The sequence below is a fragment of the Candidatus Krumholzibacteriia bacterium genome (assembly GCA_029865265.1).
Classification (GTDB): domain Bacteria; phylum Krumholzibacteriota; class Krumholzibacteriia; order WVZY01; family JAKEHA01; genus JAKEHA01.
This window is the reverse complement of the sequence record JAOUHG010000004.1, coordinates 1-57,671: the sequence shown is the minus strand read 5'-3', so window position 1 is coordinate 57,671 and position 57,671 is coordinate 1. Positions and strand designations below refer to the sequence as shown.

At 65.2% G+C, this 57,671-nt stretch carries 43 protein-coding genes and 1 tRNA gene (1 of these 44 running past the window's edge); 15 read left to right on the top strand and 29 right to left on the bottom strand.

The window, feature by feature from the left end; all coding sequences use genetic code 11:
• From OEX18_03270 to OEX18_03255, 4 genes are all read right to left on the bottom strand, one after another.
• Positions 1–575, bottom strand: partial view of a hypothetical protein gene (locus OEX18_03270; protein ID MDH4336279.1) — the 5' portion only. It extends 271 nt beyond the left edge of the window; only the first 575 of its 846 coding nucleotides appear in the window; its start codon is at positions 573–575; its stop codon lies off the left edge, out of view.
• 817 nt (positions 576–1,392) lie between these two features.
• A complete protein-coding gene (locus OEX18_03265; GenBank protein MDH4336278.1) occupies positions 1,393–4,428 on the bottom strand; it encodes a sigma 54-interacting transcriptional regulator in 3,036 nt (1,011 codons plus the stop codon).
• 71 nt (positions 4,429–4,499) lie between these two features.
• A complete protein-coding gene (locus OEX18_03260; protein MDH4336277.1) occupies positions 4,500–4,823 on the bottom strand; it encodes a hypothetical protein in 324 nt (107 codons plus the stop codon).
• A 92-nt stretch (positions 4,824–4,915) separates the two neighbouring features.
• Complete coding sequence (locus OEX18_03255; GenBank protein ID MDH4336276.1) at positions 4,916–6,301, bottom strand: sigma-54 dependent transcriptional regulator; 1,386 nt, start codon at positions 6,299–6,301, stop codon at positions 4,916–4,918.
• A 102-nt stretch (positions 6,302–6,403) separates the two neighbouring features.
• Between OEX18_03255 and rlmN the strand changes: the two genes are divergently transcribed.
• Positions 6,404–7,465, top strand: coding sequence for a 23S rRNA (adenine(2503)-C(2))-methyltransferase RlmN (gene rlmN / locus OEX18_03250; GenBank protein MDH4336275.1), 1,062 nt, complete (start codon positions 6,404–6,406; stop codon positions 7,463–7,465).
• Between the two features lie 58 nt (positions 7,466–7,523).
• On the opposite strand, the gene OEX18_03245 is transcribed toward rlmN, so the two are convergent.
• The 6 genes from OEX18_03245 to OEX18_03220 form a co-directional block, all read right to left on the bottom strand.
• Complete coding sequence (locus OEX18_03245) at positions 7,524–8,543, bottom strand: hypothetical protein (GenBank protein MDH4336274.1); 1,020 nt, start codon at positions 8,541–8,543, stop codon at positions 7,524–7,526.
• A 356-nt stretch (positions 8,544–8,899) separates the two neighbouring features.
• Positions 8,900–10,198 carry a BamA/TamA family outer membrane protein gene (locus tag OEX18_03240; protein ID MDH4336273.1) on the bottom strand — a complete coding sequence of 433 codons (1,299 nt, stop codon included), beginning with the start codon at positions 10,196–10,198 and terminating at the stop codon, positions 8,900–8,902.
• 97 nt (positions 10,199–10,295) lie between these two features.
• Positions 10,296–11,432 (bottom strand): hypothetical protein, encoded by a 1,137-nt coding sequence (locus tag OEX18_03235; protein MDH4336272.1) that lies wholly within the window; start codon positions 11,430–11,432, stop codon positions 10,296–10,298.
• 13 nt (positions 11,433–11,445) lie between these two features.
• Positions 11,446–12,069, bottom strand: a complete 624-nt coding sequence (locus OEX18_03230) for a zf-HC2 domain-containing protein (GenBank protein ID MDH4336271.1) — start codon at positions 12,067–12,069, stop codon at positions 11,446–11,448.
• Positions 12,070–12,086: 17 nt separating this feature from the next.
• Entirely contained in the window at positions 12,087–13,190 is a 1,104-nt protein-coding gene (locus OEX18_03225; GenBank protein ID MDH4336270.1) for a DUF4097 domain-containing protein, read from the bottom strand.
• A gap of 157 nt (positions 13,191–13,347) precedes the next feature.
• Positions 13,348–13,923: a sigma-70 family RNA polymerase sigma factor gene (locus OEX18_03220; GenBank protein MDH4336269.1), complete on the bottom strand. Its 576-nt coding sequence runs from the start codon at positions 13,921–13,923 to the stop codon at positions 13,348–13,350.
• A 272-nt stretch (positions 13,924–14,195) separates the two neighbouring features.
• On the opposite strand from OEX18_03220, the gene eno reads away from it, so the two are divergent.
• The 3 genes from eno to OEX18_03205 all read left to right on the top strand — a co-directional run bounded on the left by eno (position 14,196) and on the right by OEX18_03205 (position 16,117).
• Positions 14,196–15,479, top strand: a complete 1,284-nt coding sequence (gene eno / locus OEX18_03215; protein ID MDH4336268.1) for a phosphopyruvate hydratase — start codon at positions 14,196–14,198, stop codon at positions 15,477–15,479.
• A gap of 20 nt (positions 15,480–15,499) precedes the next feature.
• The gene (locus tag OEX18_03210; GenBank protein MDH4336267.1) at positions 15,500–15,949 is read left to right on the top strand and encodes a septum formation initiator family protein; all 450 of its coding nucleotides are present in this window, start codon (positions 15,500–15,502) and stop codon (positions 15,947–15,949) included.
• A 91-nt stretch (positions 15,950–16,040) separates the two neighbouring features.
• Positions 16,041–16,117 (top strand) — tRNA-Met (locus tag OEX18_03205).
• A gap of 1,270 nt (positions 16,118–17,387) precedes the next feature.
• Here the strand turns inward: OEX18_03205 and OEX18_03200 are convergent.
• From OEX18_03200 to OEX18_03180, 5 genes are all read right to left on the bottom strand, one after another.
• A complete protein-coding gene (locus OEX18_03200) occupies positions 17,388–17,876 on the bottom strand; it encodes a hypothetical protein (GenBank protein ID MDH4336266.1) in 489 nt (162 codons plus the stop codon).
• Positions 17,873–18,517, bottom strand: coding sequence for a ParB N-terminal domain-containing protein (locus OEX18_03195; GenBank protein ID MDH4336265.1), 645 nt, complete (start codon positions 18,515–18,517; stop codon positions 17,873–17,875). The genes OEX18_03200 and OEX18_03195 overlap by 4 nt, the downstream gene beginning before the upstream one ends.
• Before the next feature lie 4 nt (positions 18,518–18,521).
• The gene (locus OEX18_03190) at positions 18,522–19,541 is read right to left on the bottom strand and encodes a DNA adenine methylase (protein ID MDH4336264.1); all 1,020 of its coding nucleotides are present in this window, start codon (positions 19,539–19,541) and stop codon (positions 18,522–18,524) included.
• Positions 19,542–19,543: 2 nt separating this feature from the next.
• Positions 19,544–21,208, bottom strand: coding sequence for a phage/plasmid primase, P4 family (locus tag OEX18_03185; GenBank protein MDH4336263.1), 1,665 nt, complete (start codon positions 21,206–21,208; stop codon positions 19,544–19,546).
• A 438-nt stretch (positions 21,209–21,646) separates the two neighbouring features.
• Complete coding sequence (locus OEX18_03180; GenBank protein MDH4336262.1) at positions 21,647–23,062, bottom strand: B12-binding domain-containing radical SAM protein; 1,416 nt, start codon at positions 23,060–23,062, stop codon at positions 21,647–21,649.
• Between the two features lie 257 nt (positions 23,063–23,319).
• Between OEX18_03180 and OEX18_03175 the strand changes: the two genes are divergently transcribed.
• The 7 genes from OEX18_03175 (at position 23,320) to OEX18_03145 (ending at position 32,325) form a co-directional block, all read left to right on the top strand.
• Positions 23,320–24,783, top strand: coding sequence for a nitronate monooxygenase (locus OEX18_03175; protein ID MDH4336261.1), 1,464 nt, complete (start codon positions 23,320–23,322; stop codon positions 24,781–24,783).
• Between the two features lie 82 nt (positions 24,784–24,865).
• Complete coding sequence (locus OEX18_03170) at positions 24,866–25,303, top strand: hypothetical protein (protein ID MDH4336260.1); 438 nt, start codon at positions 24,866–24,868, stop codon at positions 25,301–25,303.
• A gap of 7 nt (positions 25,304–25,310) precedes the next feature.
• The gene (locus OEX18_03165; GenBank protein ID MDH4336259.1) at positions 25,311–25,841 is read left to right on the top strand and encodes a hypothetical protein; all 531 of its coding nucleotides are present in this window, start codon (positions 25,311–25,313) and stop codon (positions 25,839–25,841) included.
• Between the two features lie 183 nt (positions 25,842–26,024).
• Positions 26,025–26,381 (top strand): YciI family protein, encoded by a 357-nt coding sequence (locus OEX18_03160; protein ID MDH4336258.1) that lies wholly within the window; start codon positions 26,025–26,027, stop codon positions 26,379–26,381.
• 11 nt (positions 26,382–26,392) lie between these two features.
• Positions 26,393–27,646, top strand: coding sequence for an RNA polymerase sigma factor (locus OEX18_03155; GenBank protein ID MDH4336257.1), 1,254 nt, complete (start codon positions 26,393–26,395; stop codon positions 27,644–27,646).
• A 218-nt stretch (positions 27,647–27,864) separates the two neighbouring features.
• Positions 27,865–29,241 (top strand): NADP-specific glutamate dehydrogenase, encoded by a 1,377-nt coding sequence (gene gdhA, locus OEX18_03150; protein ID MDH4336256.1) that lies wholly within the window; start codon positions 27,865–27,867, stop codon positions 29,239–29,241.
• A gap of 174 nt (positions 29,242–29,415) precedes the next feature.
• Complete coding sequence (locus tag OEX18_03145) at positions 29,416–32,325, top strand: histidine kinase (protein MDH4336255.1); 2,910 nt, start codon at positions 29,416–29,418, stop codon at positions 32,323–32,325.
• A 21-nt stretch (positions 32,326–32,346) separates the two neighbouring features.
• On the opposite strand, the gene OEX18_03140 is transcribed toward OEX18_03145, so the two are convergent.
• From OEX18_03140 to OEX18_03115, 6 genes are read right to left on the bottom strand one after another with little or no spacing between them, the layout of a single operon-like run.
• Positions 32,347–32,925: a hypothetical protein gene (locus OEX18_03140; GenBank protein ID MDH4336254.1), complete on the bottom strand. Its 579-nt coding sequence runs from the start codon at positions 32,923–32,925 to the stop codon at positions 32,347–32,349.
• A gap of 6 nt (positions 32,926–32,931) precedes the next feature.
• On the bottom strand, positions 32,932–34,302 hold the full coding sequence (locus OEX18_03135; GenBank protein MDH4336253.1) for a sigma-54 dependent transcriptional regulator: 1,371 nt from the start codon (positions 34,300–34,302) through the stop codon (positions 32,932–32,934).
• Positions 34,299–35,954 (bottom strand): ATP-binding protein, encoded by a 1,656-nt coding sequence (locus OEX18_03130; GenBank protein ID MDH4336252.1) that lies wholly within the window; start codon positions 35,952–35,954, stop codon positions 34,299–34,301. The genes OEX18_03135 and OEX18_03130 overlap by 4 nt, the downstream gene beginning before the upstream one ends.
• Before the next feature lie 19 nt (positions 35,955–35,973).
• Positions 35,974–37,131 carry a Ni/Fe-hydrogenase cytochrome b subunit gene (gene hybB / locus OEX18_03125; protein ID MDH4336251.1) on the bottom strand — a complete coding sequence of 386 codons (1,158 nt, stop codon included), beginning with the start codon at positions 37,129–37,131 and terminating at the stop codon, positions 35,974–35,976.
• Positions 37,128–37,910 carry a 4Fe-4S dicluster domain-containing protein gene (locus OEX18_03120; GenBank protein MDH4336250.1) on the bottom strand — a complete coding sequence of 261 codons (783 nt, stop codon included), beginning with the start codon at positions 37,908–37,910 and terminating at the stop codon, positions 37,128–37,130. The genes hybB and OEX18_03120 overlap by 4 nt, the downstream gene beginning before the upstream one ends.
• A gap of 13 nt (positions 37,911–37,923) precedes the next feature.
• Positions 37,924–38,598 (bottom strand): glycine cleavage system protein H, encoded by a 675-nt coding sequence (locus OEX18_03115; protein MDH4336249.1) that lies wholly within the window; start codon positions 38,596–38,598, stop codon positions 37,924–37,926.
• 623 nt (positions 38,599–39,221) lie between these two features.
• Between OEX18_03115 and OEX18_03110 the strand changes: the two genes are divergently transcribed.
• A complete protein-coding gene (locus OEX18_03110; protein ID MDH4336248.1) occupies positions 39,222–40,130 on the top strand; it encodes a hypothetical protein in 909 nt (302 codons plus the stop codon).
• Positions 40,131–40,196: 66 nt separating this feature from the next.
• Here OEX18_03110 and OEX18_03105 read toward each other — a convergent pair whose 3' ends face one another.
• Positions 40,197–41,291, bottom strand: coding sequence for a hypothetical protein (locus tag OEX18_03105; protein MDH4336247.1), 1,095 nt, complete (start codon positions 41,289–41,291; stop codon positions 40,197–40,199).
• A gap of 370 nt (positions 41,292–41,661) precedes the next feature.
• Between OEX18_03105 and OEX18_03100 the strand changes: the two genes are divergently transcribed.
• The 3 genes from OEX18_03100 (at position 41,662) to OEX18_03090 (ending at position 48,119) form a co-directional block, all read left to right on the top strand.
• On the top strand, positions 41,662–42,606 hold the full coding sequence (locus OEX18_03100) for a protein-disulfide reductase DsbD family protein (GenBank protein ID MDH4336246.1): 945 nt from the start codon (positions 41,662–41,664) through the stop codon (positions 42,604–42,606).
• A 34-nt stretch (positions 42,607–42,640) separates the two neighbouring features.
• Positions 42,641–43,282 (top strand): thioredoxin family protein, encoded by a 642-nt coding sequence (locus OEX18_03095; GenBank protein MDH4336245.1) that lies wholly within the window; start codon positions 42,641–42,643, stop codon positions 43,280–43,282.
• A 112-nt stretch (positions 43,283–43,394) separates the two neighbouring features.
• Positions 43,395–48,119, top strand: coding sequence for a C25 family cysteine peptidase (locus OEX18_03090; protein ID MDH4336244.1), 4,725 nt, complete (start codon positions 43,395–43,397; stop codon positions 48,117–48,119).
• Positions 48,120–48,141: 22 nt separating this feature from the next.
• Here OEX18_03090 and OEX18_03085 read toward each other — a convergent pair whose 3' ends face one another.
• From OEX18_03085 to OEX18_03055, 7 genes are all read right to left on the bottom strand, one after another.
• Complete coding sequence (locus OEX18_03085) at positions 48,142–49,596, bottom strand: aminoacyl-histidine dipeptidase (protein MDH4336243.1); 1,455 nt, start codon at positions 49,594–49,596, stop codon at positions 48,142–48,144.
• An 81-nt stretch (positions 49,597–49,677) separates the two neighbouring features.
• A complete protein-coding gene (locus OEX18_03080; protein MDH4336242.1) occupies positions 49,678–50,280 on the bottom strand; it encodes a hypothetical protein in 603 nt (200 codons plus the stop codon).
• 13 nt (positions 50,281–50,293) lie between these two features.
• A complete protein-coding gene (locus OEX18_03075) occupies positions 50,294–51,247 on the bottom strand; it encodes a hypothetical protein (GenBank protein MDH4336241.1) in 954 nt (317 codons plus the stop codon).
• Positions 51,248–51,368: 121 nt separating this feature from the next.
• Entirely contained in the window at positions 51,369–52,703 is a 1,335-nt protein-coding gene (locus OEX18_03070) for an ATP-dependent 6-phosphofructokinase (GenBank protein ID MDH4336240.1), read from the bottom strand.
• Between the two features lie 104 nt (positions 52,704–52,807).
• Entirely contained in the window at positions 52,808–54,532 is a 1,725-nt protein-coding gene (locus OEX18_03065; GenBank protein MDH4336239.1) for a hypothetical protein, read from the bottom strand.
• Positions 54,511–56,769, bottom strand: coding sequence for a ferrous iron transport protein B (gene feoB / locus OEX18_03060; protein MDH4336238.1), 2,259 nt, complete (start codon positions 56,767–56,769; stop codon positions 54,511–54,513). The genes OEX18_03065 and feoB overlap by 22 nt, the downstream gene beginning before the upstream one ends.
• Positions 56,769–57,671, bottom strand: a 903-nt coding sequence (locus OEX18_03055; protein ID MDH4336237.1) for a metal-dependent transcriptional regulator, incomplete at its 5' end; no start/stop codon positions are given. The genes feoB and OEX18_03055, both read right to left, overlap by 1 nt.

Here is a 57,671-nt window from a genome sequence, read left to right as displayed (position 1 = left end):
CTGGCGATATAATTCACGCCGCCCGTCGACTCGAAGTAGATATCCGTGGTGCCCAGCGCCGCGGCTTGCGAGGTCCCTGACAGACTTGAAAAGTCATACCCCGCACGCGACGGGTCTTGCCCCAGTTCGACCAGCACCAAACCAAATCCCTCCGGCCGGGGAGTGTCGAACACACTCTCCAGACTCAATTCGCTCTCGTGGCCGGCGCGGTCGTATGCCGTCACCGCGTAGTACCACGTTTGTCCGTTCACGACGTCCGTGTCGTCAAACCAGGTCTGACTCGCCGGCACCGTACCGATGTCGTAGTACGGCCCGGGATCATCGGTCGACCGGTAGACGACGTACCCCGCCAGATCGTCCTCCCAGTTCGCGTTCCAATAAATGCTCACGACGCCATCACCCGTGATGCTGAAGACCCCGTCGGGTGGATACGGAGGCGTGTCCACCACGACGGGGTTATCGTCTTCACAGCCAGCAACGAAAGGAAGCATCACTGCAGCCACCGCGGCCATCACGACACCCGACATGCGTACGGCGCGGTCAATTGGGTTTCTTATGCTCAGGTGGTGCGTCATCTCAAACAGGCCCTAGCGCAAGCCATGTGCCAGCGGTGGGAAAAGCCTGCCGGGGTGGCTCGGCACGCCATGTAAACGATTGTCGACTAGTCAGTTAAAATTTCAGACCGAGCCCCGAGGGAGGCCGGAAATGGCGGTTTCAGGGGTTGCTGCGGCCCTGGATTCGTGCCCGGGGAGTTACACGACTGACCTGAGAAGAGGACACTCTTTCAGGGATAACCTGGGGTGCGTGGCAGGGCGGCGGGAAGGTCTGAGACAGGAAAGAAAACGCCGATGCCCCGATCCGTTCCTTCGTTAAGTTCGAGACCCCACCTCTCGAAATCAACTTACTCCGCAAAGCCAGCAGCTTGCTTAGGAACGTATACAGGGCATCGGCTAACCCGGAAGCCCGAAGGCTCCGAATTCTTTGGTCGAGAGTAATCTCTCCTTAGCGCTTCAGTTTTTCCTTAGTTCGGGATTCTTGGGGAGTTTGCGCTCCCCAAGAATCCGTCCCCCACCAGATGGAAGTTCATTTACGCACGGGATGACTTCCGAAGTATTGCTAAGGCAACCCGTGTGCCAAGCGGGCACGTTATTCCCCAGGCTTCCGACACGATCGTAACGTGTTAACAAATAACATGTTAACGACGTCCGCGCGGGCGCAACACACGCCCGGGTGATCCCCCCCAAACAGGCGACTATTAAAAACATTTGTATACCATGGCCACCAAGGGGAGCAACCCAAAGTAAACAAATGAGTTTTGCGCCTAAACGGGCGTTATCAAAAGTTTTAATAGTGAGGCCCTGCCACCATGCGTGGTGGCCGGGCAGAGGCGGGCTACTGAATATTGTAGCGTTTGATCTTCGAAAGCAGGTTTGGATAGCTGATCCCGAGGTGTGTGGCCACCTGGGACTTGTTTCCCGAGAGCCGGCGCATGGCTTCCATAATCATGGCCTGCTCGATCTGTTCGATGCGCTCGCGCAGCGTGGCAGTCTCGGCAACGCTGGCCATCTCCGGATCCGGGGCCCGGAGCACCTCGGGTGCGAGGTGGCGCACATCGAGGCTATCACCGTCGTCGGCCAGGATGATGGCGCGCTTGATGACCTTCTCCAGCTCCCGCACGTTGCCCGGCCAGTTGTACTCGACGAGCTTGCCGGTGAACTCCGGCGTGGCGCTGTCGATGCTCTTCTCCATCTCACGTGAGAGCTTGGCGATATAGTGGTGCATGAGCAGCGGGATGTCCTCGCGGCGCGCGCGCAGCGGCGGCACCGTGAGCGGGAAGTCGTTGATGCGGTAGAAGAAGTCCTCGAGGAACTTCCCTTCCTCCACCAGGCCGAGCAGGTTGCCCTTGGACGCGCACACCACGCGCACATCCACCGCCATCAGGTCGTTGGAACCCACCTTGCGCACCTTCCCCGAGTCGAGGAAGTGCAGCAGCTTGCCCTGCATGGCCAGCGAGGTCTTGCCAATCTCATCCAGAAAGATGGTCCCGCCGTTGGCCTCGATCAAGAGGCCGTCCTTGTCGAAGTACGCGTTGGTGAACGCGCCGCGCACGTGGCCGAACAGCTCTGATTCGAGCAGGTGCTCGGGCAGCGCGGCGCAGTTGACGTGCACGAACGCGCGGTCCCTCCGCTCGCTGAGCAGATGGACCGCGTAGGCGATGAGTCCCTTACCGGTTCCCGTCTCACCCTGCAGCAGAACCGTGGCGTCGGAATGCGCCACGCGCTCGGCCAGGTTGAGCAGGTGGATCATCTCGCGGTTGTCGGTGACGATGCTCTCGAAGCCCTTGCCGGCGTTGGTGCGCGGGCGCGCGGCGCGGCCGCGTTCCTCGGTGCGCAGCAGTTCGTACACCGAAAGCGAGATGATGCTCGAATACGCGGCCACGAAGTGCAGGTCGTCCTGGCCCACCGGGCCATCGGCCTCCTTGAACACGCACAGCGCGCCCAGGCCCTCGCGCTCGAAGCCGAGATCCTGAACCAGGAGCGTACCGCGCAGCGACAGGCGCTCGCGCAGATCCGCCACCGCGGGATCGCCGGCGATGTCGGCCACGATCACGGTACCGCGGTCTGCCCGTTTTCCGTACCACGACTCGACCGCTTGCGCGTCCTTGGCGGTCATGCCCTGGCGGCTGATGATTTGCAGCGCCTTGCCCTTGGTAGCGGGCACGGCAATGAAACCACCCTGCGCCCCGAGCTTCTCGACGATCAGCGCCAGGGTCGAGTCGAGTCCCTTGGCGAGCTGTTCGCGCGAACGCGCACCGCTCTGCATCTCACCGAGCACGGAGAACTGATCGAGCACGCGCCGCGTCGCGTTGGACATCTGCCCCTCCACGCGGCGGCGCAGCGCGCCCAGCGCTCGGCGGAAGCGCGCGTTGTCTTCTTCGGAGGCGACGCGGTCGGCCTCGTACACCGCGAGCAGCGCCTCGTCGAGATTACCCAGACGCCGTTCGACGCCCGCCAGGAGAACCTGGGAGACGATGAACTCGTGCGGCTCGTCGACGTTGCCCAGCTCCACCACGCTGTCGGCCAGCTGCGACTTGGCGCGCAGGAGTGCGGCCTCGGAGCGGATGCGGGTGCAAATGCGGGCCAGCAACTGCTGGCTCACGACCTTTTCGAAGGCGTTGCCCTGTTCGGCGAACGTGGCGATGCTGGCCAGCATGGCCTCGCTGGCGCCTTCCATCTCTCCCAGCCGTGCGCGGCACAGTGCGCGGCCACGGTGGAAGAATCCAATCTCATACAGCTCGCCACACGACGTGGCGATGCGCAGGCCCTCTTCGATTGACGCCAGCGCGTCGTTGGGCTGCCCGAGCCGATACTGAACGTCGGCCATGCGCCGCAGGCACTCCGCCACCACGTCACCCTCGGGCGAAAGCCGGCGCGCGCGGTCGAGCGCCGCCACCAGGTTGGCGCGGGCGCCGGAAAGATCGTTGCGCGCCATCATCAGTTCGCCGATGTACTCGTCGGCCAGCGCGGCCTCGCGCTCGTAACCCAGTTCGACCGCCATCGCCTGCGCACGCAGCAGCGCCTTCTCGCCCCTGCCCAGAGCACCGCGCGCCACCTGGGTGCGCCCCAGCATGAGCAGGGCGCGGGTAAGACTCGCCTGGTCGCCAAAACGCTCTGCGCTCGCCGCGGCCGCGTCGAAGGCGCTGATGGCATCCTCGAAACGGCGCAGCTTGGCGTGTACCACGCCGATGTTCAATTGCACCACGATGAGGTGTTGCGACAGGCCGAGGGTCTTGGCGATGTCGAGCGACTTTGACAACGACGCGAGTGCGCGCGTCCAGCGGCACGCGTTCTTGTGCAGCAGTCCGAGGCTATTATAGACGTAAGCGATACCGACGCGATCCTCGGCGCGGCGGTAGGACGACAGCGCGTCCATGAAGAACTCCTCCGCCTCGGTCACCAGACCCAGGCGCTGGTAGCAGTTGGCCACGAGGAGTTGAACGTACGCGACTTCGGAGTGCGACTGCGACCGCTTGAGTCGGCGGTAGGCTCCGAAGGCTGTCTTGAGGGCCGCGTCATAGGCGCCCTGCCACAGGAGCAGGTACCCTTCGCGGTATTCGATGCGGCCCACGGCCTCTTCCGGAAGCGCTACCGGAAGGGCGCGGGCATCTTCGAGGCACTGGCGCGCCGACGGGTAGTCGCCGCGCTTCCGATGACAATCGCTGATGCGGGTGAGCAGACGGAATCGATCCGGATAGTCCGGAAGGTCCGTCTGCTCAAGCGCACCCCGGAAGTATTCCAGAGCCGTGGAGAAATTCTCCGTCGCGAAGTGCATCTCCCCGATCTCCTCACCAGGCGAGCAAATCGAGTCGCGCGTTTTATCGCGACGTCCCTTCTCCAGCCACTCTCTCTCGTCCCGTGCGTCGGACATTGAATCCTCGAGTAAGTGGTTGACGGTTAGGGTAAAACGATTCCGAACCGCTTCCTATGGTTCGAAGTCGTTTACCGGCTCCACACCATGAACTTCCACCATTGCTCCAACATCATCATGACTCTCGCGACCCCTGCGGAAGCTTCGCTGGACGTAGCAACCGGGGGACGACCCTTCAGTCCCGACAACCCGTCGGCATCGCCCTCATTCGAACCCCCACCGGAGTCTCCCGAACCGCTCAAAACGGAACCGCCGGGCGCGATTGTGACCACGCCGGAGGAGGAAGACTTGCCTGTGGAAACGGAATTCGGAGTGTCGGCGAGCGAGGGGGCGGAAGGATAGCCAACCAGCACGAGAGTGGCGACCACGATGATGAAAATCGCCGCCCGCTTCATACCTGAACCATCTCCTTCCTCGACACGAGAACGCCTCACGGGGCATATAACACTGACGTTTGAATATAATCGCGAAACCCGTTTGCCGTCAATCAGTTTTCCCCTTCCTCCGCCTCGTCGTCACGGCCACTTTTGTATGGTATTCCGAACTTCTCGAGCTTCTTGTACAGGTTGCTGCGCTGCATCCCCAGGCGCCGGGCCGTCTTGCTCACATTGTGATTGAAAAGGCGGAGCTTGCGCTCCAGGAACTCCTTCTCCACGGCGTCCCGAAACTCGGTGTAAGTTGCTATATCAAAATACCTTCCCTCGGATTTCTCCGCCGCGGCCAGGTCCGGCAGGTCGGAGACCTCGATGGACGCCCCGGAGGACAGGATCACCAGCCGCTCAACCATGTTCTTCAATTCACGCACGTTACCCGGCCAGGCGTACTCCTGCAGCCGCTCCATGGCGGCCCGGGAGACCTTGCGCGGCGCCTGGCCCAGTTCCGTCGCGGTCTGCTGCAAGAAATACTCCACCAGGGTGGGGATGTCGCTGGCCCGCTCGCGCAAGGGGGGTACCGTAATGGGTACCACGTTGAGCCGGTAGAACAGATCCTCGCGGAAGCTCCCCTCCCTGCTCGCCTTGAGCAGGTCCTTGTTGGTGGCGGCGATCACGCGCACGTCCACCCGCATGGTCTCGGTTCCACCCACCCGTTCGAAGACCGACTCCTGCAGCACGCGCAGCACCTTGGCCTGGGCGTTGAGGCTCATGTCCCCCACCTCGTCCAGAAAGAGGGTCCCGCCGTCGGCAAGCTCGAACTTGCCCACCCGCCGGCCCACGGCACCCGTGAAGGCCCCGCGTTCGTGGCCGAACAGCTCGCTCTCGATGAGTTCCTCGGGGATGGCCGCGCAGTTTACCTCCACGAACGGCTCCTCGGCCCGCGGGCTCAGCTCGTGCAGCGCCCGGGCGACCATCTCCTTACCGGTCCCGTTCTCCCCCATGATCAGCACGCGCGCGTTGGCGGGTGCGACCTTGCGGATCGTTTCCATGATCTTCTGAATCTCGGGGTGCCGGCCGACGATCTGGGTCTTCTGGCGGACCGCGGCCTTGAGCGTGACGTTTTCCTTGAGCAGCCGGCGCTGGGCGAGCCCGTTGCGGATGACCAGCAGCAGGCGGTCTGCGTCGATGGGCTTCTCGACGAAGTCGAACGCCCCCAGCCGGGTGGCCTCCACCGCGGTCTGGATGGTGCCGTGACCGGAGATGATCACCACCGGCAGCTGCGGCTGGTCCGAGTGCAGCTGCGCAAGCACTTCGAGCCCGTCCATCCCCGGCATCTTGATGTCGACCAGGGCAAGGTCGATGGGGCGATCGCGCACCGCGGCCAGGGCCGAGGGTCCGTCGGTGGCCATCACCACCCGGTAGGACTCGAACTCGAGCAGGCGCTGCAGCGAGTTGCGCACTCCCTGCTCGTCATCGGCGATCAGAATGGTTCTGGGCATGGATGCAATCCGTTAGAACACAATAAGATTGGGGCTTTTTTACGGATACCATATTGCCTATCATTCAGGCTACGCCAAACTGAGCGCCGCAAAGCCATGCCGATGACCCACCTGAGAAACCTGTCCCTCACCGACTTGCGCGAGCTGGTCCTCGCCAGCGGTGAACCCGAGTACCGCTGCCGGCAGCTTACCACCTGGATGTACGGCCGCCTGGAGGACGACATCGCGCGCATGAGCGACCTGCCGGCGCCGTTTCGCGAGCAGCTCGGCGCAGCCGCGCTGGTACGCAGCATCCAGGCGGTCTCGGTGCAGCAGTCCGCCGTCGACGGCACGCGCAAGTTTCTCTTCCAGCTTCCCGACGGCAACCGCATCGAATCGGTGCTGATGCACTACGACCGGCGCAGCACCGCGTGCGTGTCCTCGCAGGTGGGATGTCCGCTCGACTGTGTGTTCTGTGAGACGGCGAGGGGCGGCTTCCGGCGCAATCTCACGGCGGGCGAGATCATCGACCAGGTGTGCGTGCTCAAGCGCGAGGCCGGTCCGCCGTCGCGCAAGATCAACATCGTCTTCATGGGCATGGGCGAGCCTCTGCTCAATCTCCCCGCGGTGGTCGACGCCATCCGCACCATCAATGATCCCGCCGGGTTGAACCTGGGCGAGAAGCGCATCACCGTGTCGACGTCGAGTTTTCCGGAGCGTATTCGTGAGCTGGCGGACTCGGACGCGCAGTGCTCGCTGGCGCTTTCGCTCAACGCGCCCAACGACGAGAAGCGCGCGAAGCTGATGCCGAAGGCGTCACGCTTCTCCATAGACGAACTGCTCGACGCCGCGCGCTACTTCGCGCGTTCCGGCAAGCGGCGCGTCACGCTGGAGTACGTGCTGATACCCGGACTCACCATGGACGACGCCGACGCCGACCAACTGGGCCGCCGCGTGCACCGGCAGCCCTTCAAGGTGAACCTCATTCCTTACAACCCCGGCCGCCAGGACCCCTTCCCCCGCCCGGACGAGGCGGCCATCGACCGTTTCGCCGCGCGGCTGCTGCCGGTGGCGCCGGCCGTGACCGTGCGCCGCAGCCGCGGTGTCGATATCGACGCCGCGTGTGGTCAGCTGTGGAATCTTTCCCTGAACGACAAGAAGAGGCCTGTGGAAGGGGCAGCTTGACCAGTCGGGGAGGAGAATGTAAGCGCCCCCGCCACAGGCATTGCCGGGGAGACAATCGTCACTTGAGCAGGAGCAGGCGAACCGTTTCTCGCGCGTCCCCCACCTGCACCGCCGCATAATAGGTGGCACTCGCCACCACGTTGCCCGCGCGGTCGGTTCCATCCCAGCGCACCACAAAATCGCCCGCCGCGCGGCCGGCGTACAGATCCTTCACCAATGCCCCGGTTACCGAGTAGATGCGCACCGCCACCGGCGCGTTGCCATCGGCGAGTTCCATGGGCATGCTCACGCGGATCTCGGTATCGGGATTGAACGGGTTGGGATAACTCGATGCCGCAATCACCGGCGTGCGCGACACCACCGTGGTGCGCGCCACGCGAATGAAGAAACTCTCCAGGCCCGCCACCGTCTCGGGCATCGCGATCTCGACATTCTCAACGCGGCCGTCGAGGCGCGCGTCTTCCCCGCCGAACAGAACGCGGAAGTCCTCGGCCAGGATCTCGCGGGGCCGGTAGGCGTGGCTGGCGGTGTCATGGAAGCGCGACGGGTCGGAGATGCCTCGCAGCTGCCGGTACTCGTCCCACGCCGCCGAGCCGGAGGGCATGTAGCGATTGTGGAACACGTGGCCCAGTTCGTGCGTGACGATGTACGCCGCCACCGAGGGATCGATGTCCAGCACGTGCGGACTGAGAAACACATCGGCGCCACTGGTGGAGCTCACCAGCACATTGCGCCGCGGGTACGGCAGCAGGTAGACGCGAACGTTGAGATTCAGCGACGGGTGGTGGAGTTCCCGCAGAGCGCCAAGCGCCGCTTCCGCCGTGAAGGGATGAAACGTCCCGTCCCCCTTGTTCCAGATCGACGGATCGTTGATGTCGGTGATGACCGGCACGTAACGGCCGTCGTCCAGGCGGATGGCGGGGTTGCCGTCCAGGGTGGTTACGCGCGTGGCCAGATAGCCCGCGTCGTAGACGGTCACCGAGAGACCGTTGTGCAGGTCCACCCGGGTCGCAGCGGCACCGGCCGGGGTCGCGTGGGTGGCCAGCGCCACCGCTCCTGCGATCGCCGTTCGAGCCAAGAAATGCGCCATACCGAGTTTCATCCGCTAAACCCTCAATTCTCCTCCCAACCAGTGTTCTGCATTCGATATTCCCCGGGTGGCGGGTTCCTGGCCGGGGCCGACGAGAGCGCGGGAGAAGCCCTCCCGGGAGCGGGTTCAACTCGCTGTTAAATTTGGCGTTAAGATGGCGGGGGCGGGCGCGCCGATGGAGACGATTTCCATCAGACCCGGCTCGAAACCATGGCGCAAAGCCGTTGTCAGTGGTCAAGTTGGGAGGTTTTACTCATTCGTTAACCGGGCTGATGGGTCACGCCACCCAGCGGCGGGTCGAATGAGACACGCGGGTACGGCGCGGGGAAAACCCGGCCGAGGGGCTAGAAGTTGCTGCCGGCGCTAAAGTACGGACGGATCCCGCCCCGCGCGCCGGACGCGAGGTCCACCCGCAGCACGTCCTGGATGGGAGAGAAGAGCCTCAGGCCCACGCCGAAGCCGCTGTGGAAGTTGTCGTACTTGAACTCCTCCGGCGTGGTCCAGCCGATGCCGGTGTCGACGAAGGCCACCAGCCCGAACTGGAAGTCGGTGATCCCGAGGAACGGCACCCGGTAGAGCAACTTCGGCCATGGCATGATGCGCAGCTCCAGCGACTGGATCCAGCGGTGCGCGGAACGGAAGTCGCTCTGCTCGTAGCCGCGGATCCCTCCCGCGCCTCCAATGCCGAACCGGATGTAGTCCGGATACTCGCCCAGTTGAATGTTGGCGAGCGAGCGCAATCCGAGCACCGTGGTCTCATCCAGCGGTGTGAAATGGCGGATGTCGTTGTCAACCCGGTAGTAGGCCTGCTGTTCGCCGTTGATCACCTTGCTGGCGACCGCGTTGATATAAAAGTAGGTTCCGCGGCGCACCTTGAGGCTCCCATAACGGTCATCAAAACGAAATCCCACGGAGGGGCTGATGAGGTTCTCGTCCTCGGACTGCTGGCCGCGCACTCCCACGCGATTGTGCGCCGTCCCCAGCCCGAAGATCATCTGGGAGAACGCAATGCGGCTCTCGGTCAGCGGAAGCGAGACCGAAACGCCGCCCCGCGCCTGTTCGATGATGCCCGGCTCCGACGACGCTTCCTCCCGCTTCAGGTACGCGACATTCAACCCGGTGCCGATGTGCTTCCACCCGATCCAGGCGGTTGACCACGACGCCGACGCGGACTCGTTGTTGCGGTTGTCCCGCTTTGCGTCCAGCGAGAAACTCTCCAGCCGGCGGCGGAAGTTGCGGTCGTACCACTTGAGCCCGTACACCAGGCGCTCGGTGTTGATGTCGTAGTCGAGCACCGGGTAGATGAGATTGAGCAGCAGGGCGGGGCGTTCGGTCACCACCACGTGCATTACGCAGTTGTCCGCGCCCACCGGCTCCACGTGTATGGCGACCGTCGCGAAGGGGCTCAGGTCGGCCACGTAGCGCTGATCGCGCTCCACCGCGTTCGCGTCGATCCGCCCGCCCTGGCGCGATTCCAGTTCGCGCTGGATGGCGATGGACTTCACGCGCGTGTTGCCGTGGACGTAGACCGTGTCGATCATGCGGCCCTGGGCCCACTGGTACGCCTCGCTCTCGAAGCGCTGCGCGGCGGCACGGGATTCTATGGAGAGGAGTCCGGCCAGCAGGGGCACGAGGAACAGCACCGCCCCTCTCGAAACGGAACATCGCATACCCAATAAGGATACGCCCCCGGTAAACGGGGGCGATAGTCCAAAACGCGGGTGGGAGGGGAGAACCCCGTCAGGTGGTCGGGGTGGCCGCGAATTCCGGGACGCGACTGTCGGGCGGCTCAACGCCCACGGGCGGGCGCGTTCCGAAACGACTCAGAACAATGGAACCCAGGCCGACGACGTAGCCGAACAGCCACACCACCACGCTCACGATCTTGATGAACACGTAGACGCTGATGGGGCCGTCACCAATGGCGTCAAAGGCAAAGGCAACCAGTTCGGGAATGGAGAGCACCAGGAACCCGATGGCCAGGCGGCCGAAGGTGCCACCCGTGAAACCCATGCGCGAGGCGATGGCGCGGCCGACCGCATAGACGAACACGGTACAGGCGATCACGAACACGCCCACGTAGCTGAGAAACAGGATCACCGCGAGCGGAATACCGATGACGGTGATGATCAGCGGGATGGTCACTATCAAGATAACGAACTGCAACGCGATGGACGCCAGCACCCCGGCGCCGAAGCTGCGCAGCAGTCCCGCCGACAGGTATTCGCCGGTCCGCTCCACGCGCTGGCGCAGGAACAGCATGGTGATGAAGAACAGTATCAGTCCCACGAAGAGGAAGAACGCGGATACGATGCCGCGGAACTTGCCGCTGGTGATGTCGAGATCGTCACCGATCTGGGTGGCGATGCCGGCCACCACGATCTTCTCGCCACGCACGATGACGTCTTCGTCCTCGGCAATCTTTCCACCAATGGCAACAATGTCGCCCTTGATCTCGGCGCCGTTGCGCACACGGATTTCGCCACCCAGCACCACGACGGATCCCGCCACCGTGCCCTCGATGATGGCGTTGCCGCCAAAGACCACCACATCACCCGGAACCAGCTCGCCGGGGGCCACATACACGCTCTCGCCCACCCGCACGATGCCGTCTTCGTCACCGCTGTGGTGGACCTCGCCGAAGGTGAAGTCGTAGTTGAACCCCGACGAGTCGTCCTCGTTGATCTCGCCCTCGATACGCACACCGCTGCCGCCGATAACGATGCGCTTCTTACCGGTCCCGGGAACACCGGGCGGTGGTGGTGGTGTGGGGACCTCGATGATGATGGTGTCGACGTCCTGGGGTGTAAATGCCGCGACCGGGTTCGCGCCCGGCAGGACGGCAAATCCCGCCGCGAACAACACCACGGCGCTCACGAGGGCGATCCGGTTATAGGGAGAACATCGCATGACCCGAGGGCCTCTTCCTGCGCCCGTGGCGCGTTGCTGACATGACGATCACCGCGGCAATGATGGCGGCCGCGATCAGCATACCCGGCGATACATAGGCCGCCACCGCAGTAAACACGGTTCGAGTGACACGTACGTACGGCTCGAAAGCCGCCACGGCGCCCAGCGAGGCAATGGTCCCCTGCACCCACAGGATGGCGCGGGCGAAACCCTCCGCGGCGCCGGCCAGCGAGCCCCGTGTGCCGGAGAGGATGACCGCCACCGGCACGTAGAGAACCGCAACCAGGAGCGCCGCCGTCAACGGGTAACGCACGCGCGTCGGAATGCCGAAGTACTGATCGGCGACCCGGCGGGCCCACGGGAAGCGCGGCTCGTGAATGAGGCCTTCCGCGTGCAGGTGCGCCATGACGGCCACACCCAGCCGCGGTGGCGGATCCAGGCGCGGCATGTCACGCAGGCAACGGAATACGTCGCGATACTCGATGACCTCGGACTCGCACGCCGCACACTCCGTGACGTGGTAGACAAACTCGTTGCGCTCGAGTGTCGCCAGGCGTCCCTCGAGGTACGATTGCATGAGACTCTGTGCAGTTTCGCAATTCATATTATTCGTTCAACGTCCTAGCGGCCGCTCTTCGAGGCGGACTCGCCCTGTTCCACTATAGTCACATCGCCACTCGCCGTCTCTATTTCCACGCGCGCGGCGCCCGAACCCACCACACCCTGTAACCGCCGGCGATCCACCCGGCTCACCTTGATGGGCAGATCGCCCTCGATGGACCCGTTGGCGGTCTTCACGTCCAGTTGGAATCCGAAGTTCTTGACCGGCACGTAGTACACGCGAATATCGCCGCTCGACGAACTCAGGTCGAAGACGCGGTCGGCGGTGGGCATGATGAGCACCTCGATATCGCCGCTCGAGGTGCTGGCCTCGATGCTGCCCGTCACCTCAATCATGCGACCGTCACCGCTGGCCGTGTCGAAGGACACGTTGCCCGAGCACCCCTCCAGGACGAAATCGCCGCTGGAGAGTTGTGCGGTCACATTGCCCGCCACACGCGTTACCTGGAAGTCGCCACTGGTTCCCTCCAGCTCGAGCTTGCCACCCACCTTGTCGACGTTCACGTCCCCGCTGGTGGCGGACAACTCCACGTCGCCACCGATCTCCACCGCGTCGACGTTGCCGGAGGTGACGGCTATCTCCGCATCGCCGCCGATGGCACGAATGTCGATGTCGCCGCTGGTTGCGGCCACCACCGCGTTGCCTTCGATGTTGGAAACACGCACCTCGCCGCTGGTGGTCGAAGCCGTCACGTGAAATCCGCGCGGCACTTCGATGGTGTAGTCCACCCACGCGCTGCGGTGGTCTCCCTTGACATAGGACCAGATGCCGCGATTGCGGGAACCGTCATCGTGCGTTTCCACCTGCACCCGGTCGCCGCGCTCTTCGATCTCGACCTCGAGATCGTCCAGCAGCCTGGCCGCATCCTCCGCATCGCGTCCGCGGGCCGAGCGGGTGATGACGATGGTCACCTCTCTCAGGCCGTCCTTGCCCACCACGACCGTACGGCCGCGCGGGTTCTTGACCGAGAGCTCCTTCTTGTCGGCTGCGGCGACCGTGCGCTTCTCTTCGCGGTCGACGCGATCGCCGGGGGTGGCGACGGCGGTTACGGCCGTCAGTGCGATGAGGACGGCCGGTGCCAGTCCTGCGATCCCGTGCTTCATCGTGGGGTTGCCTCCTGGTTGCTCCCGGTGCGTCGGGAGTGTAACCGTGTGGAATCTACGTAAACGGCGCCAAAAAGTTTGCGTCCGCGGGGGTGTTTCGAGTGTGGTGCGGGCACATATTTTATCTCTTTATTTGACAACATGTTAAGTGTCGCTTTCATGCTAGAAATTCAGCATCGTTGAGCAGTCCCTTGAGCATCTCGCGTGCCCGGTGAATCCGGGCCTTCACCGTGCCCAGCGGGATGGACAGATGGTCGGCGATTTCCTCATAGGACAGGTCCTCCTGGTGGCGCAGGATCAGCATGATCCGGTAGTGCTCCGGGAGGGAGCCTATGGCGGACTCCAGCCTTTCCATCTTCTCGCGCCGGTCGAACGACTCGGCCGGCGTCGGATCGGGTGCGGCATACTGCCGCTGGATTTCGCCCTTCTCCCCGTCGATGGGCTGATCCATGGGCAGCGTGTCGATGCGGCGCTTGCGCAGGTAGTCAATACACAGGTTGGACGTGATCTTGAACAGCCAGCTCGAGAAGGCATACGCCTGGTTGTAGCGGTCCAGAGAGCCGAAGACCTTGATGAAGGATTCCTGCGCCAGGTCGGTGGCGTCGTCGCGGTTGCGCACCATGCGCAGGCAAATGCTGAACACCGGGCGCTCGTACTTGTCGAGCAAGGCCCGGTACGCGCGCTCGTCTCCGGTGCGCGCTCTCGCGACGAGTTGGATGTCCTCTTCTTTCACAACGAATTGTGTCGGTGGACACTGCGTGCCGCGCCCGCGCCATCGCGTGCGCACCCGTATCGCAACGCCCGCTGGCGCCTCGACCGGTGTTTCATGGTGTGCGGGTCTCCGTGCGCTGCGGCACACCACACGGGCAACCCGATGTCATGCGAGGCCGTTCGGATACCAGCGCCGGGGCCGGAGCCCCAAGCGCTGGAATTGATTTATGTTGACACATTTCGCACGCGGTTTCTACAGTCCAGATTACCTCTTTCCCCGGGACCGTAGCCATCATGACCATCATCGAATACGTCCACGCCCGCGAGATCCTCGATTCGCGGGGCAACCCCACGCTGGAGGTCGACGTCGGCCTCGACGGCGGCTCCCTGGGCCGCGCCGCGGTGCCCTCCGGCGCCTCGACCGGCCGACACGAGGCCCTGGAACTGCGCGACGGCGAGACCACCCGCTACCAGGGCAAGGGTGTGACCCGCGCGGTGGCCCACGTCAACGACGTCATCGGCCCCGAAATCATCGACCTCGACTCCATCGACCAGGGCTACATCGACCAGCTCATGATCGAGCTGGACGGAACCCCCAACAAGTCGCGCATCGGCGCCAACGCCATCCTGGGCGTGTCGATTGCGGTGGCGCGCGCGGCGGCCGAGGCCATGAACCTCCCCCTCTACCAGCACATCGGCGGCGTGTTCGCGCGCGTGCTCCCGGTGCCGCTCATGAACGTGATCAACGGCGGCGCACACGCGGACAACAACGTGGACATCCAGGAGTTCATGCTGGTCCCGGTGGGCGCGCCCAACTTCTCCGAGGCGCTGCGCATGGGCTCGGAGACGTTCCACGCCATGAAGAAGTACCTCAAGGACAAGGGGCTCGCCACCGGCGTGGGCGACGAAGGCGGCTTTGCGCCCAACCTGCGCTCCAACGAAGAGGCCATCGAGGTGCTGCTCGAGGGCATTACCCGCGCGCGCTACACGCCGGGCAAGGACATCTGCATCGCTCTCGACGCGGCCTCCAACGAGTTCTACGAGAACGGCCAGTACTCCCTGCGCGGCGAGAAGCGCGTGCTCTCGTCCGACGAAATGGTCGCGTTCTACAGCGAATGGGTGAACAAGTACCCCATCGTGTCGCTGGAGGACGGTTTGTCCGAAGACGACTGGGACGGCTGGGCAACGCTCACCAAGGCGCTGGGCGAACGCGTGCAGCTGGTGGGAGACGACCTCTTTGTGACCGACGAGGAACGACTGCGCCGCGGCATCGAGGGCGGCGTGGCCAATTCCATTCTGATCAAGCTCAACCAGATCGGCACGTTGAGCGAAACGCTGCGCACCATCGACACCGCCAAGTCCAACGGGTACTCGTGCGTGATCTCGCACCGCAGCGGCGAAACCGAGGACACCACCATCTCGCACCTCGCGGTGGCCACCAACGCCGGCCAGATCAAGACCGGGAGCCTGTGCCGCAGCGAGCGCATCGCCAAGTACAACGAACTGCTGCGCATCGATGAGGAACTAGGTTCGGTGTCGATCTATCCGGGGATGTCGGTGTACCCGTCGCTCGGCTAGGGCGGCAAGCGGAGGACGTCATGGCGCGCTGGGAATACGACCGCGACAACGAAGTGGATCGCAGAGGGATCTTTCGCGACTTCAAACCGCGCCCCCGTCACACCGGCTCGTCGGTGGTGACCAGCGGCGGGAGCGTGGGACCGTTTCTGCGCAACTTCTACCGCCACCAGGTGGTGGTGAGCGCGCCGGTGCAGCGATTTTTCCTCTTCCTGGTGCTGGCGGGTCTGATCTACGCGTTCGTGCTGGGTGACGGCGGTGCCATCCGCATTGCCATGTTGCGCCACGAACGCGCGAGCCTGGACCGTAACATCGCCGAACTCGAGCACAGCGCCGCATTGCTGGAGACGGAGCTCGCGCGTCTGGACAGCGACCCGTTCTATGTCGAGAAGACGGCCCGCGAGCGCTACGGCTATATCCAGCCCGGGGACAAGGTCTACAAGCTGGTTCCCGCCCAACCGAAGTCGAATTAGCCTCGTAACATCGGAAAAAATCGTGCTTTTCGTGCCCGGGGGGCTTGACGCGAGCCCCCCGCTAAGCGATACTTCGGCTCCAAAGAATTGTCGCGGGGTGGAGCAGTCTGGTAGCTCGTTGGGCTCATAACCCAAAGGTCGCAGGTTCGAATCCTGCCCCCGCTACCAACCCAAAAGATAGTTTCCCGGCATCGAGATCCTTCGGTGCCGGGAACTTCTTTATCCGGCACCGCGCCACTCTCTTCTCCACGTCCAGTTCGATCCCCTCCACAAACAGCCGAATGAGCTCCTTCTTCTCTTCGGGCGTTCCCTCTGCAAGAACCTCCTGAAAGTTCGCCATCTGCGCCATGATCCCGTCAAGCACCCACACGTTCCGAGAAATGCGCCCCATCCTCTTCGAGGAATATCTCTGGGACTCCTCCTCCTCGAACTCAGGAATGAGCACAACCACGTCCATTTCGTCATCCACGTTTTTCTCAAACTTCGCGCTGTACGGCGCATCGCTGCAACTCGCCTCGGGCGCACAATCCCAGATCGCGCTAACAATTATTGCGTTCAATACGGGTGGCGTGGCGGTTTTCTGCGACACTCTTTCGGAAACGCCACAGGTTGATCTTCAGTGTTCGGACATTTATGGGAATACCGGCGGCGACTGGATCGGCTGCATCGAGAATCAAGAAAGCTTTGCGGGGAATCTCCACACCGATCCAGTCTTTTGCAATGAATTCTCCGGCGATCTTCGGATCAGACCGTCATCACCATGCTGGCAGAACGCAACCTGTGGGACGATTGGTGTATCACAAATCCCCTGCGACGGCCCACCGCTCTTCCCAGGCCCCACCGCTTCTCTTCCAGAGAACGTCAAGGGGTCCCCTCAAGGCCACCGCCGGGACCTTCAAAGAAGATCCAATACACCACAACTACCGCAGCCGCGACAATCGGGCCCCAGATTGCGACCGTAAGCAACCAGTTCGTTCTCACCGCCTCAATCGAGGCGACACTACTCAGGTTAATTCTGGTTGGTTCTATTTCCGTGCGCTTACCGTTTGCAATGACATTGTTAAGTACGAACACGGAGTCTTCGTATACGAGATCGTCCGTAACAATCGTACTATCTCCATACATATGAAGACAGAAAGTCCCTTGTGGTGATCGCGCAAGATCGTCGATTCGCACCTCGACGCGCTTGGTGCATGCGGACACCAGGAACAGTACACTGACTGTGAATCCGAGGAACCGTCTCTTGGCCCGACAAGAAAGAAACGCTGTTGTCATGGTTGCACGAACGGAACGCTGATCCAACACGACGGTCGCTTTTCGTGAACGTAGTTGGGACAGATCGCGCGGTCAAGTCAAAAAGCAGATCTCTCAGCGCCGGGCACGATGACAAGGGGGTCACTATTGGGAAGCATGCGCGCGAGCGGACGCGAGACAGTCGTCATTGTCCACCGACCTGCCGGAGCCGCTCAAGCTCGTCTTTCACCATCTCCTGAAGTTCCGCATCGGACTTTGACACGAGACCGTTCAGCATCACCTCATGCCGCGACTCGGGTTCATCTTTCAGGAACGCCTCCAGCCGAATCAGCTTGTCGAGATCAGCCAGCGTCATCCGTATGTCCCCTTCCGCGATCGCCTTCGCGAGTTGAACCATCGCCATGTGGACGATTTGAAGGCTGCGGCTCCGGCGGTCCACCTCACCGCTTGCCGTTCGATCGGCAACATCGCGCGCAATCTCAAGGTCCCGTTCTCGTACGCGCTCCTGCCAGCCGAACGACCGCGCCCACAACTTTACAGTGCTCGATGCTACGGCGAACTCAGTAGAAACCCGCTCATAGCACCGCTGTTCGCCGAGGCCGTAGTAGTGCTCGAAGGCCCGCAGGTGATGGGGCTGCTCTTTCACGAGCAGACGCGTGCTCTTGACATTCATCGCTCGTGCTCCTCAGCAGCCAGGTAGGCGCGCGCAATGGCGACCAAGGCCGCCCCCCGCGTCCCCAATCCCTGCCCCCGCTTGGCCGCCTCGATCGCCCGCTCGACCGTCTCCGCGTCCTCCACGACGAACGTGAGGATCTGCGGCCGCTCGCGTGCCTGCCGCTCTGCTTCCCCTTTCAGGAAGTCCTCCAGCCCATCCGGGATCTTCAAGAGGTCGAGCGAGTCCTTGAGCTCGTCCAGCGAGTACGGAAGCTGCTTCTCCAGGTCCTCCAGCACGAGTTCCTTCGAGAGGTCGTGCACGAGGTTCGCAAGGAGCGTTGGGAGACTCTGCCCCTTCATCTCGTTCAGGTTGATGGTCAGAATCTTCGCCCGCTTGTCGTCAACCTCGACCACGACGCACGGGACGGTCGCATAGCCCAACTCCTTCGCGATCTCCCAGCGGTGGAAGCCGCCGAGGATCTGGTAGCCCTCGCCCAGCGGCCGAACGACCAGTGGCTCGACGAACCCCTCGCGCTTGAGATACGCTTTGAGCTTCCCGCGCATCGACTCGCTCATGCGATTTGGATTCCATGGGTTCGGTGTCAGTTTTTCGACACCAATCTCCACCACTGTCAGCTTTTCGACACCGGCCGTACCCATTTCGTTACCTCCGTGCGACCACGAGCAGCTCCCGGTTCCGCTCCCGGTGCGCCTCGCCGCTCAAGCCCGTCAGGTGCGTGTAGCGGAAGGCCTCGGCTGCAACGACCGGCCGGAACCGCTCGACCACGCGCACCAAGCCGTCCAAGTCTGTCTCGGCGTTCCCGTACGAAATTGCCCAGACCGGGAACCGTTCCGCCTTCTCGAGTAGCCGCTCCATCATCTCAATCCCCTCCGTACGACTGAACCGGCTTGCCTCGGTTCGGACGAGCCGGCCCTCCAGCATCGCGTCCAACGGGCGGAGTGCCGTCTCGTAGGCCGAGGTCCCCGCGTAGGGCGGGTCGAGGTAGAGAATGTCGCCCTCGACGTTCTCCAGAAGCTCGAACACGTCCGCCCGGTGCACTTGGTTCTCGTGCCCGTTCGAGAACACCCCCTGGTTCACCTGCCGGCGAAGCACCTCGGCGACGGCCGCGGGGTGATCGGCGACGCCACGAACCAGCATGTCTCGGACGTAGTTCGGATTCATCGCCTCCCACTCGCCATTCGCCGCCTGCTGGACGATCGTCCGGGCGCCGAAGTTCCCCATCGGCCGCATTCGGAACACGTACTTGACGAGCAGGAGGAGCAACAACCATCGCTTCACCCCCGCGGCTGCTCGCGCGTTCTCAAACGCGGTGTCGAGAAATCGGGCGTGCTCCGCGGTCACGACCTTGTCGGCGAAGTGCTCCTCGATGAAGCCCGGGCCGTCGCCACTCCCAACGAACAGCCGCGTCATGTCCTCTTTGCCCAGCGTCACGCGGTCGTTCGCAATCAGCGCCTCGCCGACGATCTGGCTTCGAAGCGCAATGTCGTTCGCGACGACGCGATAACCGCGGGCCTTGGCGTAGAGCGACACGCTCCCACCGCCCAGGAACGCGTCGACGAACACCGGTGCCTCCGCCGGCCGCGGCAGATACTTGAAAATCTGCCCGAGGAGCCGGCGTTTGCCACCCTGGTAGGGCGGGAGTGCTGCGAGTCGCCTGCGCATCTCTAGTGCGGCTCCGTCCCCGGTGGTGACGCGTTGACACCAGAGACACCCATTTCGGACAACCTCCCTCGTGGAGGAGAACCTAGGGAGGGTTGTGACAATATCGCGTCTCCAGCGTCTCTGCTGTCTCCGTTCCCTTTCACCCCGTGGGAGGCCAGTGCGATGCCACGCCACCCGCGAGCCATGGCCGCACCTCTTCCGCGCCGATCCTTTGTCGCACCAACGGACTGAAGCCGCTCGGCCATCTCACGCGCCGACATTGGGTTCTCGTCGCTCTGCCGACACCACGTTTCGTATACAGCCCGCAACTCTCGGCTCGACACCCACCCGTCCGCCTGCAGAACACAGTGCTCGTCGAGAAAGGGTCTGAACCGGTCCTGGTCTGACTGATAACGTCGTGTCGCAGCCATGACGGCGGCGGGCGGACGAAGGCGGTTTGTGTCGGCTGCGATCCATTCGCGGCAGCCCGCAATCCCCCAGTTCAGAATGCCTGAAAGCTCGGCTGGCTCACACAGCCTTGCCTTGAGCCGCGGATCTCGCTCGGCATTTGGAATCGTCACGAGGAATGGAACTTCGAGGACCCGTCGCCAGATCGCTTCGTCGCCGCCCCGGATCTCCGGCCGGTGGTTGGCAACGAGACAGATCTTCGCCTCGGTGGTGAACGATGTCTGCATCGCCTCGTAGAGGCCACGCACGGTAATCGTGTCTCCTCCCGTAAGCTGTTTGATCACGGTCTCATCCAGCCAACGGCCCGGGCCCGCCTCCACGGCGGCGACGAACCTAACGCCGCGCAGCGCGAGCAGGTCGGCGCGCGGCCCACCGCGGCGGTCGCTTCGTCCGGTTGCTTCGAGAAAGGATTCAAAGGACGGCTGGTGCCCGTAGTCGCCCAGCAGGCCCAACAAGGCCTCGACGAAGGTGGTCTTCCCGTTGGCGCCAGTCCCGTGCAGCAGCGCGAAGCACTGGTCGCCGGTGTCTCCGCTGAGAGCACTTCCTACGTACCGCTGCAGAAAGCGCCTCACCTCGGCGTCCGGGACGATCCGCGCGAGGAACTCTTCCCAGCGGTGGCTCTCGGCCGCGGGATCAAACGTCACGGGGGCGAGCTTGGTGATGAAGTCCCTCGGCGAGTGCCGCCGGCACTCGCCAGTGCGAAGATCGATGGTTCCATTGAGCACGTTGAGGAGGTACCGCGTATCAGGGCCATCAAACTCCTCCGGGAGGATCGCGATGCGAGCGTCAGTCTTCGCCAGCTCCAGCAGGGCGACAATCCGACCCTGGGCTTCTGAGCGGAGCGCGTGCTTGGCGAGTCCGCGTCTGATCGCGCCGTCGTTGAGTTGCGACGCTTCGTTGTAGATGGCCCGCACCGTGGCTTTTGCCTTGCGGGCCGCAACGCCGGTTCTGTCGCGAAACCATCGTTTCCCGTCCCAGCACATCCATGAACCCCATGCCTGACAGTACCGGAGCGTCGCCCCGTGGGTCGCGGCCAGCCGCTCGGCGTTGCCCATGTCGGTGCAATTGAAATGCGACGGAGGAACGTCGATCCCCTGTTCCGCCAAGACCTGCTCGCGCTCCTCGTGCCGCGCAAGTTCGGGGTGCTTCTCCACGAACTCGTAACAGCTGTCGATGGTCCGCTGGGCCGAACTGGACTCGTTGGTGGTTGTCTTGTTCATCGATTCGCCTTCCAATCCGAAACTGGGGCCGGTCGACCCCACGCGGCTAGGAGCTTATTAGGCCCCTATTTGGGCCCGTTTATGCCCGGCCGGCGCTAGCTGCCCGCGGCGCGCAAGAAATCCCGGCGCGACGCGCCACGGTTTGCCGTGTGAGGGGAGGAAGAAGAGAAAGGGCCCCAGTGGGCCCAGAAATGAAGAATCCCGCCGGTTACGCCGCGAGCGGCACCAGGACGGTGCCTCGCGCAACCAGCGGGATCTCGATGATGTCGACGGGCGGGAAATCTATCTTTCGCTGCTTATCACGCACCCCCGCTACCAAAAAAACAGAATCCCCGGTACCTCTCGGTGCCGGGGATTTTCGTTTGCGAGTCATGACGCGTGAAGCCGCGAACTCGATGCGACCGGACATTGCCCGGCTCGTGCGCGCCGTCACCCGGCTCAAAGCGCGTGACGGTTGGCGCCCGTCGCGGGTATCGCGCGGACCGGCTGCAGCCAGTTGCACGCCTGTTCGAATTCCCGGCACGCCTTCTGGCTCAAGCGATGGTTGCTGCGATAGGTGAGGTTGCCAAACAGGGTAAGAACAGGACGCCGTTTCTCCCAGACGTTGCGGCTCACGCGGCCCAGGATTCCTCTCAGCGAATAGAACGTGCGTGTGCATGTGTCCATCTCGCCCACGATGCCATCCAGGCTGAAATTCCGGTAGCGTCCCACCGGGAGCGTGAGCGTGTAGTACTTCCAGTCCTCCGGGAAGCGATCGGCGGCAATGCGTCCTTCCGCTTCCATTTTCTTCCAGAGATCCGTCCCCGGCAGCGGTGTCAGAAACATCGTATTGAGAATATCCACGCCGTACCGGCTGGCCGTTCTGGCGATCTCGAGGCCGATGCCCGGCCGATCCGCGTCCAGCCCCATGATGAACGAGCCGGCGATGGTGATGCCGTGCCGTTGGATCCTTCTTACCGACGCCCTGAAATTGCGGTCCTTCTGCATGTTGTACTTCTTGTGGACCTCGAGCAGCCCCTCATCGGTGACCGATTCGAAGCCGATGAAAACACCGGCACACCCCGCCCGCCGGGCCAGCTGGAGCAGTTCCTCGTCGTCCGCCATGTTGATGGTGGCCTGGCAGATCCACTGCTTGCCGAGATCCGCGTCGATCATCGCGCGAAACAGGTCTTTTGCCCGCGCGATGTGATCCCGCCGGGTGCCGATGAGATTGTCGTCCACCACGAGCACGAGTTTCTCCCGGATCAGCTTGAACTCCGCCACCACGTCCTCGATGGAACGGCGCCGGTACGCCCGTCCGTTGAACGCGCTGACGCTGCAGAAGCTGCAGTTGAGCGGACACCCGCGCGTGGTTTGAATGGCTCCCAGTTCATAGCCGGTTGGCAGCAGATCGTGCCGCGCCAGCGGCGCATGTTCCATGTCTTCGTGACCGCCGGCATACAGCGACTGCATGGCTCCCCGCGCGGCGTCGCTCAGCACGCGCGGCCACACACTCTCGGCCTCGCCCGTGACCACCACATCCACCCGTTCCGCGGCTTCCTTCGGGCGCATGGTGGCGTGGATGCCGCCCATGACGACGGGCACCCCCCACCCGCGGAACAGCGCCGCCACTTCGTACGCGCGCGGCGCCTGGGACGTGAACGCGGTGACACCCACGAGGTCCGGACGTGGCAGCCCGGAGTAGTCGACGCCATGCACATTCTCGTCCACCACCGTGATCTCCCACTCCGGCGGCGTGAGACCGGCCAGCACCAGGAGACCGAGCGGCTTCCACACCCGGTACTTGTTCCAGTAGTTTTTCCTGTTGGTGATATTGACGAGTGGATTGCGAGGGTTGATAAGGAGCAGGCGCATGACACCCTCCGATGTTCACCTTCAAGCTAGCAACAGCGGACACACTTGTCCAGATATGCCTCCCCGGTGGATCACGCGCAATCTTCGGATAATCGCAAGCGCGGCTCCCGCAGGTCTCCCGTAATCCACCGTCCCTGGGCAAGTTGGCGGACATCGCCGCGCCCCCAAATATATAAAGACAAACCAATCTTCTTTTACTATCTTCAGAGTGTGACGGACCTCAGACAACGAGCCCCCTCCGATTCAGGAACACACGGTTGAGCGATCCATTGATCATCCAGGGCGGCATGGGTGTCGCCATCTCCAACTGGCGCCTCGCCAGCGCCGTTTCGCAACTCGGCCAGCTCGGCGTGGTGTCCGGCACCGGGCTCACCCGCGTGATCGCCAGCCGGCTGATGGACGGCGACCCCGGCGGGCACATGCGCCGCGCGCTGGAGAGCTTCCCGTTTCCGGAATCCGTGCAGACCATCCTGCGCCGTTACTACGTCCCCGGCGGCAAGGCTCCGGACACCCCGTACAAGATTCCCCCCGCGCACACCGTGCTTCCGTCGCTCTTCGCGGATCGGTTCACGGTCGTCGCCAACTACGTCGAGGTGTTCCTGGCAAAACACGGGCACGCCGGGCCGGTGGGAATCAACCTGCTGGAGAAGGTGCAGTTGCCCAACCTGGCCTCGCTCTACGGCGCAATGCTGGCGGGAGTCGACTACGTCTTGATGGGCGCCGGCATTCCCATCCAGGTTGCCGCGGTGCTCGACCGGCTGTCGCACCACGAACCCGTCACCTACCGGCTCGACGTGCAGGGTGCCAGGCCGGACGACAACTTCGTCATTCATTTCGATCCGGAGCGTCTCTTCCCCGGAATCGACAACCGCATGGGCGAACTGAAACGCCCGCGCTTTGTCCCCATCGTTTCTTCGACCGTGCTCGCGAGCGCGCTGCTCAAACGCAGCGAGGGATCCGTGGACGGTTTCGTGGTGGAGGGCCCCACCGCCGGGGGTCACAACGCCCCGCCGCGCGGGCCGCTGCACCTCAGCCTGAGCGGCGAACCCGTCTACGGCGAGAAGGACGTGGTGGCGTCCGAGAAGATGCGTGCCTTCGGGGTGCCGTTCTGGCTGGCCGGCGGCTACGGCCATCCGGAACGTCTGCGCGCGGCGCTGGCCGAAGGTGCGACGGGCGTTCAGGTGGGAACCCCCTTCGCCTTCTGCAACGAATCCGGCATGGACCCGGGATTGAAGCGGCGTGTCCTGCGGGAAGCGTGCGCCAGGGGGACATCGATCCTCACCGCAACCACCGTGTCCCCCACCGGGTTTCCATTCAAGGTGGTGCGCGTGGCGGGAACGCTCTCCGACGATCGCGTGTACGCGGCGCGCGAACGCATCTGCGACCTGCGCTTCCTGCGCACGCTGTTCAAGAAGGACGATGGCTCGATCGGCTACCGCTGTCCCGCCGAACCGGTGGAAGACTTTGTGAGAAGCGGCGGCGATATCGCGGATACGGAGGGCCGCGTCTGCCTGTGCAACGCGCTCAACGCCACCGCGGGCTACCCGCAGCAGCGGGAAGACGGTTACGTTGAACCCCCGATGGTGACGGCCGGCGACGACATTGCAACCGTCCCCGACCTCGTGCGCAACAATGGAGACGGCTATTCGGCCGCGGACGTCATTCGCCACATTCTCGGCGGCGCCGTGCCCCCCGGAGAGCCGGCGCCCATGCCCCACTGACAGATTCGCCTGCCGCTGCGCCTGAGCACGACCCCTCTTGCCCCCCCTTGACATATGCTTACCCCCTTAGTACACTAGGGGCATGAAACTTCCGGCTTCCGTGCGAGAGCGGTTCCGGGCCTACGGCCGGGCCGGCGGGCAGGCACGCGCCGAAGCGATGACCCCGGAAACGAGAAAGACAGTGGCCCGCCAGGCCGCCATGCGGCGCTGGATCCGGGTGCGCTTCGGTGATTCCAGCTTCGAGGCACTCGGACTTCCCGGTGGCGCAACCGTCGATGCCGGCCTTGCCGCGCTCGCGGCCGGCGAAGAGACCGTCGAAAGTCTGCTCGTGTCGCTGGCCGCACCCCGCCTTCGTCGCGAGGGTGTCCCCCTGCCCCGCGATGTGTTCGCGGACGCGGACACGCGTTTGTACCGACTGCTGGAGCTTTCCGCCGGTGACCTGGCGCACGCGCGCTACCTCGCCTATCTGCGCCAGGCCGCGTCGTTCGCAGACGCGTGCGCGGGCGCCCGCCTGAATTGAGGTCCACATGCGAGAGGAACTGACCCGCGAACGCCTGGTACTGCTCATGAAGGAGCTGGCGCGCTGTGCGCCCCGGCGCGGGAGCTACCAGGTCTACCTGGTGGGGGGCGGAACCGCGGTCTACCTGGGCTGGCGGCGCGCTTCCATCGATGCCGATCTCTTCTCGGAACAGGAACGCGTCTTCCGTGACATCCAGGCCATCAAGGAGCGCCTCGACATGAACGTCGAGTTCGCGCGTCCGGAAGACTTCGTGCCGCCCCTGAAGGGTACCGCCGATCGCCACGTGTTCATCGATACCATCGGCGCGATCGGGTTCTACCACTACGACCCCTACGCGCAGGTGCTATCCAAGGTCGTCCGCGGTTTCCAGCGGGACCTCGACGACGCGCGGGAATTCGTACGCCACGGGCTGGTGGATCCCCCAAAGTTCCGCGCCCTGGTGGCGGCAATTCCAGACTCCGCTTACGCGCGCTACCCCAGCCTGTCGCGGGCGGGCGTTGAGCGGTCCGTCGACGCGTTCGTGGCCGGGGTTTCCTGACCGCTTGCCCCCTGGGATTTCCGGTCTCGTCTGCTACTATAATTGACCGGGAGCCCGGCGGCGGGCCGCACCCCCTCTGCGCCGGCACACACTTTTCTTTGGGCAGCATGTCGAATTCATCCCCCGCCGAACGACCAGGGGTTGAAATCGGAACCGAAATCCAACCCAGCCAGGGAGGCAATCATGAAATACCTGTGTTTGATCTACGAAGACGAGAAGATCATCAGCGGCATGGCCCAGCCGGAAATGGAGTCCATCATGAACGAGTACTGGGCGTTCGGCGATGGCATCCAGAAGAGCGGCCACTACGTGGCCGGGCACGCCCTGCAACCGGTGCAGACCGCCACCACGGTGCGCGTGCGCAACGGCAAGGTTGCCACCACCGACGGTCCCTTCGCGGAAACCAAGGAGCAGCTCGGCGGCTACTACATGATCGAGGCCAAGGATCTCAACGACGCCATCCAGGTGGCGTCGAAGATTCCGTCGGCGCGCCACGGAAGCATCGAGGTGCGTCCCATCATGGTGTTCGACCGCGAGTAGTGGGGGACGCGGTGAGCGAGGACGCGGCGACGCACATCCGGCAGACGGTGGACACGCTCTACCGGTCCGAGTCGCGCCGCGTTCTCGCCACCCTGATTCGCCTGCTCGGCGACTTCGACCTCGCCGAGGAGGCGCTGCACGATGCCTTCGCCGCCGCAGTCGAACAGTGGCCGCGCGACGGCGTTCCGGCCAACCCGCGCGCGTGGTTGGTATCCACTGGCCGCTTCAAGGCCATCGACGCCATCCGCCGCCGTGCACGCTTCGACGCATCGCTCGTGAAGCTGGCCGATCACATCGAGTCCGTCGCCACCGCTTCGGAGGTTTCCGAGGATGGCGGCCTGGGCGACGACCGCCTGCGTCTTATCTTCACCTGCTGTCACCCGGCGCTCAAGCCCGAGGCGCAGATGGCGCTGACGCTGCGCGAGGTGTGTGGCCTCACCACCGAAGAGATCGCGCGCGCGTTTCTCAGCCCCGCCCCGACGGTGGCGCAGCGCATCGTGCGCGCCAAGAACAAGATTCGCGACGCGCGCATTCCCTACCGGGTTCCCGAGCGTGCCGAACTGCCGGAGCGTTTGGACTCGGTGCTGCACGTGGTCTATCTGGTCTTCAACGAGGGGTACTATGCGTCTTCGGGCGAAGCGCTCACGCGGCACGACCTCTCGCAGGAGGCCATCCGCCTGGGAAGGCTGCTGGTGGAACTGCTCCCCGAGCCCGAGGCGATAGCGCTCCTGGCGCTGATGCTGCTGCACGAATCGCGGCGGCCCACCCGCACCACACCCGGCGGCGAACTCGTGCTGTTGGGAGAACAGGACCGCTCGCAGTGGAACCAGGACTACATCACCGAGGGCGCTGCACTGGTGAAACGCGCGCTGTCGTCGCGGCGCGTGGGACCGTACGCGTTGCAGGCGGCCATTGCCGCCCTGCACGCGGAGGCGCCCTGCGCCGACGACACCGACTGGGATGAGATCGTCGGCATCTACGACGTACTGCTGCGCGCCGAACCGTCACCGGTGGTGGCGCTCAACCGCGCGGCCGCCATCGCCGTGCGCGACGGTCCGCAGGCGGGGCTCGCACTCATCGACGCGATTCTCGAAGGTGGCGAACTGGCCGACTACCACCTGGCGCACGCCGCGCGCGCCGATCTGTGCCGGCGCCTGGGACGCACCACCGAGGCACGCGACGCGTACCGCCGCGCGCTGGCGCTCGCCCGCCAGGAGCCGGAGCGACGCTTTCTCGATCGCCGCCTGAGCGAACTGGATGGGTGAACGCGCCCGCCGACACGGGGGATCCGGGCGGGCGGCAGGACATCGGCATGCGCATGCCGCCCGACCTCGCGAACCGACGGAAAGCCGGCCGATCCCCTTCTTGAAAGCCGGACCCTTTTCTCTTACTCTCCGAGGAGGGCCGCCGTGGATGGCTCCCCGTGCTGTTCAGGGCGCCACCACGCCCGCCATCTTCGCCGCAATGAAAGGAGCCGCTGGCAATGAGTGCAACCAAGGAATCCCGCTATGTCGCCGATCTGATGGCCGAGGTTCGGGAAAAGAACCCCGCACAACCGGAGTTCCACCAGGCCGTCCAGGAGGTCGCGGAATCCATCGAACCCGTGCTGGAAGCGCGGCCCGAGTATCGGAAAAAGAAAATCTTCGAGCGCATCCTCGAACCGGAACGCGTCATCATGTTTCGCGTGCCGTGGCAGGATGACCGCGGCGACGTGCACGTCAACCGCGGCTTCCGCATCGAGATGAACAGCGCCATCGGACCCTACAAGGGCGGCCTTCGTTTCCATCCCTCGGTAAACCTGGGCATCCTCAAGTTCCTCGCCTTCGAACAGGTCTTCAAGAACAGCCTCACAACGCTGCCCATGGGTGGTGGCAAGGGTGGCTGCGACTTTGACCCGAAGGGGAAGAGCGACGACGAAGTGATGCGTTTCTGCCAGAGCTTCATGAGCGAACTGTTCCGGCACATCGGCCCCAACACGGACGTGCCCGCCGGTGACATCGGCGTGGGCGGCCGCGAGATCGGCTTCATGTTCGGACAGTACAAGCGCCTGCGCAACGAGTTCACCGGCGTGCTGACCGGCAAGGGCATTGGCTGGGGTGGCTCGCTGATCCGGCCCGAAGCGACCGGGTACGGCGCCGTGTACTTCGCGGCGGAGATGCTGAACTCGCGCGGAGACTCACTCAAGGGCAAGACCTGCCTGGTCTCGGGATCGGGCAATGTGGCGCAGTACACCATCGAGAAGCTGCTGCAGCTGGGCGCCAAGCCCGTTACCGTGTCCGACTCCAACGGCTGCATTTACGACGAGGAAGGGATCGATCGCGACAAGCTTGCGTTCCTGATGGATCTCAAGAACAACCGCCGCGGACGAATCAAGGAATACACGGACAAGTTCCGCAATGCCGTGTTCACGCCAACGGATCCCAAGCTCGGCTACAACCCGCTGTGGGCCCACAAGGCCGATTGCGCGTTCCCGAGCGCAACGCAGAACGAGATCAACCAGAAGGACGCGGAGAACATGGTGAAGGCCGGTTGCAAGCTGGTGGCGGAAGGCGCCAACATGCCCAGCACACCCGACGCGGTCAACGTGTTCCTCGACGCCGGTGTTCTGTTCGGGCCGGGCAAGGCGGCCAACGCCGGTGGCGTGGCGGTCTCCGGTCTGGAGATGTCGCAGAACTCGGGACGCATGGCGTGGCCGCGCGAAGAGGTGGACGCCAAACTCCAGCAGATCATGAAGAACATTCACGGCGCCTGCACGAAGGCCTCCGACCGCTTCGCGCGCAAAGGCAACTACGTGGACGGCGCGAACATCGCCGGCTTCATCAAGGTTGCCGACGCGATGATGGATCAGGGCCTCGTCTAGCCCATTCTGGCAGTCTGTGACTGCGACGTTGCGGCCGGCGGCGGATCACCTGCCGCCGGCCGGCACACCACCGGCGCCCCCACGGCCCGCCGGGCTCCCGATCATATGGAAAGCGGTCGCACCAATCGCCTGAAGCTCGAAACGGGACACTCCGCACAGCTCTTTCAGGGTCTGATGCGGTTTCGTGTTCGCGGCGTGTTGCTGGTCTCCAACCTGTACGACTTTTTCACCCTCTCCGAAGACGGCAGCCTCTACGAATCCCTGATCAACGAGTACCTGGGGCTCGGCCTCACCACCATGCCCAGTCTCACGCGGGTCTCCAGAGGCGCGGAGGCCCTGTCATTGCTGGCCGAGCCGGGGCGCTTCGACCTGGTCATCTGCTCGCTGCGCCTCGACGACATGCAGGCCGACCAGATGGCGCGGGAGATGCGCAGCGCGGGCATCACGACGCCGGTGGTCCTGCTGACCCACGACAGCCGCGAACTGGCCGCACTGCTGCACAGCGGCCGTGCTGCGCTTTTCGACCGGGTGTTCGTCTGGCAGGGTGACTTTCGCGTGTTGCTGGCCATCATCAGCAATATTGAGGACCACGCGAACGTCGAACACGACACCGCACTGGTAGGCGTGCAGTCGATCGTCCTCATCGAGGACGACGTCAAGTTCTACTCGTCATACCTCCCCCTCATTTATACGGCGATCGTCGAGCAGACCGCGGACGTGATCGCCGAGGGTGTCAACCCGGCGCACAAACTGCTGCGCCGACGCGCGCGCCCCAAGATCCTCCTCTGCCACACCTACGAGGACGCGTGGGGGCATTTCGAGCGCTACCACGACACCATTCTGGGCGTTGTGTGCGATATCGCGTTTCCGCGCGAAGGCAGCATGGACGCGACGGCGGGCTTCGACTTCACGCGCAGCGTGATGCAGTCGCACGCCGACATCCCGGTGCTGCTGCAGTCCCACGACGCCGCCAACGGAGCGCGGGCCGCGGAACTGGGCGTGTCGTTTCTGCGCAAAGACTCCCCCACGCTGCTGCGCGACCTCAAGCAATACATGCTGCAACACTTTGGATTCGGCGACTTCGTGTTCCGCGATGCGGATGGCATCGAGCTGAAACGCGCCGACGATCTGCGCACCTTCCAGGAGGCACTCCGCGTGGTGCCCGACAGCAGCCTTTCCTATCACGGCCAGCGCAACGATTTTTCCCGCTGGCTCAAGGCGCGCACGGAGTTCGATCTCGCGCACAGCCTGCGCCCCATGAAGGTGTCGGACTACGGGTCGATCGCGGAGCTGCGTTCCTACCTGGTGACCAGCATCGGGGATCGCCGCCGCGAGAGCCAGCGGGGCTGGGTGGTCGACTTCGACCCCGACACCTTTGATGCCGAGCGTACCTTCGCGCGCATCGGCGGTGGGTCGCTGGGAGGCAAGGCGCGCGGCCTCGCCTTCGCGAACGCGCTGCTGCTCGCCGGCAACCTGGAGGAGGAGTGGCCGGGGGTGCGTATCACCACCCCACCCTCGGTGGTGCTGGGCACCGACGTCTTCGACCGCTTCCTCGATTTCAACGATCTGGCCGGCTTCGCAATCCGGTGCAACGACGACGCGGAGATCCTGGCGCGCTTTCGGGAGGGGCGGTTCCCGGTGGCAGCGGAAGAGGCCCTGCGGGCCTACCTGGTTGCGGCTCACTATCCGTTGTCGGTGCGCTCATCGAGCCTGCTCGAAGACTCGCAATTCATGCCCTTCGCCGGCGTCTATGACACGTTCATGCTTCCCAACCAGCACCGCGATCCCGGCGTGCGCCTGGACGACCTGCTGGATGCGGTGAAGCGCGTGTACGCATCGACGTTCTACACATCCGCCAAGCGCTACCTGCGCTCGACACCGTACCGTCTGGAAGAGGAGAAGATGGCGGTCATCGTGCAAAAGCTGGTGGGCGCGAAGCGCGGCGACCGCTACTACCCCGATTTCGCGGGGGCCGCACGCTCGTACAACTTCTATCCGACCGCGCCGCTGACGCCCGAGGACGGCATCGCCATGGTCGCCATCGGACTGGGAACGCAGGTGGCGGACGGCGGCGCAACGGTCCGCTTCTGCCCGCGCCATCCGCGCAACCAGATCCAGTTCTCGCGCGTCGAGGAAGGTATGCGCTACTCGCAGCACACGTTCTTTGCACTGGCGCTGCCCACAGAAGACGCGGTGCGCGAAGCCGGCGGGCCGCTGCACCTGGCTGAGGAAACATTGCAGCGCGCCGAAGCCGACGGCGTGCTGGCCGCACTCGCGTCCACCTACTCCAACGAAAATCGGGTTCTGTACGACGGCATCGCGCGCGACGGCCCGCGCGTGGTGACGTTCGCCCCCATTCTGAAGAACGACCTGTTTCCGCTGGCCGAGATCATCCAGCGCCACCTCGAACTGGGTATGCGAGGCATGAGCGGCCCGGTGGAAATCGAGTTCGCCGTCAACCTGTCGGTGCCGGAGGGTGCGCGACGCGAGTTCCAGTTATTGCAGCTGCGGCCGATGGTGATCGACCGCGAAGTCGAGCGCCTCAAGGTGGAGGATGCCCCGGCGAAGACGCTGGTGTGCCGCAGCACGCGCGTGCTCGGCAACGGCGCCAGCGACGACATCAGCGACATGGTGGTCGTGGATCGTGATCGCTTCGAACGTGCCAACAGCGTGCTCGCGGCGCGGGAACTGGGGAATTTCAACGCGAAGCTCGCGGAGCTGGGCCGCCCGTACGTGCTGATCGGCGTGGGGCGCCTCGGGTCCGCCGACCCGTGGTTGGGGCTTCCGGTTCGCTGGGACGAGATCAACGCGGCGCGCGTGATCGTCGAGGCGCCGCTGCGGGACGCGGCGGTGGCGCCGTCGCAGGGCGGGCACTTCTTCGAGAACCTGGCCGCATCCGGGATCAGCTACCTCACGGTGGGAAACGACGACGCAGGTGAGTTCGTGGACTGGAAGTGGATCGCCGGCCAACCGGTCGAGCAGGAAGGGACGTACGTGCGCCACCTTCGGCTCAAGCACCCCCTGCGCGTCGTCGTCGACGGCCACCAGGGGCTGGGCCTGGTGATCAAGCCCGCCAAGCGATAGGCAGTGCGCCGGCGCGTTCCCTCAGCCGTGCAGCGGTGAAAAGACATCCGGCGGCAGCGAGGCCGCGCACGCGGTGCAGAAATCGCCGCCGCGCACGTCGATGGACTCCACCTTGGGCGCGAAGTGCATGATGCAGTTGAAGTCGTTGCAGTGCCCCAGCCCCACCACGTGCCCGAGTTCGTGCAGGATCTCCGTCACGGCGCGCCGCAGGAGAACATCGGCGTCGGCCGCGAGGCCGTAGTGCTCCGGCCTCAACCGTGCCAGCGACACCACCGCGGCGTGCCCCCCACGCATGGCGCGCCCGAACACGAAGGTGAATATGGGCAGGCCGATGTCGAGCCCGGTGAGCCCCACCTGGATCACCCCCGGGGCGCATGACGCCAGCGAGGCAAGCAGGCCGTCCGCGTCCACCTGATCGCGCCCACCCAGTCGCACCGGCCGGATGTCCCAGGGAGACGCATCCAGCCGGCACGGCACCACCAGGCAACGGCTCACATGCGCCACGATGTCCTCGGCGAGGGCGCGCGCGATGCCCCCGTCCGCGTGAAAGCGGACCGTCTCGATGCGAGGCGGTGCTGCATGCGGGTTGCCGTCGGCCACGACGCGTTACCCCGTCGCCTTCGCCTTGTCGAGCCCGTATTTCTCGATCTTGTGATAGAGCGTGCCGCGGTCGATCTCCAGCGCGCGCGCCGAACGGCTGATGTTCCACTCCTCGGATTCCAGCACCGCCAGCAGGTGCGCCCGCTCCACCTCGGCAAGCGAGCGCGCGCCGCCGGCCGGCTCCGGCGATTCGATGACGCGCATGGGGAAATCGCGCGCCTCGATGGTGGGCGGTTTTCCCACCACCACCGCGCGCTCGATGGCGTTCTGCAATTCGCGCACGTTTCCCGGCCACGCGTAGCCCTGCAACGCCCGCATCGCCTCCGCGGAGAAGTGCATCGGCTTGCGATTCATCGACCGCGTGAAACGGTCCAGGAAGAACTCCGCCAGCGGGCCGATGTCCTCCGGCCGCTGGCGCAGCGGCGGCATCTCGATGGTGAACACATTGAGGCGCCAGAAGAGATCCTCGCGGAAGTCCCCCTGCTGCACGCGCAGCTCGAGGTTCTCGTTGGTGGCGGCGACGACGCGAAAGTCCACCGGAACCGGGTTGCGCCCGCCCACGCGCGTCACCACTTTTTCCTCCAGCACGCGCAGCAACTCCACCTGCACCTTGGGGCTGATGGTGCCGATCTCATCCAGGAACAGCGTACCACCGTTGGCCATCTCGAACTTGCCGCTGTGGCGGTACATGGCGCCGGTGAAGGCGCCCTTCTCGTGGCCGAAAAGCTCGCTCTCCAGCAGTCCCTCGGCCAGCGCGCCGCAGTTGACGACCACCAGCGGGCCGTAGCGCCGCGGCGATCCCGCATGGATGGCGCGAGCCGCCATCTCCTTGCCGGTTCCGGACTCGCCCTTGATGAGCACGGTGGCGTCGGTTCCCGCCACCGCCGCGATGAGGTCGTGCACGCGGCGGATGGCCGACGACACACCCACGATGGGCGTGGGCGCGGATTCCGCTTCCAGCCGCTCGCGCAGGCGCACGTTCTCGGAGCGAATGGAACGGTGCTCGGCGGCGCGGCGCACCAGCAGCGAGAGTTCCTCCGGGTCGAACGGTTTCGAGATGTAGTCGTAGGCACCGGCCTTGAGCGCCTTGACCGCCGTTTCCACCGAAGCGTAGGCGGTCATGATGATCACGGTCATGTCCGGCTTGGCGGCCGCCAGGCGCGCCTGCAGCTCGATGCCGTCGACACCCGGCATCTTGATGTCGAGAAACGCGAGGTCGTAGTCCTTCTCGCCCACCAGCTTGAGCGCCTCGCGTGCGCTTTGCGCGGTGTCGACGCTGTGGCCATCCTGGCGGAACCAGTCACCCAGCGACTGCACCACGATGGGCTCATCGTCGACCACGAGGATCGAGAGGGGCAGGGGGGGATTCTTGTTCATGTGGCGTGAACCTCCTTGTCGGACGACTCGGCGTCCGTCGCGCGCGGCTGGTGAACCGGCAGGCGCACGAAGAAAACGGTGCCCGCACCCGGCGTGGATTCCACGCTCACGGTGCCATGGTGGCGCGTAACGATTCCGAACACCACCGGCAGTCCCAGCCCCACACCGGCCTCCCCTTCCTTGGTGGTGAAGAACGGCTCGAAGATGTCCGCCAGGTATTCGGGTGGGATGCCGCGGCCGTTGTCGCGCACGCTCAGCGTCACCCACTCGCCCGGTTCATCCTCTCGCGCGGCGATGATCACCTGGCCGCCCTGCGCCGTTGCCTCCAGTGCATTGATGACCAGCGCCAGCACCATCTGTTGAATCTGCGATGCGTCGCATTCCACCCGCGGCAGGCCCGCGGGCACATCGACGCTGAGCGAAACCTCCGACAGGTCCGCGCGGTGTTTGAGGAGCATTACACAGCGGTCGAGCAGCGGGCGCAGATCCTCCTCGGCGAATCGAACCGTGGGCGAACGGCTGAACAGGAGCAGGTTGCGCACGATGTTGCCGCAGCGCAGCGACTCACTCTCGATAAGCGCGAGAATGCGGCGTGCATCGTCCTGCCCCGCCGGCGGTGACAGTTCGGGGTCCGCCTCCTCGCTCCGCCGCCGCAGGAGCCTGGCGTAGGTGGCGATGCCGGCCAGCGGATTGTTGAGTTCGTGCGCCACCGTGGCGGCGAGTTTTCCCAGCGACGCCATCTTGTCCACCAGCATCATGCGCTTGTGGGCCAGCTCCAGCTGTGCGGTCTTCTCTTCCACCCGGAGCTCCAGGGTGGTGTTCAACTCTTCGAGGTCGCGCCGTGCCATACCCAGCCGCTCGGTCATCGCGTTCCAGGATTCCGTGAGCACGCTGATTTCCCCGTGATGACCGGTCTGCAGCCGCTCGGAAAAATCGCCGTCCGCCACGCGCTGCGCGGCGCGCGTAAGGTTGGCCACAGGCCGGATCACCATGCGCCACGTGAGCAGCCATGCCAGCGCAAGCAGGGCGAGAACCGCGATACCCACCCCTAGCAGGATCTGCCGCTCCGACGCGGCCAGGTCCGCGTCCACCCGCGCCAGCGGCAGTTGCACGTCGAGCACGCCGAGCACGTTGACGCTGGGCGGATGTGCATGACACGCAGCGCTGGCGCAACTGGCCTCGTTGTGCACCGGCGCAATCACCCCCAGCACGCGATCCCCCGACGGCGCGCGGAATACGCGCGTGCGATCCAGTCCGTTGAGGCGCGTCAACGGCTGGTCGGCGCCATGACACAGCACGCACTGCTCGGCGTTCATGTCCACCAGCGTGCCCACCTCGTCCTCCATGGTGGAGACGGTGATGCGCCCGCGGGCATCGAACACCCGGATGCGTTCGAACGACTCGTGATCGGCAATGGCGCCGATGATGCGCCGCACTTCGCCCGGGTCGTCGCGCATCATGGCATCGCGCGTGGAGCGGCGGATGACATCCGCCACCTCGATGGCACGCGTCTCCACCAGCTCGGTGAGGTGCGAGCGTTGCAGCCGGAGGCTGGCGTAGCCGCCCGCCACCAGGATGACGGCGGTTCCGGCGCACAGCGCCAGCCCGAAGCGGGCTGCCAGCCCCCGGCTCTCATGGCGATTTTCGCTCACTCGAAAACCACCCCTCCGATCACTTGTTGCGCACGCCCGGGGCAGTTCCCGGCGGCGCGCTCCCGGACAACGGCGGGTACACCGGCAGGTACTTGGCCGCCAGTTTGAACGCCGCGAATCCCAGCGCCACCAGCATGAGGGTCACCAGGATCTCGCCGGCGGCGGGGATGTAGTGCCCCTGCGACGCCTCGAGGCCGGTGATGCTCACGTTGAGCCGGTTGGCAATGAAACCCAGCACGGTGAACAGGCTCGCGACGTACAGACCGCCGGGGCTCCGGCGCATGCGCGGGAAGAGCAGCAACACGAACGGCAGCACGATGCCCAGCAGGAACTCCACCTGGAACAGCGCCGCTTCGTACGAAGGCGTAAACGCCAGCCCCAGCACGCCCCGCGCGGCCAGGTCGCGCAGGCGGAACACCGCCAGCACACCCAGCACGCCCAGCAGCGCCCGGCCCAGCGTTCGAATGATGGGCACCTCCAGGTTGCGCCCGAGGGCGCGCGCCGAGAGACGCGATTCCACGATCACCATGGCGAGCCCCGCGCACACCGCCGAGAGCCAGAAGATCACCGGCAGGCGCTCGGTGTACCACAGCGGGTGCAACTTGCCCGGCACGATCAGGTAGAGCGCGCCCAGCGAAGACTGGTGCAGGGTGGAGAGAATGACACCCGCGATCACCAGCGGAATCACCACCGCGTGCTGGATGGACAGCGCGCGCTTCCACCCCAGCCTCTCGAACACCATCCCCGAGAACTCAAGTGCCAGCACGGTCGTGTACAGTGTCACGCACCACGCGATCTCGAACATCACCGAGTGGGGGTTCCACATGATGAGCGGGTGCCAGATGTTCCAGGGCCGCCCCAGGTCGAACAACAGACCCACCACCACCAGCAGGTAACCCAGGAACGCGGTCAGGATGGCCGGCCGCACGATGGGCCGGAAGCGTTCCAGGTGGAACAGGTAGACGATGGCGGTGATGGTGAACCCGCCTGCGGCGAGACCCACACCGCACAGGATGTCGAAGCCGATCCACAGGCCCCACGGGAAGTTGTCGGACAGGTTGGTGACCGATCCGAGCCCGCGCGTGAAGCGCATGAACGCCGTCGCGACTCCGAATCCCACCAGGATCCAGAAGACGGCGCTCCAGAAACCAAAGCGCGGCTTTTTGATGCCGTTCATGCGTGACCACCTCCCGAGTGCATGTCGTTTGAGCTGCCCGGCCCTTCGATGCGCGCCACTTCCTCGCGGCGTTTCGTGATCCACCAGATGGCCAGCAGCATGGCGCCGCCCACCGTGATCACGTCGGGCACGTGGCTGAGCGAGGCCCAGGTGCGAGATGAAAGCGGCTCGTGCGGAAGCGCTTTGGGGTATCCCAGCGTGTCGAACGGCACCGGTGAGAGAATCAGCATGGAGGTGCCACCCAGTTCCTCCTCGCCGAAGACGTGCGGATAGTACGCACCGGGGTTCTCGTTGATGCGGCGGTGCGCCTCGGCCAGCATCTCCTCGCGCGTACCAAAGGTGGTTGCGTCTTCCGGACATGCCTCCGCGCACGCGGGCATGAGGCCCTGCGCCTGGCGCGGCGCGCAGAAGTCGCACTTGGCGACACCCGGCACCACCTTGTTCCACTCGTAGCGCGGCACGTTGAAGGGGCACGCCTGCATGCAGTAGCGACAGCCCAGACAGCGCGACGCCTCGTAGATCACCGGCCCGTCCTGCGTCTGCTGCAGCGCCCCCACCGGGCACACGCTCACACAGGTGGGCTCCAGACAGTGCATGCACATGCGGCGCACGTACAGGTCGTCCTTTTCGGAGACGAATGTCAGCGCGCCGGCGGAGAGATCCTTGATGTCGTCCACATTGGTGGTAAGGTCGTGCGCCTGCAGGCAGGCCTCCGTGCAGGCGCCACAACCCACGCATCGGGTGATATCGATCAACATGGATCTAGTGTTGTTGCTCATCTGCCCCTCCCGTTCAGGTCAGCAGGAACTCGTTGACGAGACGCTTCCAGTCCTCCCCGGAGAGGTGCGTCGCAAAGTCGGCCACCGGCTCGCCGCCGTCCTGCAGCACCGAGCCCGACAGGGCCACGAGCTGCATGTCCAGACGCCCGCGGGCGTCTTCGGTCCAGCGGCGCGCAAGCGATCCGTTCATCAGGTTGCGCAGTCCACTCGTGAGGTCGTGCGCCTTCATCTTGACGAGCCATCCGCGCCCGTACGGTTCGTCCGTGGCCAGCGTGGGCTGTGCCGCGAGGCGCGGGTTGACTTCGAGCACTTCGCCGGACAGCGGCGCCACCAGGTCCGCGTTCCCCACGGCCGAGGTCACGCGGAACGCCGGGCGGCCGGCGCTGAGCCGCGCACCCGCTTCCGGCAGCGCCACGTGTTGTGCGTTGCCGACCAGGCGGCGCGCGAAATCGTCCATGCCCACCGCGACCGTGTCGGCGCCAAGCGGCCGCACCCACACGTGTCCGAGGTGATAACGGAGATCTTCCGGCAGCTGGTAGCCGCCCACCCACACCGGCTCCGCCGTCTGCGGCATCGGCAGCGGATCGGGTTGATCCGCGACAATGGGTTGCTCGACGACTCTGCGACCAAGCGCGTAGTCGAGCGTCATGAACACTGAGAGCATGAGTAGAATGAGAATGACGGTCATGGCTGAACCTCCTTGGGTTCTTCGGTTCCGGGAATTACCAGAAGGAAGGTTCGTGCCGCTCGTGAAACATTGCACAATGATACCCATAACTCGATGACGCGACGTGAACTTGCGCGTGGCGCCGTTGGGAACCGCGTCAGCACGCGTCCGCGAGGCACTGTCGATCATCGCAACACTCTCGCCGGCCATACACGCTGCATGGGCGCGCAACCGGTTCTCGTGGAGGGAGTTGTCGGACTGTTGATGCATCCCACACCACCGTGGCGGAACTCGACATCACCTCGTCGTTGAAATGTCCGCCAGGGAACTCGGGATCGGCTGGATGTCTCCTGCGGCCGGGGAGGCCACCGTTGTCGGGAGTCCCAACACCTCTAGTTTGCTACCCGGCGTCACTTTCGTCAATTCGGATAATTAGCTCTTAATTTATGGGCAGAAGATGCCACCCGGGTGTTTTTTGGCATGGACAGTAACACGTTGCCCATGTTACACTTACTCTGCAAGGGCCCGATTCCGAACCATGCAAGACAGCAAAGCGGGGCCGGTGTGAGATGGGGTGGCCGGTGGTTGACGGCTTCTCACGCGAGAAACAATTTGGACTCTTCTCCATATCAGGAGGGATTTCGATGATCCGTCGCTACAATTGCATTCCCGCGCTGCTCGCGGTCCTGTTGTTGGCCCTGGCTCCGGCCGCCTGGGCAGTCGTGGACGCGCCAGTACTGAGTGTCGGCCAGAGCGGACACGGCAAGCAGACACTTACCGTCACGGCGGGCACGAGCGGTCTTCCGGACGGCTTCACCATCTGGTGGATGGACCAGGCCACCTTCGCGTCGCGCGGCTTCGTGTGGCCCGAGACGGAAGTGAACGGCCAGGGGGCTGCGTCGTTCACCGGCGCCCCGACGCTCAACACGTTTGGCGGGCAGTACACGACCTTCAAGCTCGCTCCCAACGCGAGCATCACGATCGAGATTGGTGACCTGTTCCAGGAAACGGGCGTGGCCGGCACGGTGGGTGAACTCGACTATGGCACGCAGTACCACTTCACCGCCTTCGCCACCGACGGCTCGGGTGCGGCGGCAAGCGGCCTGAGCAACACGGTCAGCGGCTCCACCACCGAGAGCACCAACTGCACCTACACGCAGGGGTTCTGGAAGAACCACGAGAGCGCGTGGCCCGTCATGTCGCTCATGCTGGGCAGCGTCAACTACAGCAAGGCGCAGCTGCTCAGCATTCTCGGACAGTCGGTGCAGGGCAACGGACTCGTCAGCCTGGCCCACCAGTTGATAGCGGTAAAACTCAACATTGCGGCGGGCGCGGACCCGACCGATGCCAGCGCGGCGATCGCCGCGGCAGATGCGCTCATCGGTGGCCTCATCGTTCCGCCGGTCGGCGGCGGGTACATCGACCCCAGCCAGACCAGCGCGCTCACGCAGACGCTGGATGACTACAACAACGGCGTCATCGGACCGGGACACTGCGGTGTGGTTCCCACCGAGCAGAGGACCTGGGGCGGCGTGAAGTCGCTGTACCGCTAGTAGGTCCGGCATACTCTCAAAGAGACCCGTCGCGTATTGCGGCGGGTCTCTTCATTGGTGTTCGCTTCAGCGCACCATCAGCATCTTGCGCGACAGCTGCTGCTTGCCCGCCACCAGTGAATACAGATAGGTCCCCGACGAGACCACACTCCCGCGGTCGTTGCGCCCGTTCCAGCCGACGGTGTGACGACCCGCCGGCAGGACGCCGTCGAAGAGCGTAGCCACCAGCGCCCCGCGAACGTCGTACACGCGCAGCATCACCCGCGACGTGGCCTCCAGCACGAAGGGAATGGCGGTGGCGGGGTTGAACGGGTTCGGCAGGTTCTGTCCGAGCGTCAGCGTGAGCGCAGGAATCTCGACCGGAATCGTGAATGAGCGCGTCTCCTCCCCGCTCTCGTTGACCGCCGCGACCGCGTAGGAGTAGCGTGTCGCCGGCCGCACGCTCGAATCCACGTAGCCGTCGCTCACCGCAGCGACGAGATCCGGAGTCAGCGGCCGTTCGATCCCGTCCGGCCCTGCGCGGTAGATTCGGAAACCGGCGATGCGCTCGTCTGCCTCGACGCGCCAGGAGAGCGCCACCCCCTCGTCCACCACGCGCGCATCGAAGCTCGCGATCAGCACCGACACCACCACGATCTCAACGCTGAGTTCGGCCGAGTACGCGCTCAGCATGCCCGCATAGTTGCGGCATTGCACCGCCACATAGTGCATTCCCTGCTCGAGCGAGCACACGTCTATCGACGAACCGGCGGTGACGTCGACGACCCGCTCGTACTCGCCCGGGCTCCTCCCCAGCGACACCGCGTAACCCACCACGGTGGGATCGCCGCTCGGCACCCAGGACGCCTGCGCGCACCCTGGGTCCCCGGTGTCGAGCGACGTAAACAGCGGCGGGGACGGGGGCTGGAGGTCGGGGCTCCCGTCGTCCACGACGGATATTATATCCGCGACCGCCGCATTCAGTGCCACCGCCAGCGCGCCGGCCGACCCCGAATACACTGAGAAGTGGTCGACCCCGTTGATCTTGACGATGAAGGTGTGGTCCGGAACGGCATTGAATACGAAGAGGCGAATCGGTTTGGCGGCGGCGACGCCATGGGTCCAGAGGACGGCAAGAAACAGCAGCGCGGAGAGTGCTCCGCGGCGAACGGCTCGTGGCATGAATCGCTCCTTCGGCGGAGCCAGCCACGGAGAATCCCGCGGCAACGGCGTCCGCACGCTGCGAGTGCTCGGCGATGATGAGTCGGTTTGTGGCGTCCTCAACGAGCAAACGCCGTGCACGAGGCGAGGTGGATACGAAGACGGCTCCGGGCACGCCCGAAGTAGCGCGCGCCGTGTTCGATGATCGCCACGGGGGTAGCGGTGGGGGCGAAGATCACCGGTGCATCCCGACAGGGCCCGCGGAAGCCCGCGGAGAGCGCATCGGTGCGTGTCGTCCGCCGCTGCGATGAAGGCCGCATGAGTGCGACGGGTTGCGTACCCTCCGTGCCAGTTGCCCGAACGAGCCGCAATGGTTATGATGCGGCAACCTATGGTGAACCCATTCGCATTGCGCCGTCCTGCGCCGTCCCGCGTGGTCCCGGTTCCAGTTGCGTGCGTGGCCATGGCCACGGCCATGTGGGCGGCCGCACTCGCCGTTCCGTGCGAAACGCGTGCACAGCTTGCAGGAACCGGTATTCCCGCCACCGATGACGAGCTGGTGACGGCGACGCTGGTGAGCGAAGCGCGCGCCATTGCGCCGGGCCAGCGCTTTCGCATGGCGGTGCGCCTGGTCGCGAAGGAGGGATGGCACCTCAACTGGCTCAACCCGGGGGACGCCGGGCTCGCGCCCGGCGTGGGGTGGAAACTCCCCGCGGGTTTCGTGGTGGGTCCCCCCTGCTGGCCCTTCCCGGAGCGATTCCAAACCGGCCCGCTGGTCATCTTCGGGTACGACGGGGAACTCCTGCTGGTGTTTGATGTACGCACTCCCACCACCCTCACCGCCGGCGAAACGGTCGAGTTGCGCGCCGACGTCTCGTGGCTGGCATGCGCGGATGGATGTGTTCCCGGGGACGCCTCGGTGGCGCTGACACTGCAGGTACGCGACAAGGTGGAGACGGATACGGAGTGGCTCGCGCGCCTGGAGAGAGCGCAGGCGCAATGTCCCCGGCCCTCACTGGAATGGAACGTGGAGGCGCGCGTGGACCGGCAGGGCTTTATCGCCCTGGACATCAGCGCCGGCGAACAGGAGACGAAACTGGAAGACGTCTTCTTCTTCCCCTACGACACTGGCCTCATCGAAAACGCGGCACCGCAACGGCTCTCGGTGATCGCGAGTCCATATGGAAGAGCCGCCTATCAACTGACCGTGGAAATTTCGCGTATGGCCGCCGGAATCCCCTCCCGATTGTCGGGGATCCTGGTATCGAGCAGCGGCTGGTCAGGTGGTGACGGAGCGAGGGCCATAGAGATCGATGTCCCGCTCGGTCGCCAGTAACCCGCAAGAACGACACATCTCAGGAGGAGAACCAATGTTGCACACATACCACAGGATTGCCCTCGCTGCGCTCGCGGCACTGGTCATCGCCGCACCCGCGGCACTCGTCGCCGGCGACGAAGCGAGGCCCGCGGCGGCCATCGACAAGCCCGCTCCGGACTTCGAACTGACCGGCATCGACGGCAAGACCTACAAGCTCTCCGACTTCAAGGGGAAGTACGTGGTGCTGGAGTGGAACAACTTCGACTGTCCCTTCGTGAAGAAGCACTACGGCAGCGGAAACATGCAGGCGCTGCAGAAGAAGTACGTGGACGAGGGTGTGGTGTGGTTCACCATCTGTTCGTCCGCACCCGGCAAGCAGGGGTACTACGACGACGCCGACCTCAAGAAGATGACCGCGGACGAGAAGTCCGCCGCCACCGCCTACCTGCGCGACCCCACTGGCACGGTCGGCCGGACCTACGGCGCCAGGACCACGCCGGACATGTTCGTCATCAGCCCGGAGGGCGTCCTCATCTATGCCGGCGCCATCGACGACAAGCCATCCACCAACCCGGATGACGTGAAGGGCGCGATCAACTACGTGGTGGCATCGCTCGACACTGCCATGGACGGCAAGGCAATCGCCACCAAATCGACGACCCCCTACGGCTGCTCGGTCAAGTACGCCAACTGATTCGCCCCGGAAATGGGGCTGGCAGCACCGGCCCCGTTTCCGTTGACACAACTGTATTTCTATCTTATAGTTAACCTTCACTGGCAGCCGTCCCCCATGCCAATGGTCCTACATGCGATCGAAACTGTTCAGCATCGCGCTCATCATCGCGGTCGCGGCTCCCCTGATCATTGACGGAAGGGCCGGCCCGCGTGTTCTCCATTTCTCCCTCACCACCCCCGCAGACGGAATTCTGATCGAGCCGGGCCCGGCCGGTGCCACCATCCGGGCCACGACCGGCTCGGGCGAAGCCCTGCTCACGTTGTCCGATCCCGGCTTCCCCGCCCTGCCCATGCGGGTGGTCAATGTGCTCGTTCCCCCGGGCGACCGCGTGCGTGCAGTGACGGCACGGGCCCTGCACGAGACGGTGGTTGCACGCGGCGTGACCCCGGCCCTGGCCACCCAGCCCTCTCCCAGCCCCGACGCGCCCGCGCCACGCCTGTTGCCGGAAGCAACCGTACCGGTTGCACCCGCGGGCGACGCAAACCGCTACCCGTCCGAACTCACTCGCTACGCGGGTTCGGGGACGTGGCACGGATACACCATTGCCAGCATCGTGGTCTTCCCGGTGAGAATCGAGTCCGGCACACTGGTGGCGGCGACCGAGATTGAATTGAGCGTCGAACTCGAAGCCATCGCGGACGGTGGCGATGCAGCACGCGCCGGACGCATGACGCCCGCTGCCGCGGCCGAGATTCGGGCACAACTGGACGACATGGTCATCAACCCGCAGGACGTGGCCGCGTATCCCGCCGTGCCCACACCCGAACCCATCGGCGCATTCAGCCCGTCCGCCCTCCCCTCCCTGCAGGGCAGTCCGGTGCATTGCGTGATCGTCACTACCGAGGCGCTCAGCGCGCCGTTCGACTCGCTTGCGACGTGGAAGACCGCGCGCGGCGTGCCGACGGTGGTGCGCACGGTGGAATGGATCACCGACAACTACCGGCGCGGCACCGACGTCGCGGAGACGATTCGCTTCTTCCTGCGCGACGCCTACACCAACTGGGGCACGCAGTCCGTTCTGCTGGCGGGAGACACGCCGCAGATCCCGCCGCGTTACCTGTACAGCGCGTACTACTACGGCGGCACCAGCATCCCCGCGGACATCTACTTCGCGGGGCTGGACGGTTCCTTCAACGCCGACGGCGACGAGCGCTTCGGTGAGCAACCCGCCGACGCCCCCGACCTGTGGGCCGAACTGAACGTGGCGCGGCTCCCGGTGGCCACCCTGGCCGGGGCCAACACCGTACTGGCCAAGATCAAGGCCTACGAGACGCCGCTGGATCCCGAGTACACCGACAAGGTGCTCATGCTCGCAGAGGTCCTGTTCCCCACCCCATGGACCGCGGGACAGACCATCCAGAGCAATGGCGGAACCATCGCGGAGGAGATCAGGCTCATCCTCGATGATCCGTCGCGGCGCATCGCGCGCAGCTACCAGACCCCGCAGTACTTTCCCGGTTCCACGCAGGAGTCACGGCAGAACACCATCGACTCGCTGGAGGCCGGCTACAACATGGTCTTCCACGTGGGACACGGATACCGCTTCAACATGCACTGCGCGGACGCCAGTGTGACCATCCCGGATGCGGACGCTCTCGAACATCCCAACCGGACATACAACCTCTACATGCTCAACTGCACCGCCGCAGCCTTTGACTACGACTGTCTGGGCGAGCACATGCTGCGCAACCCGGAGGGTGGCGCCGTGTCGATCATCGGCGCGTCCAACAGCGCATTTCCGGATCCGTCGCGGTACTACGCGCACGCCTATGCGACCGCCCTCTATCAGAACAACGAGGTGCGGATCGGAGAGGCGTTCTCGATATCGCGCGCCAGCCGTACCCCGCTGGCGGTGCTGGGCGATGGCGTCGAACTCTGGACGCACTACGTCTACACCATCTTCGCGGATCCGGACATGCCACTGTGGACGGGACCGGTTCGCAACGCGACCGTCGCGGTGCCGGCGACCGTTGCCGCGGGCGGCAACAACATCGTGGTCGCGGTCGACGTGCAGGGGCAGCCCGAGCCAGGTGCCACCGTGTGCCTGCACAAGGAAGGCGAAGACTACGTCGTGGGCACCACCAACGGCTCGGGGCTGTTCACGACCCCGTTCACGAGCGCGCGGCCCGGATCCATCAGCGTGGTGGTGACCGGAGCCAACCTCGGCCGCCGCCAGAGCTGGATCGAGGTGTTGCCGGCAGGCGGAGCGCAGCTGGTGGTCGATTCGGTGCTGGTGGACGACGACAACCTGGGTGATTCGTCGGGCAACGGCGACGGCCGTATCGACGCGGGCGAGATCGTCGAACTGCGCCCGAGTTTCCACAACGTGGGCGGCACGGCTTCTCTGCCGGCCACGTCGTCACTGGGTTCACCGTCGGCGGACATCATGATCTCCAATCCCGGCCTCGGCATTCCCGCCTTACAGCCGGACGAGGCGTGGTCTCCGGCCGGCGCCACGTGGACGGTGGAAGCAGCCGTGGCCGCCTTCGACCGCGCCATCGTTCGCTTCGACGTCACGACCACGCACGGCGCGCAGGTATGGAGCGACGGATTTGCCGAGGTGATACGCGCGCCGCTGCTCGACGTGGTCGGCCTGCGGGCGAGCGACGCGCTCCCGGTGGGTAACGGCGACGGTGTTGTCTCGCCGGGAGAGCCGTATCAGCTGTTTGTGCTGGTCAAGAATTACGGGACCGGCCTTGCGGGAGAACTGGTGGCCACGCTCACCCCGCTCGACGCCGGTGTCGTGGTCACGGTGGGCGCCGCGCAGCTCCCGGATCTCGGGCTGCTCGTGCAATCGGAAAACCCGGTCGGGTTCCAGTTGAGCGAGGGCAACACCGCAGTCGAGAACCCGCTGCAACTGATCGTCACCGACCACGCGGGGCGCACCATCGAGCGCACCATCGAATTGCGCCCACCACTGGCCCCGGCCATCCAGTCGTTCGATGCCACCCAGGGAGTGGACAAGATCAAGGTGGTATGGGCTCCGTCGCCCTCACCCGACGTGTCGGGCTACCGGGTCTACCGGTCGCTGCTGGCGACGGGCCCCTTTGACATTGCGTCCCCGGACCCTGTGACGCACACCGTGTTCACCGATGCCGGACTGGCCGCAAGCACGCGCTACTACTACGCGGTTACCGCGGTCGACTCGTCCGGCAACGAGAGTGTCTTTTCCGCCACTGGCTCCGCGTCCACCAACCCCCCCCAGATGCCGGGCTGGCCCAACGAGGTGCCAGGCCCCTCGGCCACCTCGCCATCCATCGGTGACATCGACGGCGACGGGTACCCCGAGATCATTGTCGGCAACGACAAGCTGTACGCGTGGCACGGCAACGGCGACGAGGTCCGCGACGGCGACGGGCTGCCTGCCACCTTCGGGATCTTCTCCACGCAGGGCACCGACTTCATCGGCCCGGCGGCCCTGGCGAGCATCGACGGAACCCCGGGGCTGGATATCGTGGCGCCGGCCTACACCTCTCGGCAGGTGTTCATCTTCAACGGCAACGGCGATGTCCTTCCCGGCTGGCCACAGGCGACCATCGACTTCGTGCGCGCCAGCATATCGCTGGGAGACGTCGACGGCGACGGGGCCCTCGAGGTGGTCGCGGTCGATCAGGACGCGTATCTGTACGTGTGGCACACCGATGGAAGCGAACTCATGGATGGCGACAGCAACCCGCTGACGAACGGCGTGTTCAAGCGCCTGCCGGACACCAATCAGTGGCAGTATCAGGCCGTTTCTCTGGCGGATCTGGACGGCGACGACAGGGAAGAGATTATCATCGCCACCCAGGACATGAAGCTGTACGTGTTCAACGAGGACGGCAGCAATCTCAACGGCTGGCCACGCACGCTGCCCAACCATGCGGGCGGCGGCGTGGTGGTGGGTGACATCGACGACAACGGGGATCTGGAACTGGTGGTGACAGTGCGTGGCACGGGTGAGACCTACGCCCTCCACCACAACAACACCCTCTTGTGGACGCGTTGGCTGCCCCACAACCTGTTCTTCAACCCGACCCCGGCGCTGGCCGACATCACTGGTGACGGCAAGCTCGAGGTCATCGTGCCCTCGTCCAACGGGAAGTTGTACGCCATCAACTACGCGGGCTCTGATGTTCCCGGATGGCCCGTCGTATACTCCACCAAGACCTACACGGAGTCATCGCCCATCATCGCCGACCTGACCGGTGACGGTCAGCCCGACATCCTGCTGGGACACGAGGAGAAGCTCATCAACGCGTGGAGTGCCACGGGCGTGCCCCTGGACGGGTTCCCACTGGTGGTGGGAGACGCCATGCGCGGAACGCCGGCGGTCGTGGATCTGGACATCAATGGCAATGCCGAGATCGTTGCCGTTGGCTATGACCGCATCGTGTACGTGTGGAGCTTGAGCGCACCCTACGACCCGACGACCGCGCCGTGGCCGATGGCGCGCGCCAACATACACCGTAACGGCGCCTACGGCAGCGTGGTGGCAACGGGTGTCTCCGGAGGAGGAGGCGCGCACGCCGCCCGGATGCGCCTGGGACAAAACTACCCCAACCCGTTCAACCCGGTGACTACCATCGCCTTCGACCTGCCACCGGGCCGCAGCCATCGCGTGACGTTGACCGTCTACGACGTCACCGGCGCCCGCGTGCAGACACTCGTCGACGGTGCCCTGCCCGGTGGTCGCCACTCGGTCGCGTGGAACGGCCGCAACCACGCGGGCGTTCCGGCCGGCTCCGGCGTATACTTCTACCGCCTCGCCACCAGCGACCGCGCCGAAACGCGCAAGATGGTTCTGCTGAAGTAGGCCGCGCCTCGGCGTGTGGCCCTCAGCGCGAAAGATCGTCGAGCACCGCAGTGAGAAGTTTCCAGAACACGGCCACGGACGGCACGTTGATGCGCTCCGCCGGTGAGTGTGGCGCTTCGATCCACGGTCCGATGGATACCATGTCGATACCTGGCAGCTTCTCGCCGATCACGCCGCATTCCAGCCCGGCATGCACCGCCTTGAGTTCGGGCGCGGTACCGAGCACGCGCTCATGCACACCCCTGGTGACCTTGAGCATCTCCGACTGCAGGTCTGGATTCCAACCCGGATAGGGCGTCTGGTCTTTCACCGAGCCCCCTGCCAGTTCGGCCACGGCGTACAGCCGCTCGCGCAGCATGTCCATGGCGGAACGAATGGGGCTGCGCACGCTTACCAGCGCCTCCACCGCGGATTCCTTCGTCTCCACCGCGGCCAGGTTGCTCGACGTCTCCACCAGACCCGGCACCGCCACGCTCATTTCCTCCACCCCGTGCGGAATCAGCGATAGCGCATTGAGAACGCGCCGCGTCGAGGCGGCGTCCATCACCGGGACCGACCCGGCGCCGGTCTTCACCGCGACCGTCATTTCGGGATCGGACGCGGCAAGCTCCGTCGCCGCGCGTCCACCCTCGGTCTTCACCGCGGCGGTGAACGCCTTCACGTCCGACTCCTTGAGCGCGCACACCGCGCGCGCCTCGCGTGGAATGGCGTTGTGCGCATTTCCGCCACGAATTGCGGCCAGGTGGAAGGGCGTGCCGGCGCTGGCGACACGCAGGATGCGCGCGAGGGTCATCACCGCGTTGCCACGGTGCAGGTGGATGTCCATGCCGGAATGGCCGCCCTTCAGACCGGTCACAGCAGCCTCGACGAAAGCCGACCCGGCCGGCGCGGCCTGGGTCTTCACCGGGACGGACACGGTGGAGTTTCCGCCGCCGGAACAGCCAATGTAGATGGCGCCCAGTTCTTCGGTGTCCAGGTTGATGAGCCGTCGCCCCGTGATCAGCGCGGGATCCAGTTCCGCCGCGCCGGTCAGCCCGGTTTCCTCGTCTACCGTCACCAGGATTTCGATGGGCCCGTGGGCCACAGCGGGGTCGTCGGCAACCGCCAGCGCCGCGGCGAGCCCGACACCGTTGTCCGCGCCCAGCGTGGTCCCGCTGGCCTTGAGCCAGTCACCGTTCATTTCGAGCCGGATGGCATCCTTCATGAAGTCGAACGACACGTCGGCGTTTTTTTCGCACACCATGTCCATGTGTGCCTGCAGCACCACCGTCGGCGCCTTCTCGCGGCCCTTGCTGGCGGGAACTGAAATCACCGTGTTGCCGACCTTGTCGGTGCGCGCCTCGAAGCCACGTTCGCGTGCCCACGCGAGAATGTGCTCGCGGATCTTCTCCTCGTGGCGCGAGGGCCGGGGAACCTGGCGGATCTTATCGAAATGGCTCCAGACGTGCTTCGGCTCGAGCGTGTCGATGCGGGTCATGAGAAAGCTCCTTGGGTAGGTGGCGGCGCGCCCGCGTGGAAGAACCACGGGGCGCGCCACCGATTCAAACGCGGCCGTCGATCAGAACGGGTCGGGAATGTCTTCCAGCGTCTCCTCGATGATGATCTGGACGGCCAGCCACGCGCGCCAGTCGAAGATCATGCGGTCGGTCGGCGACGGCACCGGGGTAACCGATCCGTTCACCACCGTGAAGGTGAGAACCGGATTGGCCCCGGCCAGGAAGTCATCCAGCGCCGTGTTGATCAGGTCCACCGCGGCGACCTCCAGCGGCGCCGGGATCTTCTTGCCCAGCGCACCCTGCACCGACTGCGCGGTGTAGAAGATGGCCGTCTCGGTGGTTCCATTGTAGGTGACGTCGATACGACCGCCGATCTCCCAGTCGTGCGCCTGGCTGAACGAGGTGACGCCGTAGCTCGCCGACGTCACGTGTGCCTCCAGGATGTCGTCGGTGCCGTAGCCGTTCTCGTTCAGAATATCACGAATCTCCTGGCCCATGTCGACGACGGCGGGCTCCACGAAGTTCTCCGTGGTTTCGTCCTGCGAGAAGTCGGCGTAGGTCTCTCCGGTCAGCACGAGCTCGACCACCTTGTCTTCCAGGCAACCGGGAATGGCCATCGCGGCAAGGGCGACGACCATGGCCGGCACAATCAATGTCCGTTTCATCGTCATCACTCCTTTACTGGGGCCGTCCGACGTTGCCCAGGGCAAGTCCGAACGAGAAGTTGTTGGTGGCGGCAAAACTGTAATCGGCGAAAATCTGGCCGGCGACAAAGTTGAACCCCGCGCCCACGGTGAAGCGAACATCGTTGTCGCCATCCACGGTGGTGGTCACCGGATCACCGTTGTCGTCGTCATAAGCGACGTCGACACTCAGCGTCTCGAATGCGAGCGCCGTGTAGGGCTCGAAGGTCATGAACCCCACCGGCATGCGCTTGCTGGCCTGCACCTGCATCGAGAACGCCGTGGTGGAGGTAAAGTCGCCGCCGTCCGGGTTCTCGCCCACATTGAAGGTCTGATACAGCAGCCCCACCGCGAGGTCCAGCGGGGGCGTCTCCCCCATGTACTGCGACAGGCTGTGGCGGCCGCCGATGCCAAACAGGCTGATTTTCCCAAGATCCGCGTCGCCCGAGTCGTAGGCCACCCAGCGCAGGATGCCCTCGGTCCCCAGGAACGAGGACACGCGCAGCTGCGGCACGACGAGGCCAAACGAGTTGAGGTTCAGCCCGCCGGGGCAGCTGAACTGCGTCCCCCCCTGGCCCGGAACGGTGACCGCCTGCCCGGGACCGACCACCGTCGGTGCCGTCGTGACTTCCGACTGCGGGAGGAACCCCTGTTCCGTCGTCGCCGTGAAGGTGCGGTCTGAGTCTTCGAAGAAGACGCCCATTACCGGCACCTCGAGCGAAATATGAAAACTCGAAGGGGGGATGTAGGCCGAGTAGCTGTAGGTACTGTTGAGAGCCGCCCCAAACGCATTGACGAGCGGCTGCAGGTAACCCTGCGCATTGGCTCCGGTATAGACAGAGATCTGGTTCTGTACCGCGCCGTCATCCCCCCGGGATGGTCCCGGGGCGAGAATCAGAATCGCGAGCACAGAAATCAGGATCCCGCCGGTTCGGAAAAGCGGGGTCATGACTTCCTCCTGAGTGAAGGGTTGCTTACGACTTGTCGGGCGAGCCTACCACCGGGCGGGGGGCGAATTCAAGCGGCGGTTCGGGGTGCCTCCCCGGGCAGTCAACCAAGGGTGGGCCGGTTCAGCGTCGCGCGCGCGCGCGCATTACCATGGGCTGGCCGGTGGCCGCCACCACGCTGCGCCACAGGTAGCTCTCCGGGTGGATGTGCTTGCGCCCGCGGACCGTGAGCGGGATGGGAACGTGCGTATAGATGCCATGCCACAGACCGATGACCACGTCGGTCTTGCCGATCATGCCCGCGTGCACCGCGTTGCGCGCCAGGTTGTCGCAGAAGATCGCGTCGCCCGCGTTGGCCTTCACACTGCGGATCATGTAGCTGGGATCGATGTACTTCATCGAAAACATCTGCCCGCGCCCGCGCAGGTAACGGGCGATCTCGTCGCGCAGAAACACGCCGATGTCGCGGGGCACGACGTTGCCGGAGGCGTCCTGTTCCCGCGTGGCGTTGGGGAAGAACTGCTGGCCGGCGCCCTCCGCCACCACCACCACCGCGTGGCCGTGGCGCTGCAACCGCTTCTCCAGGCAGTCGAAGAACCCGCCCTCGCCCTCGAGGTCGAAGGGTACCTCGGGAACGAGGCAGAAGTTGACCTGCATGCTGGCCAACGCGCCGTAGGCGGCGATAAAGCCCGAGTCGCGCCCCATCACCTTCACCAGGCCCACGCCGTTCACCGAACCAATCGCCTCCACGTGCGCCCCGTCGATGGCCGAGCGCACCACCTCCACCGCCGTGTCGAAACCGAACGTCTTGTAGACGAAGGTAATGTCGTTGTCGATGGTCTTGGGAATGCCCACGATGGCGATGTCGAGGTTGCGCCGCTCGATCTCCTCGTACATGGCGTGGGCGCCGCGCAGCGTTCCATCGCCGCCGATGCAGAAGAGGATATCCACACCCAACTCCACCAGCCGGTCCACCATCACGTTGACTTCCTCCGCACCCCGCGAGGTTCCCAGGATGGACCCGCCCTCGTTGTGGATGGTGCGGATGAGTTCGTAGGTAAGCGGAACCGGCTCGTAGCCGCGCTCCGGGTTCAGACCCCGGTATCCGTAGCGGAACCCGATGATGTCGCGCACGCCGTACTGGAACTGCAGTTCCAGCACGATGGAGCGGATGACGTTGTTGACCCCCGGCGAAAGGCCGCCGCATGTGACAACGGCCGCACGCGTGTGCGCGGGGTCGAAGTAGAGGTGGTCGCGCGGACCGGCACGCTCCAGGAAGAGATGGGTGGAAAAGTCCTCCTCGGACTCGCCGGCAATGCGGTACAACACCCGGGTCTTGTCGGGTACGTAGTGCGCGAGTCCGTCACCCACGTGCGGAGACAGTCCGAGGGGCGAGGGCACGCGGCACTCACCCAGCGACTTCACCTTGAATTGCTCGGGGGTCAGTCGGTTTGACATCTTGCATCGGGCCGCCCGCGCCGGCGGCCGGTCTTCAATTCCCTACTAATACGGAAAGCGACCCGGTTTCGTCCATTGATTTTCCACCCCACCGCCGGGCGCTGTCACTGCAGGCGCAGCACCGCGCCGTAGTTTCCGGCGAACCACACGCCCGCCGGGGAGCCGAACATGCCCTCCAGCGTCAGGATTGTTGGCGACGGGAGCGGTTTCCAGCCCCGGGCGTCACGGTGTATCACCACGCCGTCGCGCCCGCAGGCGTAGACGTCGTCGCGCGACCGGCCCCACACCGCGAGCAGGATGGCGCCGGTCGCAGTCTCCGCCCGCCGCCAGGTGCCACCGCGGCGCTCGAGCACGGTCCCGCCGTCACCCACCGCCACCGCCAACCCCGCCCCGGCCCACACGTCGGTCAGAAAGGCCCCGGAGAGCGCGGGCGCAGTGCGCCACTGCCGTCCGTCGAACTCCAGCAGCGTCCCGCGATTCCCCACCGCGATGGCGCCGTCCGCTCCGTCTTCGCACACGGCCAGCAGTGCTTCGCCGGTGCCCGCGTCTTCGGCGCGCCAGTCCTGGCCGTCATAGCGAAGCACGGTGCCGCCGTCGCCCACCGCAACCCCATCGTCGCGGCTGCGCACGCGCACCCCGGAGAGCTGGACCCCGGTGCCGGACGGCATGCGCACCCAGGTGCTGCCATCGAAGCGCAGGATGACGCCGTTCACCCCCACCGCAATTGCGTGCGAGGGGTCGCTGCCGTGCACGTCGAGCAGCTGATCGACGACGCCGCTCGCGCTTTCCACCCACGCCCCACCCGTGCGCGCGAGAACGGTGCCGCGCGATCCCACCGCCAGCGCCGGTTCGTCACCCGCACCCCAGATTGCGCTGATCACCGGCACCGGCCCGCGATTCTCGGCCGACCAGCCCGCGCCGTCGTAACGCCGGATCAACCCCGCGCCGCCAACCGTGACGACGCTCCTTCCGTCGCCCCATACCTCCCACAACTCGTCGTTGGTTCCACCATCGATGACCGTCCACTGCGCCCCGTCGAAGCGCACCACCGTGCGCCGGTTGCCCGCGGCGTATACCTCGCTCGCTCCAAGCCCCCACACGCTCTGCAACTTGTCGGTCGCGGCGGCGGGCACGCGCTGCCACGATGCCCCGTCGTAGTGCAGAATCGTCCCCGCGTCTCCCACCGCGTACACGTCGCCGGGGCCGCTTCCCCAGATGGCGCGCAGGGCGCGCGCGGTTCCACTCGCCATCGGCATCCACGCGGTCCCGTCGTACTGCAGAATCACGCCGTCGGTCCCGACCGCAAATGCATCGCCGGCGGGCGACGCCCAGATGCCGCGCAGGATGGCACTGGTCCCGGAATGCATCGAGCTCCACGCGGACCCGTCGTATAGCAGAATGGTCCCGTTCTCGCCGCACGCGAACGCGCGCGACGCGTCGCGTACGAACACGCTCCACAGGTCCTCATTGGTGGGAGACGGAACCGGTGCCCAGGAATTCTGATTGAGTGAGAGGATGGTTCCGGCATCGCCCACCGCAAACACAACACCGTCGGCCCCGTGCAGGTGGGCGAGGCGGTGGCGCGTGGGTGAGTCCACGCCCGACCAGCGCGCGCCGTCGTAATGAAGAATCGTGCCCGCGTCGCCCACCGCGTACACGTCGCCGGGGGCGGAGCCCCACAGCCCAAAGAGGAAGTGCGGCTGGGGCAGCGGGTTCTCCCAGTCCCAGGACGAGTCCGGCGGGCCGGGCGGCCCGGGGCCGCCGTTGCAGCCCGACAGCAGCGCCAGCGACACGATACAGGCGCGCGCTATCCGGCGATGATCCGCCATACCTGGGCCACCAGGAAGCACGCCGCGAATCCCATCAGCAGCGGCAGGAGTGCCGCCACCGTGGTCCAGCGGCGGGAGTTGGTTTCCTTGAAGATGGTGAAGATGGTGGTGCTGCACGGATTGTGCAGCAAGCTGAAGAGCATGAGATTCACAGCGGTAAGCGTGGTCCAGCCGCCGGCCACCAGCAGGCGGCCGATGTCGGCGCTGGAGTCGAGCTCGAACATGACACCCGCACCCGCACCCGCACCTGCACCCGCCGCGCCGGCCGTCATCACGGTGAGCATGAGAATAGTGGGAATGACGATCTCGTTGGCGGGAATGGCCACCACGTACGCCAGCAGGATCACCCCGTTGAGGCCGATCAGGAGCCCGACCGGGTCGAAGGCGCGCACCAGGTGCTCGGCCACGCTCACCCCGCCAACCTGGACGTTGCCCGAAAGCCAGATGGCCGCACCCGCGGGCGCGGCAAACACCACCGCGCGCCACAGCACGAACAGGGTGCGGTCGATCAGCGACGTATAGAGCGTGCGCCAGAACCGCGGCGGGCGGTAGGGCGGCAACTCGAGGCTGAAGGTGGACGCCTCACCCTTGAGTACGGTGCGCGAGAGCAGCCACGAGACCAGGAAGGTCATGGAGACGCCGAGCAGCGCCACGGTCACCACCGCCGCGGCCGACACCAGTCCCGCCAGATGCGCGGGCACCAGCGCACCGATGAAGATGGCGGCGATCAGTATCTGCGTGGGCCAGCGCCCGTTGCACAGCGCAAAGTTGTTGGTGATGATGGCGATCAGGCGTTCGCGCGGACTGTCGATGATGCGCGTGGCCACCACACCGGCCGCGTTGCAGCCGAAACCCATGCTCATGGTGAGCGCCTGCTTGCCGTGCGCGCCCGCGCGCTTGAACATCCCATCGAGGTTGAACGACACCCGCGCGAGATACCCGAAGTCCTCGAGCAGCGTGAACAATGGGAAGAAGATCGCCATGGGCGGCAGCATCACCGACACCACCCAGGCGGTGGCGAGGTACACGCCGTCGAAGAGCAGCCCGGACAGCCACAGCGGCATGTGGATGGCGCTGCCGAACGCGTGCAGAAGCGGTTGCCCCTTGTCGATGAGCAGTGTCGCCAGCATGGCCGACGGTACGTTGGCGCCCGACACCGTGACCCAGAAGACCACGGTGAGGATTCCGATCATCATGGGGAAGCCGAACCAGCGGCTCGTCACCAGGTTGTCGATGGCCCGGTCGAAGTCGAAGGCGTTCTTGCCGCCATCGACGAGGGTGGCGCGGTCCGCGATGAGCGCGGCCTCCGCGTAGAGGTTCTCGATGAGCGAGTCCTGGAACTCGGGACCCACCTCCCAGCGCAGCGCGCGCGCGGATTCCAGCACGGCCAGCGCGGACCCGTCCGCCGCCACCTCGGATCCGACGGCGCGCGCAGGGGCTGCGCCACCTGCAAACTCGGCCAGCGAGCCGGAGCGCAGCGCCTGCTCCACGGCCACGTCGCCGTCCAGCAGGCGCAGCGAGAGCCAGCGCGGGTTGGACAGCCCCGGCAGTGCCGCTTCTATTGAGGCGGCGAGTTCGGCCACGACGCGCTCGGCGGCCCTTGACCCACGCGCCAGGCGGCGCGGCTTGCACGCTATCTCGCCCGAGGCGACGTCGGCGATGGTCTCGAGGAGTCCGTCGATGCCCTTGCGGCTACGGGCCACGGTGGGCACCACCGGCACCCCGAGATCGCGCGCCAGACGGCGGTGATCGACGGTGCGGCCATGACGTTTCGCTTCGTCGACGAGATTGAGACAGATCACGGCGCGATCGGTGATCTCGAGCACCTGCAGCGCCAGGTTGAGATTGCGCTCCAGGTGCGACGCATCCACCACCACCACGGTGACGTCGGGACGCGCAAACAGAATGAAGTCGCGCGCAATCTCCTCGTCGACGGTGGTCGAGAGCAGCGAATAGGTGCCGGGGAGGTCCACCAGCTTGTAGCGCCGGTCGCCCAGTGCGAAGCCGCCCTCGGCGCGGGCCACCGTCTTGCCGGGCCAGTTGCCGGTGTGCTGCTTGAGGCCGGTGATGGAATTGAACACCGTGCTCTTGCCGGTGTTGGGGTTGCCGGCCAGTGCCACCACGTAGTCGAAGCGGTCCATGTTGACGCCGAGCCTCACCAGGTTCCCGGCGTGGTGCTGACACCCGGCGCACGCGCTGGGCGGACAATCCTGGGTGGTACTGCGGTCCTCGCTCATCAGGCTCCCGTGTTCCCTTCCTGTGCGGCCGGCGCCACATTGGTCACGCCGATCATGCTCGCCTGTTCCTCGCGCAACGCCACGATGGTGCCGCGAACGCGGTACGCGGACAGGCCGCCGGTCAGGCCGCGCCGCTCATAGCCCACGCGGGTTCCGGGCACGATGCCAAGATCCATCAGGCGGCGGCGTTCCAGCCCGATGCACGCGGGACTTACCCGCACCACGTCCGCCACCTGTCCTGGTTCGAGGGCCGCCAGCGTCGCGGTTGCGTCCGGCGCATCTTCGGCCTCGTCGGCGCGGCGAATGGAGATGTTGGCCGCCAGCATCGGCGCCAGCACCACCCTGCGCCCGTCCGCATCGAAGACAACGCGTTGCTCGGTGCGCGAATCCATCCGCACCTGCATGCCCACGTAGATACCCAGCGCCATGATCTGCGCGAAGACCACCGGCGGTTCGTCCTCGAGATGCGTAACCACCGCGCGCTCTCCCGGCTCCAGCACCGTCAGCGGCGTCAGAACATCGTCGACCACCGAGCCGTCCGCGGCGGGAATGGGATCGCCGTGCGGGTCGAAACGCGGGTTGCCAAGGCGCTCGGCGAGCGCGTTGGCCTCGTCCTGGGTGAGCGCGTGCTCCTGCTTCTCGGCCCGCATGTGCCATTCGAGCGGATCGACGCCGGTTTCGTCGGCGAGGTAGCGCTCCCACAGCCGATGGGCGCGCACCACCTCGAGCGCGTAGCGGCGGCCATCATCGGTGAGGAGGATGCGTCCGTCCACAATGCGTACCAGGCCACGCTCCTGCATGCGTTCCACCAGCGTCACCGCGCGCGACGCGGCAATCTCCAGCGCACCCGCAACACTGGTGAGCGTGCAGGTGACCTCGCGCACCTCGTGGTTGTAGATATG

Excerpts from the sequence above, each read along its gene's own strand:
- OEX18_03075 (MDH4336241.1), bottom strand. The coding sequence starts at position 51,247 with ATGACCCCGCTTTTCCGAACCGGCGGGATCCTGATTTCTGTGCTCGCG.
- OEX18_03080 (MDH4336242.1), bottom strand. The coding sequence starts at position 50,280 with ATGAAACGGACATTGATTGTGCCGGCCATGGTCGTCGCCCTTGCCGCG.
- rlmN (MDH4336275.1), top strand. The coding sequence starts at position 6,404 with ATGACCCACCTGAGAAACCTGTCCCTCACCGACTTGCGCGAGCTGGTC.
- OEX18_03070 (MDH4336240.1), bottom strand. The coding sequence starts at position 52,703 with ATGTCAAACCGACTGACCCCCGAGCAATTCAAGGTGAAGTCGCTGGGT.
- OEX18_03100 (MDH4336246.1), top strand. The coding sequence starts at position 41,662 with ATGGTGAACCCATTCGCATTGCGCCGTCCTGCGCCGTCCCGCGTGGTC.
- OEX18_03160 (MDH4336258.1), top strand. The coding sequence starts at position 26,025 with ATGAAATACCTGTGTTTGATCTACGAAGACGAGAAGATCATCAGCGGC.
- OEX18_03190 (MDH4336264.1), bottom strand. The coding sequence starts at position 19,541 with ATGCGCAGGCGACTCGCAGCACTCCCGCCCTACCAGGGTGGCAAACGC.
- hybB (MDH4336251.1), bottom strand. The coding sequence starts at position 37,131 with ATGAACGGCATCAAAAAGCCGCGCTTTGGTTTCTGGAGCGCCGTCTTC.
- OEX18_03230 (MDH4336271.1), bottom strand. The coding sequence starts at position 12,069 with ATGAATTGCGAAACTGCACAGAGTCTCATGCAATCGTACCTCGAGGGA.
- gdhA (MDH4336256.1), top strand. The coding sequence starts at position 27,865 with ATGAGTGCAACCAAGGAATCCCGCTATGTCGCCGATCTGATGGCCGAG.
- eno (MDH4336268.1), top strand. The coding sequence starts at position 14,196 with ATGACCATCATCGAATACGTCCACGCCCGCGAGATCCTCGATTCGCGG.
- OEX18_03115 (MDH4336249.1), bottom strand. The coding sequence starts at position 38,598 with ATGACCGTCATTCTCATTCTACTCATGCTCTCAGTGTTCATGACGCTC.
- OEX18_03265 (MDH4336278.1), bottom strand. The coding sequence starts at position 4,428 with ATGTCCGACGCACGGGACGAGAGAGAGTGGCTGGAGAAGGGACGTCGC.
- OEX18_03260 (MDH4336277.1), bottom strand. The coding sequence starts at position 4,823 with ATGAAGCGGGCGGCGATTTTCATCATCGTGGTCGCCACTCTCGTGCTG.
- feoB (MDH4336238.1), bottom strand. The coding sequence starts at position 56,769 with ATGAGCGAGGACCGCAGTACCACCCAGGATTGTCCGCCCAGCGCGTGC.
- OEX18_03120 (MDH4336250.1), bottom strand. The coding sequence starts at position 37,910 with ATGAGCAACAACACTAGATCCATGTTGATCGATATCACCCGATGCGTG.
- OEX18_03110 (MDH4336248.1), top strand. The coding sequence starts at position 39,222 with ATGATCCGTCGCTACAATTGCATTCCCGCGCTGCTCGCGGTCCTGTTG.
- OEX18_03145 (MDH4336255.1), top strand. The coding sequence starts at position 29,416 with ATGCGGTTTCGTGTTCGCGGCGTGTTGCTGGTCTCCAACCTGTACGAC.
- OEX18_03085 (MDH4336243.1), bottom strand. The coding sequence starts at position 49,596 with ATGACCCGCATCGACACGCTCGAGCCGAAGCACGTCTGGAGCCATTTC.
- OEX18_03200 (MDH4336266.1), bottom strand. The coding sequence starts at position 17,876 with ATGAATGTCAAGAGCACGCGTCTGCTCGTGAAAGAGCAGCCCCATCAC.
- OEX18_03095 (MDH4336245.1), top strand. The coding sequence starts at position 42,641 with ATGTTGCACACATACCACAGGATTGCCCTCGCTGCGCTCGCGGCACTG.
- OEX18_03195 (MDH4336265.1), bottom strand. The coding sequence starts at position 18,517 with ATGGGTACGGCCGGTGTCGAAAAGCTGACAGTGGTGGAGATTGGTGTC.
- OEX18_03210 (MDH4336267.1), top strand. The coding sequence starts at position 15,500 with ATGGCGCGCTGGGAATACGACCGCGACAACGAAGTGGATCGCAGAGGG.
- OEX18_03185 (MDH4336263.1), bottom strand. The coding sequence starts at position 21,208 with ATGAACAAGACAACCACCAACGAGTCCAGTTCGGCCCAGCGGACCATC.
- OEX18_03165 (MDH4336259.1), top strand. The coding sequence starts at position 25,311 with ATGCGAGAGGAACTGACCCGCGAACGCCTGGTACTGCTCATGAAGGAG.
- OEX18_03135 (MDH4336253.1), bottom strand. The coding sequence starts at position 34,302 with ATGAACAAGAATCCCCCCCTGCCCCTCTCGATCCTCGTGGTCGACGAT.
- OEX18_03090 (MDH4336244.1), top strand. The coding sequence starts at position 43,395 with ATGCGATCGAAACTGTTCAGCATCGCGCTCATCATCGCGGTCGCGGCT.
- OEX18_03105 (MDH4336247.1), bottom strand. The coding sequence starts at position 41,291 with ATGCCACGAGCCGTTCGCCGCGGAGCACTCTCCGCGCTGCTGTTTCTT.
- OEX18_03180 (MDH4336262.1), bottom strand. The coding sequence starts at position 23,062 with ATGCGCCTGCTCCTTATCAACCCTCGCAATCCACTCGTCAATATCACC.
- OEX18_03225 (MDH4336270.1), bottom strand. The coding sequence starts at position 13,190 with ATGAAGCACGGGATCGCAGGACTGGCACCGGCCGTCCTCATCGCACTG.
- OEX18_03065 (MDH4336239.1), bottom strand. The coding sequence starts at position 54,532 with ATGGCGGATCATCGCCGGATAGCGCGCGCCTGTATCGTGTCGCTGGCG.
- OEX18_03255 (MDH4336276.1), bottom strand. The coding sequence starts at position 6,301 with ATGCCCAGAACCATTCTGATCGCCGATGACGAGCAGGGAGTGCGCAAC.
- OEX18_03170 (MDH4336260.1), top strand. The coding sequence starts at position 24,866 with ATGAAACTTCCGGCTTCCGTGCGAGAGCGGTTCCGGGCCTACGGCCGG.